The following is a 57671-nucleotide window of genomic DNA, read 5'->3' on the forward strand; positions in this document are numbered from 1 at the left end:
AAAGATCAATAAAAATCATATTGCCTGTCATTCTATTTTCACTGTAATTATCAAAAATCATAGGTTCACTAAAAATAACTCTAACTTGACCAATACTATTCAGACTAAGAGAATTAACTTTTATTTTTTTTAAAGTATTAATATCTATCTTGAATAAAATTTCTTTTATATAAATGCGAATTTTTTTACTAGATAACTTGATGTTATATGATTGTCCTTTTAATAATACATTGTCTGTCATCCAAACAATATCAATAATAGATTCTCGCGAAGGTTGTAAAACAGAATCAATGTTTACAAAAAAATCACCACGATTAATGTCTATTTCATCTTTTAACACTACTGTAACTGATTGACCAATTTCTGCTTTTTTTAAGTTTTGATCGAAAGTCACAATACGAGAAATATAAGAGTTAATGTTTTCAGGTAATATTTTAATAGGTTGCCCAACATGAATCGTACCAGATAGTAATATTCCAGAATATCCACGAAAATCTGAATTAGGACGATTTATGTATTGTACAAGAAACCTAAGTTCTTCCAAATTAGTGTTTGTTTGAATTTCTACTGTTTCTAAAAAATTTAATAATGTTAGTCCATTATACCAAGGCATAAGATTTTTTTTAAAAACAATATTTTCACCAAGTAAAGCAGAGATCGGAATAAAAACAATATTTAAATTACTAGGGAGTTTTTTAGAAAAAAGCAAAAATTTTTTTTTGATATTGTTAAATATTTCTTCTTTATAGTTAACTAAATCCATTTTATTAATAGCAACAATTAAATGTTTAATTCCAAGTAAAGTAGAAATAAAACTATGTCGGAAAGTTTGTTCCGATAATCCTTTTTTAGCATCAACTAATAAAATAGATAAGTCACATGTAGATGCTGCTGTTACCATATTACGAGTATATTGTTCATGACCAGGTGTATCTGAAATAATAAATTTCCTTTGATCAGTAGAAAAATAACGGTAAGCTACATCAATTGTAATGCCTTGTTCACGTTCAGATTGCAGTCCATCTACAACTAATGCAAGATCTATTTTAGATCCTTGTGTACCATGACGTTTACTATCACTTTTTAAAGAACATAATTGATCATCATAAATTTGTTTAGTATCGTGTAATAAACGACCAATTAGAGTGCTTTTTCCATCATCTACACTACCACATGTTAAAAATTTTAATAAAGTTTTTTTTTGTTGCGCATCGAACCATTGTTTGAAATTATTTTTTATGTTGGTATTCATTTTTTTAAATTTCTCTTTTTTTTAGAAATAACCTTGTTTTTTTTTAAATTCCATGGAACTTTTTTGATCATAATCAATAGCTCGACCAGCTCGTTCACTTGTTTTAACTATTAGCGTTTCTCTAATTACATCTTCAATATTTTTAGCTTCAGATTCAATCGCATTAGTTAAAGGCCAACAACCTAATGTACGGAATCTAATCATTTTTTCTTTTATTACTTCATTAGACTGAATGTTAATACGATCATCATCAATCATTATTAGCATACCATTTCTTTCTAACACTGGACGCATGGCAGAAAAATAAAGAGGAACAATTTCAATATTTTCTAAAAAAATATACTGCCAAATATCTAATTCAGTCCAATTTGAAAGTGGAAAAACACGAATATTTTCTCCCTTATTAATTTGACCATTATAATTCCACCATAACTCAGGACGTTGTTTTTTTGGATCCCATTGATGAAATGAATCGCGAAAGGAATAAATACGTTCTTTAGAACGTGATTTTTCTTCATCTCGTCTAGCTCCACCGAAAGCAGCATCAAAACCATATTTATTTATAGCTTCTTTTAACCCTTCTGTTTTCATAATATCAGTATATTTACTTCCTCCGTGTTGAAAAGGATTTAAACCTAATGATTTTCCTTTGGAATGAGAATGAACTATTAATTCTGTTTTTGAAGTTTTAGCAATATAATCTCTAAAAAGATACATTTCTTTAAATTTCCATCCAGTATCTATATGTAACAAAGGAAATGGTATTAATCCAGGATAAAAAGATTTTTTTGCAAGATGTAACATAACTGAAGAATCTTTTCCAATAGAATACAACATTACAGGATTTTGAAATTCCGAGATCACTTCTCTCATTATATAAATACTTTCTGATTCCAATTGACGCAAATAAGTAGTGTTTTTTTTAAACATCATTTCTCCTTAAATTAATTTAACTGTAGAAAATATATTCTTAATATTATGTGATACATTTTCATTGTGAAACCATGCTAACTTTTTATGTAAACGAACAACATCTCCAACTATTAATAAAGATGGAGTGATAGTAAATTGAATGATTTTTTCAATTTCGCTTAAACATCCTATAATAACTTTTTGATGCATAGTCGTTCCCTGACTAACAACTGCTATTGGTGTTAATTTCGATCGACCAAGTGTAATAAGTTTTTTAGCAATATATATAGCCTGAAATGTACCCATGTATATAACTAAAGTATAAGAAGAATCAGACAAAATTGACCAATTATTTACAAAACCATCAATACACTTATGTCCTGTAATAAATATAACACCCTGTGCATATTTACGATGTGTTAATGGTATACCAGTATAAGCTGAAACACCAATTGCAGAAGTAATACCTGGTACAACCTGAAAATCAATACCTGCATTTTTTGCTGCTTCTATTTCTTCTCCACCACGTCCAAAAATAAAGGGATCTCCACCTTTTAAACGTACTACTCTTTTTCCTTGTTGTGCTAAAATAATTAATAATTTAATAATTTTTTCCTGGGTAATATTTTTTAAACCAAAACGTTTTCCAACACATATACATTTTGCATCACGACGAATTAAATCTAAAATATCTTTAGAAACTAAACAATCGTATAAGACAACATCTGCTTGCTGTAATATTTGTAGTCCTCTTAAAGTTAATAAACCACTATCTCCTGGTCCAGCACCTACTAAAATAATTTCGCCTTTTAATAAATTACTTTTATACATATTTTTTTTTAAAATATTAATCGCTTGTTCTTTTTTTCCATTAAGGATATGATCAACAAAAGTACTCTTAAACAATTTTTCCCAAAATCGACGTCTTTCTAAAACATTAAAAAAATGTTTTTTAATTGCAGATCTCCATTTTCCTGCAATTTTAGCAACATCACCTAATTTCATTGGTAAAATCGCTTCAATTTTCTCACGTAATAAACGCAATAATACAGGTGCAGTTCCTCCGGAAGACATAGCTACAATTACAGGAGAACGATCAATAATAGAAGGAAAAATAAAAGAACATTTTGTTTTATCATCAACTACGTTTACTAATAAACAACGTTCATTACATTTTTTAAATATATATTCATTTAATTTTATATCGTTTGTAGCTGAAATTACTAAAAATATTTTTCTTAAATAAATTAAATCAAATTTTTTAGATAGCCAATTTATTTTTTTTTCACGTAAAAGCAATTTAACTTCTAAAGATAATTCTTTAGCAATAACATTAACTTTAGCAGCAGCTCGAAGTAGCAATTTAATTTTATTGAAAGCCACTTCTCCAGCACCAATAACTAAAACATTTTTAGATTTCAAATCTATAAAAAGAGGAAGATAATTCACAGTAACCTTATTTTAAAAACATAAAATATATCAATAAAAAAATAATTTTTAAATGTTAAAAAAGAATGGCATAATATAATTATAAATCTCATATTAAACATTACCTAAGATATTTTTAATATTGTATTGCAAGTAATATATTAAAATATGATAAACATTTTATGTTATATTAATAAAAATTTAAAAAAATATATATGCATTACATAAAATATACATTTTAAAAAAATAATTTTTTATTTCTTCAAAAGAACAATTTTAAATACAAAAAAATTAAACATCTTAAAAAATAAATAATTTTAAATACATTTAATGAAAAAAATCATATAATACTTTTTGAATAAAATATTTTATTAATAATATTTAAAAGATTTAATTTTCATGTAAACCACATTCACGTTTCAATCCAAAAAAACGAGTTTCCTCTTCTAACATGCCAGGAACATGTTTTTTAGTGGTATGCGTGTCTCCTACAGATAAATATCCTTTCTTGTATAAAGGATGAATGTCTAAATTATTTTCTTTTAAATAATTTTTTATTTTATTATTAGACCAATCTAATATTGGTAAAATTTTAAACACTCCTTTTTGAATAGAAAGATATGCTAATGAATTTCGACTTTTTGATTGGTCATGACGTAATCCAGAAAACCATGTTTGTACCGATAATTCATTTAAAGCAAAATTCATAGGCTGTACTTTATTAATATTATTATAAAAATTAATTCCTTCTATCCCTTTTTTCCATAATTTTCCATATCGTGCTTCCTGCCATGCAGGAGATATTCTCGATCTAAAAACTTTTAAATTTAAATTAAATTTATTAGTTAATATATCAATAAACTGATATGTTTCAGGAAATAAATAACCTGTATCAATTAAAACAACAGGAATATCAGGTTTTTGTTTGGTTATAAGATTTAATAATACTACTGATTGAATACCAAAACTAGATGACATAATATGTATATGAGGCAAATTTCTTAATGCCCAAGAAATACGCTCTTCTGCAGAATAATTAGATATAAGAATATTAGATTCAGATAGTATCTTATTTTGTTTTTGAGGATTTAATAGATTAATATTTTCAGTTTTAAATATAGACATCATGATCCCTCCATACTAACTCCAAAAATCATAAATAGGATTAATAATTTCCTTAACAAAATTTTTTCTAATAACAAAATCTCCAAAATCTTCCTGTTTTGTTCGTTCATAAGACCAAATTTTAATTAAATCTTTCAAATGAATTAATATCTCTTTTTCTGTAATATTTTCTTTATAAATTTTTGCAATTCGACTTCCTATTCGATTACCTCCTATATACAAATTATATCGACCAATAGATTTGCCAATTAAACCAATTTCAGCCAACAATGATCTTCCACAACCGTTAGGACACCCAGAAACACGTAAAATTATAATTTCTTTTTCTAAACTATATTTTAACATGATTTTTTCTAGCTGAGTAATAAAAAAAGACAGCATGCGTTCTGCTTCAGCCATTGCTAAAGGACAAGTGGGAAATGAAACACATGCCATAGAATTTTGACGTAAATTACTGATTTTACTTATTAATCCATATGATACTGCTATTTTTTCTATTTCACTTTTATGCTTCTCAGACACTTCAGAAACAATTATATTCTGATTAGATGTAATTCTAAAATTACCATCATGAATATTTGCTATTTTTAATAATCCAGATTTAAGTAATTTATTATCATTATCATATATACGTCCATTTTGAATAAATAATGTTAAACTCCAATTATTATTAACATCTTTAATCCAACCAAACCTGTCTCCTCTACTGATAAAATTATAATCGCGAATTGGTTCAAAAATAATATTTGCTCGTTTTTCAATTTCTTTTTTAAAAGAATCTAAACTAAAATTATTTATAGTATATCTAGTTTTAGCATTGGCACGATCAGCACGATTTCCCCAATCTCTTTGAGTTGTTACTATAGCTTCAGCTACAGATAAAGTTTTTTCTACAGAAATATAACCTATTTCTGTTGCAAGAAACGGCCATGTTTTTTGATTACCATGAATAAAAGATAATCCTCCACCAATTAATACATTAAAACCAATAATTTTTTCATTTTTCGCAATAACAACAAAGTTCATATCATTTGCATACAGATCTACATCATTATATGGTGGAATTGCTACAGTTGTTTTAAATTTTCTTGGTAAGTATGTTTGTCCTAATATAGGTTCTTTATCTGTTGTAATGATTTTTTTTTGATCTAACCAAATTTCTGCATATGCTTTAGTATGTGGTAATAAAAAATTTGAAATTTTTTGCGCCCATTCATAAGCTTGTTGATGAATCAAAGATTCCATAGGATTAGATGTGCAAAGCACGTTTCTATTTACATCATTAGCAGTAGCTAATGAATCCAATCCTATATTATGTAACATTTTATGTACATCTTTTAATTTTTTTTTTAAAATACCATGAAATTGAAAAGTTTGACGATTGGTCAATCGAATAGTTCCATATAACGTATATTTACTAGCAAAATGATCAATTTTTAACCATTTTTTAGCTTTTATAACTCCTCCAGGTAATCGACAACGAAGCATCATTGCATGACGTGGTTCTAGTTTCTGTTGATGTCGTTCTACACGCAGATCTCGATCATCTTGCTGATACATACCATGAAATCGAATAAGTGAAAAATTATCTCCACTAAAACCATTAGTGATCTCGTTTTTTAAATCATCAATAATTGTCCCTCGAAGATAATTACTGTTTTTTTTAATACGTTCTGCATCTGTCAGTTTTTTTTCTAGAACTGTTTTATTATAGTTTTTTTTCATTAATACACATCTCTTTTATAACGTTTTTTAAAACGAAGATTATTTAAAAATTCATGAGTATTTTCAAGATTTAAACCGCTGTTTTCACGGATAATATCTAACAATGCTTTTTCAACATCTTTTGCCATTTTAGAAGCATTTCCACAGACATATATTTCAGCTCCTTCTTCTATCCAAGACCATATTTCTTTTCCATTTTCTCTCATTCTATCTTGTATATATATTTTATCCTCTTGATCTTGAGACCAAGCTAAATGCATATTTGTAATTAGTCCTTTTTTTATATATTGCTGCCATTCTGTTTGATATAAAAAATCTTCAGTAAAATTAGGATTTCCAAAAAAAATCCAATTTTTTCCTTTAGATCCATCGTTATCTCTTTGCTGCATAAAAGAACGAAACGGAGCAATTCCAGTTCCTGAACCAATCATTATTATTGGAGTATTTTGATTAATAGGTAATCGAAAATTATTATTAGTTTCAATAAAAATTTTTACTGCGTCATCAGGTTTTAAAAATTGTGAAAGATAACCAGAAGCCCCACCAAAATACAAACAACCAGAAATTAATTTTTTTACAACTCCAACTGTGATGTGAATTTCATCACAAACTTCTGCTTGTGAAGAAGAAATCGAATATAATCTAGGTGTTAATGGACGAAGTAAACTGATCAATTGTTCAATAGATAATTTTGATGGATAATCATTTATCATTTTGATTAAAGGAGTTTGAATAGTATAATTTTGTAAATCAGAATCATTAGATATAATGTTTTTTAAAAATTTATTTTTTGTGAAATTTGTATAATTTTTAACAATATTTTTAGTGTTATTTGTTAATTCAAAATTATTTTGCAAAGCATCAAAAATTGTAATGACATCATTTTTAATTTTAATTTTATCAAACATGCTTATAGAAAGCAATTCTAATATATTTTTTACTAAATTAGCGTCATTTTTATACCAAACACCAAGTGCATCACCAGGAATATAATTAATATTTAAATTGCTGATATCAATTTCAATATGACGAACATCTTTTTTAGAATTACGACCAGTAATTTTTTGATTTGTTAAAATAATAGCTTTAGCAGGTTTTTTTTTTGTATAAAAAGTTTGTAAAATTGCAGGTTTATTTTGTTTTTCTAAACTTAATAAAGAAGATTTAGAATTGATTTCTTTATTATTGATAGATTTTAATAAATCTTGAGACCATTTATTATAATCATCTTCGTATTCAATATCAGCATCAAATCGATCTAATAAAGAATTTCCACCCAATTCTTTGAATCTTTTATCAAAATCCTTGCCTGCTTGACAAAATAAATTATAAGACGTATCTCCTAATCCAAAAACACTATAATATAAATCATTTAAATTAGGCGCTTTTTTTGACGTTATAAATTTGTATAAAGATAATGCTTCTTCTGGCGGTTCACCTTCACCTTGTGTTGAAATAATTAAAATTAATATTTTTTCATCTTTTATTTTTTTAAATTTATAGTCAATTGCATTAACTAAACGACTTTTTTTATTGTTTTTATTGAGATATTCATTAAGACGTTTAGATAATAACTTTGCATTACCAGTTTGAGAAGCAGAAATTATAGTAATAATTTGATCATTTTTATTTGATTCGTCCGTTTTAAGAGATATTGCATCAGATTTTTGATTCGCAATTTTCCAAAAATAACCTGATAACCAAGCACTTTGAATATTAGTACAAGTAATTTCAAGTTGTTTTAAATTATTTAATTGTTCTGAATTCAATGGAAGTAAAAGATCAAACATATTTTGATTTTTCATTGTACTAAATATCCAAATTTTATTACATTAAACACCTAATATTATCAATAAAATATAATTTACAGAAAATGTTAATTTTTCGCTACTAACTAATGACAAAAATAAAATTTTATGTAAAATTATTTTAAAATTTTAGGTAAATTATTGATATAATATCTTAAGAGCAAACATAATATTAAAAAATATTATATATTTTCTATTTCTTTTAATTTTATTTTCGCGTTTTCTATAACACTGTTTGGTAATCCAGATAATGAGGCAACTGATATACCATAACTTTTTTTTGATGTACCATTTTTAATTTTATATAAAAAAGCAATATGAGAATTGCTTTCAATAGCAGTAAAATGAAAATTTTTTACACATTTTTCTATTAATTCTAATTTTGTTAATTCAAAAAAATGTGTAGATAATAATGTCATAGATTTATTTTTATTTATTAAATATTTAGAACATGACCAAGCTAAAGACAATCCCTCATTAGTTGATGTCCCTCTTCCTAATTCATCAATTAAAACTAAACTATTGGATGTTGCATTATGAAGAATATTAGATATTTCCGTCATTTCCATCATAAATGTTGAACATCCATTACTTAAGTCATCTGCAGAACCAATTCTTGTAAAAATCTTATCAATTGAACTAATTAAAGCATATCTAGCAGGAACAAAACTACCAACCCAAGCCATTATTGTAATAAGAGCAATTTGACGTATATAGGTGCTTTTTCCGCCCATATTTGGACCTGTTATAATAAGCATTCTTTGCTTTTTCGATAAAACAATAGAATTGCTTATAAATGGTGTTTTTAAAAAACACTCAACAACTGGATGACGACTATCTAATAAAGAAATACCATATTTCTTACTCATGATAGGACATATGTAGTTTAGTGATATAGAACGTTCAGATAAATTTACTAGTACATCTAGTTCTGATAATGCTAGTGCGCTGTCTTGTAATTGTTCTAAAAAAGGTTCTATAATATTAAAAATTTCTGCGTATAATTTTTTTTCTAGAAATAAAGATTGAATTTCTGAATTTGAAACTTTTTCTTCATATTCTTTTAGTATAGGTATAGTATACCGCTCTGCATTTTTTAATGTTTGTATTCTGATATAATGTTGTGGAACTAAGTGAATATGACGTTTGCTTACTTGAATATAATAACCAATAATTCTATTGAATCGGATCTTAAATGATTCAATCATTAATTTTCTTTTTTCTTTTTCTTCAAAAGTTTTAATATATTGCTTGGAATTTATTTTGATAGATCTCAATTCATCTAGTTGAATATTATATGATGAAGCTATTACATTTCCATCGCGAATTGATGCAGATGGTTTTAAACTAATTGCTTTTTTTAACAAAAACAAAATATCTTTGAAATACCCAATAGAAAAACGTATTTTTTGTATATGTTTTAATTTTATTTTTTTTAATATTAAATGTAAATTAGGTAATATTTCTAATGTAGAACGCATTCGTGTAAAATCATGAGGTGAAGCAGTACGTAAAGATAAACGAGAATAAATCCTTTCTAAATCATTAACTTGACGAAGAATAGGTTGTAGTTCTTTGTAAAAAAATTGTAAAACCTTGACACTTTCATGACGATTTCTAACGATATTGAAATTTTTTAAAGGAGAATTTAACCAACGATTCAACATTCTACTACCCATAGATGTAACTGTTTTATTTAATATTGAAGATAAAGTATTTTTTTTTTCTCCTGAAATATTTTGAGTAATTTCTAAACTTTTACGTGTACTGAAATTCATTAAAATATTATCTTTCATATAATTATATTTTAAATAACGAATATTCGGTAAAACGCTCATATGCATCAATTTAACATATTGAAGCAAACAACCAGCTGCACGTATTATAAAATTATTTTTTTCTATACCAAACCCATTTAAACTATAAGTTTTAAATTGCAAGTTAAGTAACTTATATGATGTTTCTAAATCAAACTCTAATAATGAACGTTTACGAATACATTTTCTATTTTCAATTAAAAAAATATCTGAAAAATTTTCTGGATAGAGTATTTCTTTAGGGTTTGTACGTTCAATTTCTGAAAGCAAATCACTAGCATTAGAAATTTTAGATACACCAAAAAAACCTAAAGAAACATCTAATACAGAATATCCAAATTCATTATCTTCTTTCCAAATAGCGGCTATAAAATTATCTTCATTTTCTTCAAGAAATGCTTCGTCTGTAATAGTTCCAGGAGTAATGACACGAACTATCTTGCGAGAAATTAATTTACTTTTATGATGAGTTTCTTTTTCTTGATCACAGATTGCAATAGATTCACCTAATTTCACTAATTTTGATAAATAATATTGTGATTTATCGCATGGAACTCCAGCCATTGGTATAATCTTATTATTTGAATATCCTTTTTTTGTTAAAGTAATTTTTAATAATTCAGAAATGCGTTCAGCATCTTTATAGAATAACTCGTAAAAATCACCCATTTGATAAAAAAGTAGCATATCAGGATACTGTGATTTTAAAGATAAATACTGTTTTATCATTGGAGTATGATTATCAATATTAATAGTTATTTTTTTTTTCATAATATAAAATTTATCTTTCTCTACTTATATATTCAGTAATATTAAAAGTTATACTAATATAGTATTTTGTGCTTATATATTATATTATTTTAAAGATCACTTTTATTCTTCAAAAAAAATAAAAAACGAATAAAAAAATAAATTAGGTGATCAAAATGAAAAAAATGTTAATTATATTATGGATTCTTATCTTTTCTTGTAATGTTTTTGCTAGTGAATTTAAAAACGGAAAAGAATATACCACAAAAAATAAAATTATATCTGATGTCCCTAATATAATGGATTTTTTTTCATTTTTTTGTCCATATTGCTATGAGTTTGAAAAAACACATAATACAAGATATTTAATTAAAAATAATGTAAAAAAAAATGTAAGTGTTCAAATATATCATGTGAATTTTTTAGGAGGAACATTAAGCTCCATATTAACAAAATCTTGGATAATAGCACAACAAATTGGGATTGAAAAAAAAATTATTCTACCTATTTTCGAAGGAATTCAAAAAACTCATACAATTAATAATCTGAATAATATAAAAAAAATATTTGAAAAAGAAGCAGGAGTAAATGAAAGTACATTTAATAATTTTTGGAATAGCTTAACACTTAAAATATTGGTGCAAAAACAAAACCAAGATATCAAAAAATTTAACTTAGAACATATTCCAACAATGCTTATTAACGGAAAATACATAATTGATTATTCAAACATAGAAGAAATATTTAAAGATAGTTTTTCTCAAAAATATATTAAACTAATTCAATTTTTGCTAAATAAAAAATAATGTTTTTATGTAATTAATATATCTACAATATTAAAATATAAAGAGAAAATATGAATCAAAAAAAAAATGAACCCGTTATTATAATCGATGGAAGTTTATATTTATATTCATCTTATTATGGTTTTCCCCATTTTAAAAATACTTTAGGAGAACCATTTGGAGCGATATATGGAATGTTAAAAATGATAGATAACATCTTGAAAAAATATCCAAATTCAAAAAAAATTATCATTATATTTGATTCTTCTAAAAAAACATTTAGAAATAAATTATTTAAAGAATATAAAAAAAACAGATCACCTATGCCTAATTCACTATATATTCAAATTCAACCTCTTTTTGAAATACTGAAAAAAATTGGCATTAAAATATTAACTATCCCAGGAATAGAAGCAGATGATATTATTGGTAGTTTAGCTTGTCAATTAGAAGAAACAGGAAATAAGATATTAATTATAAGTCATGATAAAGATATGCTTCAACTTGTAACAAAAAACATTAACATATTCAACAAAAAAAATAATTGTATTATTACACCAGAAGCAATAAAAGAACAATATGGCATTAAACCCAAGGAATTTATTGATTTTTTAGCTTTGATGGGAGATGTTTCTGATAATATTCCAGGAGTTCCTAAAATAGGAATTAAAACCGCGTTGTCTTTGCTAAATAAATTTTCTAATATTAAAAATATTTACAATAATATTGAAAAAATAAAATTTTTACCATTTCGAAATGCTAAGAATGTTGCAATTCAACTAAAAAATAATAAAGAAATAGCTTTTCTTTCATATGAATTAGCAGCAATAAAATTAGATATTCCAATTAATATAAATTTAAAAGAAATGATTTTGAGTAAATATTGTTCTAAAAATACATTTCAAATTTTTAAACATTATATTTTCAAATCAAAAATAAATGAAACATTTTTATAAAATTATATTAATAATATTTTGTTTATTATGTAGACATCATTATTTATTTAAAATAGTATACTTGTTATACCAATCATTTAAAATAGATTTCAATTTTTGAATACCAATCTTTTTATAAGATGAAAATAACAAAATTTCAAAAGAATCTAAGAAAAAACTTAATTTCTTTCGTACTGTATTAACTTGAATATTTTGTTGACTTATTGTCATTTTTTCACATTTAGTTAACAATATTAAAATAGAAACTTTTTTATGCAAAGCTATATTGATTATCTTTTGATCGAGTTTTTTTAATGGATATCTAATATCCATGAGAAATACAAAACCTTTTATTTGATTTCTTTGTTCTAGATAATCATATAATACTTTTTGCCATTTTCTTCTAATTAAAAAAGGGGCTTTTGCATAACCATATCCAGGAAGATCAGCTATTCTTAGATCCGAAACTACTTTAAAAAAATTAATTAATTGTGTTCTTCCGGGAGTTTTACTAAAACGAGCTAATTTTTTTTGATTAGTTAGTGTATTAATAGCACTAGATTTTCCTGAATTAGAATAACCAATAAATGCAATTTCAATACCGTCTTGAATTTCTATATCAGTTATTTTTGAATAGCTTTTCAAAAAACTTGTTTTATTATAATCTAACATGTTCAAAATTTACTCCTTTTTATGAAATCCATGAAGAATTGTCTAAATAAAATTCCATTATTTTTACATAAAAGAAAATATTTTTTACACATATTTATAAAAATTAGCATATCAATAATATTCCTCAAATCTCGTCTTATAATTCTATCTAAAACCAGTCTGTAATACATCTAAATTATTACTATTTTTGAAAGGAAAAAAAATGCATCACAATATAAGAAATATTGCCATTATAGCACATGTTGATCATGGAAAAACTACATTACTTGATAAACTATTACAACAATCAGGAACATTTCAAGAACATGAAGAAAAAACTGAAAGAATTATGGATTCTAATGATTTAGAAAAAGAACGAGGTATTACAATTTTATCTAAGAATACTTCTATAAAATGGAAAAATTATAAAATAAATATAGTAGATACTCCTGGACATGCTGATTTTGGTGGTGAAGTAGAACGTGTGATGTCTATGGTAGATTCGGTACTGCTAGTAGTAGATGCTTTAGATGGACCAATGCCACAAACAAGATTTGTCACTAAAAAAGCATTTAAATATGGTCTAAACCCTATAGTGGTTATTAATAAAATTGATAGAATCAATTCTCGTCCTGACTGGGTAGTAGATCAAGTTTTTGATCTTTTTGTTAATCTTGATGCAAATGATCAGCAACTTGATTTTCCTATTATTTATACATCTGCTATTCTTGGAACTTCAGGAAAAGATTATCTAAAGATGGAAAATAATATGATTCCATTATATGAATCTATCATTAAAAATGCTCCCGCTCCTAATGTTGATCCTGATCAAAAATTTCAAATGCAAGTCTCCCAACTTGATTATAATAATTATTTAGGAGTTATAGGAGTTGGTCGTATTAAACAAGGATCAATAAAACCCAATGATCCAGTAACTATTATTGATAGCTCTGGAAAAAATCGAAATGGAAAAATCAATAAAGTTTTAAATTATTTTGGATTAAAAAGAATAGAAACAAATCAAGGCAATGCCGGAGACATAATTGCTATTACAGGTCTTAATAAATTAAAAATTTCTGACACAATTTGTCATCCAGATAATTTACAATCTCTACCGGCATTAAGTATAGACCAACCAACAGTAAATATGTTTTTTTCAGTAAATACTTCACCTTTTTCAGGAAAGGAAGGAAAATATATTACATCTCGTCAAATTTTAGAACGATTAAAAAAAGAAACTTTACATAATGTTGCATTACAAATAAAAGAAACTAAAGATGCAAATATTTTTTCTGTCTCTGGACGAGGCGAATTACATTTATCTATATTGATTGAAAATATGCGTCGTGAAGGATTTGAGTTAGAAGTTTCTCGCCCTAAAATCATTTTTCGTGAAATTGATGGAATTAAAAAAGAACCATTTGAAAATGTAACTTTAGATATTGAAGAAAAAAATCAAGGAAGTGTTATGCAGTTTATAGGTACAAGAAAAGGTGAATTAAAAAATATGATTATGGATTCAAAAGGAAGAGTACGACTCGAGTATATATTATCTAGTAGAGCATTAATTGGTTTTCGTGGAGAATTTATGAGTATAACTTCTGGAACAGGACTCTGTTATTCATCTTTTAGTCACTATGATCATCTTCAAAATAATAATATTGGGCAAAGAAAAAATGGAGTTTTAATATCTAATAGCATGGGCATGGCAGTTGGTTTTTCTTTGTTTAATTTACAAGAAAGAGGAAAGTTATTTATAGGACATGGTGCTCAAGTCTATGAAGGACAAATAATAGGATTACATAATCGTTCTAATGATTTAACAGTTAACTGCTTAACTGGAAAAAAATTAACTAACATGAGAGCTTCTGGAACGGATGAAGCCATAGTTTTAACAACAGCTATTAATTTGACTTTAGAAGAAGCAATAGGATTTATCAATGATGATGAACTTGTAGAAGTTACACCTCATTCTATACGATTACGTAAATTTTATTTAAAAGAAAATGAAAGAAAAAGAGCTCATCGAAACAAAAATATTAATTTTAAATAAAAAATATAAATTAAAAAAATAAAAATATTTAATATTGTCTTTTGAATTATATAATTCTATTTGTTCAATAGAATTATATAAAAGTATTTGTATAAATTATTTAATATTTTTCTGTAATTAACGTTTTAATAAATTAGAAATTAATAAGTTATATTTATTTTTTTGATGAAATAAACATAGATGTTCAGCAGTGATAATTGTTGTTAAATCATTTACTGCTTGTTTGAAATCGTCATTAATAATCAAATAGTCATATTCTGAATAATGTTGCATTTCATCTACTGCTTTTTCCATCCTTTTTGCAATTACTATATCACTATCTTGACCTCTTTCTCTTAATCTTTTGTATAATGTATCTTTAGATGGAGGTAGCAAAAAAATACTTTTTGATTCTGGCATTTTATATTTAATTTGTTTGGCTCCTTGCCAATCAATATCAAGAAAAACATCAATTCCAGAATATAACATTCGTTCAATAGATTGACGCGAAGTGCCATAATAATTACTAAAAACTTTTGCATATTCCAAAAAAGATTCCTGTTTAATCATAATTTGAAATTCTTTTTTTGATACAAAATAATAATGTTTCCCATGCAATTCACCGGGTCGTATAATTCGAGTAGTATGAGAAATAGATACTTGAATGTTATACAAATTTTTTGATTTTAACAATCCTTGAATTAAACTTGATTTTCCTGTTCCGCTCGGAGCTGAAATAATAAAAAGAATACCTTGAGACATGATATTTTTAAAGTATAGTTTCGCCTGAAATTTTATAAAAAATAAATATTTTTTCTTAATGGAATAAAAAATAAATGTCGTGTTTTTTAAAAATAAAATATATAAATAAAAAAACAATTTTTATGTAACTATCTAATTTTTTATCAAAAAAATATTTTTAAATCCATATACTCTAAATAAATTCTTTACATCTACAGATTTTCGTAAAACTACTTGTATATAAATCTCTTCAGATCTAACATGAACTATAGACAATAAAAAACCAATTTTACACCACTTATCATGTATCTGAGTTTCGATAAATGAGCCTATTTTAGGTAAAATATTCCCTCTGCTTATTAAAAAACATAAAAAATATTTATTTATTTTTTTAAAAAATATTCGTGCTATTGTTTCTTGTCCATAATAACATCCTTTTTTAAAACTTATAGCTTTAAGCTTATCTAAATTAATTGCTTGTGGTGTAAATTTTTTAGAACATATTGCATCAATAATAGGAAATCCCGCTTCAATATCTAATAATAACCATTGTTTACTATTATTAAAGAATATATTTTTATTTATTTTTCTTTTTAAAATTAAAAAATCAGACAAAGATAAAACTAATAAAAAACGTTCTATTGGTTCTCCATACCACAGTATAGTTTTATTATTTTCATGAATTACTGAACAATTTTTGTCTGGTATTTTGATGAAAAAATTTAATAAAAATGATCTAACGTTTAACCCTGCAAGTCCTATTAAACACATATTACTTAATTCATGTATTTTTATTTTTGAAAAAACAGAATACTTTTTAATTTCTTCAACTTGAACTTTGCTAATGCTTTTCCGTTGAATATAACCATAACCTTTTTCATAATGAAACAAATGCATAGTACTCGAGACCTTGCCATTAAAATTGCAATGTGCACAAAGTGTATGATGAGTCTTAGGTAATAAATTCATATCAATAGTTAACTGACTTTGAAGATATTTCTTACTATCTAAACCTTCTACATAAGTCAAAGACCATTCTTCAAGAATTATCATTGTTAATGATAATTCGTCTGAAGGATAAACAAGATTTTGTAATGATAGAAATGATGACATTATTTTTATTTCCTAAAATACACTTAATATAAAGTATATAAAACTAAAATACATGTACCTATTGAATTAAATAGATATAATAAAAAATATAATTTTTACATATTTTAAAAGAATATATCAAAAAAAGTTAAAAATTTTTCAATACAAATTAAATTAATAGAAGAACTATAAAACTATGTCAGAAACAAATATGATAACTAATCAGATTAAAACTTTTAACAAACGCATAGAAGACCTCAAGAGGTATCTTTGACTATAACAAGAAAAAATCTCGTATTTCAGAAATTAATTTAGAATTATCATTACCTAAAACATGGAAAAATCAGATATCTATAACAAAACTTAATAAAGAAAAATATTTATTAAGTTCTATAATTCAAAATATTAATGAAATAGAAGAAAATATTAAAGAAGTAATTATTTTTTTAGAATTAGCAATAGAAACAAAAGATGAAAGTGTATTAAAAGACTCTTTTGCAGAAACGCAAAAAATAGAAAAAAAAATTAAAAAAATTGAATTTTACCGTATGTTTTCAAAAAAAAATGACCACTGTAATTGTTATATGGATATACAATCTGGTTCAGGAGGTACAGAAGCACAAGATTGGGCTAAAATGTTACTTAGAATGTATTTAAGATGGGCTGATAAAAAAGGATTTCAGACAGAAATTATTCATGAATCTATTGGAGAAATAGTTGGTATTAAATCTTCTACTATTAAAATAAATGGAGAATATGCATTCGGATGGCTAAGAACAGAAACAGGAATACATCGTTTAATTAGAAAAAGTCCTTTTGACTCTGGGAACCGACGTCATACTTCTTTTGGTTCAATTTTCATATATCCAGAAATAGATGAAAAAATTGATATAAACATAAATTCTTCTGATCTTAGAATTGATGTTTATAGAGCATCTGGAGCTGGAGGTCAACATGTAAATAAAACAGAGTCAGCCGTTCGCATTACTCATTTGCCTACGAACATCGTCACTCAGTGTCAAAATAATCGTTCTCAACATAAAAATAAAGAACAAGCAATAAAGCAAATGAAATTAAAACTATATGAAATGCAAATAAGAAAAAAACAAAAAGAGAAACAAAAAACAGAAAAAAATAAATCAAATATAACTTGGGGTAATCAAATACGATCATATATATTAGATAACTCAAAAATTAAAGATCTTCGTACAGGAATTGAAAAAAATCACGTGCAATCTGTTTTAGATGGTGATTTAGATGATTTCATTGAACAAAGTTTAATCATTGGATTATAAGGAAAAAAAATGTTAGAAGCAAAAAATAATGATTATTATAATAATGTTTGTAATAACGAAATAACGAGAAGACAAAGAAAGCTTATTGATATGAAAAAAAAAGGATTTTCTTTTCCAAATAATTTTATAAGAAATACTACTTCAAAAAAAATTCATCAAAAATATCAAATAAAAGATAGTAACGTACTTAAAGGATTAAAAATTAAAGTTTCTATTTCTGGTCGTATGATACAAAGACGTGTTATGGGAAAAGCTTCTTTTTTCACACTACAAGATATGGAAGGAAAAATACAAATTTATATAAATGAAGAAAAAATATCATCTGAGTTTTATAATGCTCATTTTAAAAAATGGGATATTGGAGATATTTTAGGTGTAATTGGAATATTATTTAAAACTAAAACAGGGGAACTATCTGTTTACTGTCAACATATAGAAATACTCAATAAATCATTAAAACCTTTTCCAGATAAGTTTCATGGTTTATCTAATCAAGAAATACGATATCGACAAAGATATCTTGATTTAATTAGCAACAATAAATTATACGATCTTTTTAAAAAACGCTCTAATATTATTATGGCAATTCGCAATTTTATGATAGAAAATAATTTTTTAGAAGTAGAAACTCCAATGTTACAAAGTATTCCTGGAGGAGCAAATGCTAGACCTTTTGTTACTTATCATAATGAAATAAATTCTAAAATGTATTTAAGAATAGCTCCTGAATTATATTTAAAAAAATTAATTATTGGTGGTTTCGAACGTATTTTTGAACTTAATAGAAATTTTCGTAATGAGGGAGTATCAGCTCGACATAATCCAGAATTTACTATGATGGAAGCATATATTGCATATTCTAACTATGAAGATATGATGACATTAATAGAAAATCTTTTTAAGAGTATTACAAAATCAATTTTTAAAAACAATGAAATTATATTTCATAAAAATAATTTTGATTTTAGCAAACCATTTCATAGATTGACTATGGAAAATTCTATTCTTCAATTTAATCCAACAATTACATTGTCTGATTTACATGATTTTAAAACAATAAAAGAATTTGCAAAATCGATGAATATTAAAGTAGAAAAAAAATGGGGAAAAGGTCAAATAGAAAATGAAATTTTTGAAAAAACAGTAGAAAAAAAATTAATTCAACCAACTTTTATCACTCAATATCCAGTAGAAGTTTCTCCATTAGCAAGACGAAATGATATTAATCCAGATACAACAGATAGATTCGAGCTTTTTATTGGTGGATATGAAATAGGAAATGGGTTTTCAGAACTAAATGATGTAGAAGATCAAAAAACACGGTTTTTAAATCAAATTAAACAAGCAAACAAAGAAGACAACAAAAATATATTTTATGATCAAGATTATATAGAAGCGTTACAATATGGTTTGCCACCAACATCAGGATTAGGAATCGGAATAGATCGTTTAATTATGATATTAACTAATCAAATTAGTATTCGTGATGTAATTTTATTTCCAACACTTCGTTCCTTTAACAAATAATTTTATAAATTTAAAATTTATCTTTTAAGAGATGAAAAAATTTTTATAAAAATTCAATGAGATATAAAATGCCACAACTACTAAATGATACTAAAAATAATCTTAATACAAAAACAATTAAAAACTTAATAGAAAAATATGAACCTCCATTTTGGGTTTATGACTCTGACATTATCTATAAAAAAATTAAATTGTTAAAAAAATTTGATGTTATTAGATTTGCTCAAAAATCTTGTTCAAACATTAATATATTGCGTCTAATGAGAAATAAAAATGTAAAAATAGATGCTGTTTCATTAGGTGAAATTGAAAGAGCTTTATTATCTGGATTCAAAGGAAACACAAATGAAATAATCTTTACTGCAGATATTTTAGACAAAAAAACCTTATCTAAGGTAGTTGATTATAAAATACCAGTAAATGCTGGATCTTTAGATATGTTAAAACAATTAGGAAAAGTTTCACCAGGTCATCATGTTTGGTTGAGAATTAATCCAAGATTTGGCTATGGACACAGTAAAAAAACTAATACTGGAGGAAAAAATAGCAAACATGGAATTTGGGAACCTAAAAAAGCAATACCAATTATAAAAAAATATGAATTAAAATTAATAGGTTTGCATATGCATATAGGTTCAGGAGTAGATTATTTACATTTAAAAAAAGTTTGTCAATCTATGATTAAATATGTTGTTCAATTAAATCAAAAAATATCATCTATTTCTGTTGGTGGAGGATTACCTGTACCCTATAAATTTGACGATCAACCTATTGATATAAAAAAATACTTTATGATATGGGATATTGCAAGAAACCAAATATCTGAATTTTTAGGAAAAAAAATTGAATTAGAAATTGAACCTGGAAGATTTTTAGTTGCAGAATCAGGTATTTTGATTTCAAGAGTATGGGCTACAAAAAAAATGGGTGACAAAAACTTTGTTTTAGTAGATGTTGGATTTAATGATTTAATGAGACCAACCATGTATGGTAGCTACCATCATATTTCCGTTATTTCTGGAGACGATAGGAATATTAATGAAATCGAAACAATTGATACTGTTGTAGCAGGTCCTCTATGTGAATCAGGAGATATTTTTACACAAAAAGAAGGAGGAACTGTCCAAACCAGAAAATTACCCATTATAAAAATAGGAGACTATTTAATTTTTCATGACACAGGAGCTTATGGTGCTGCAATGTCATCTAATTATAATACAAGACCACTCATTCCAGAAATATTGTTGAAAAACAATGATTCTATTGTTATTCGCAGACGTCAGACAATTGAAGAAATATTAAATTTAGAAAAATAATATTTTTTTTGATAAAAGGATATCATCTAAATAAATGTACATCTTTTTCCCCAACTTAAATCCTATAATTTTTACTATTGGTCCTATTTCTGCTCATTGGTATGGATTTATGTATATTATTAGTTTTTTATTTGCAATATGGTATGGAAAAAAACGCAGTATTAAAAATAAAAAAAAATGGTATAAAAAGAAAATAGAAACACTGTTGTATGCTATTTTTTTAGGTTCTTGCATTGGCGGAAGAATAGGATATATTATATTTTATAATTTTACATATTTTTCTCAAAATATATTGTGTGTATTTTATATATGGGAAGGAGGAATGTCATTTCATGGAGGATTAATAGGAGCTATAATTGTCATGCTGTATTTTTCTTTTAAATACAAAAAAAAAATATTAGAAATATCTGATTTCATCACTCCATTAATACCTTTTGGTTTAGGTGCTGGAAGATTAGGAAATTTTATTAATAGTGAATTATGGGGTCGTGTATCACCAAATTTCTCATATGCAATGATTTTCCCGAATTCTCAATATCAAGATTTAGAAACAATAAAAAAATATCCTCAATTAAAACCATTATTAGATAAATATGGAGCATTACCACGTCATCCTTCTCAATTATACGAATTTTTTTTAGAAGGCATTCTTTTATTTTTTATAATTTATTTTTTCTCAAAAAAAAATAGACCACTAGGTAGTATTAGCGGTTTATTTTTAATTTGTTATGGAATATTCAGAATATTAATAGAATTTTTTAGAGAACCAGATCCTCAAATAGGATTGTTCAAGAACATCATTACTATGGGACAAATATTATCATTTCCAATGATTATTGCGGGATCAATTATTATGTATCAATCTTTCTATAAAAATAGATTATGAGGAATCATGAAACAATATATAGAATTAATTAAAACAATCATTAAGATTGGGAATAAAAAGACAGATCGTACAGGAACAGGTACTTTATCTGTTTTTGGTTATAATATGAAGTTTAATTTAAACGCAGGTTTTCCACTTCTCACAACAAAAAAATGTCATATTCCATCTATTATTCATGAACTTCTATGGTTTTTAAAAGGAGACACCAATATTGATTATCTTAATAAAAATAAAATATCAATTTGGAACAATTGGGCAGATAAATTTGGAGATGTTGGTCCAATATATGGAAAACAATGGAGAAGTTGGAATACACCGGAAGGGAATAAAATTGATCAAATAAAGAATATATTGATACAATTAAAAAATACTCCTAATTCACGTAGAATCTTAGTTTCTAGTTGGAATGTTGGAGAAATAGATAAAATGAAGTTGCCTCCTTGTCATGTTCTTTTTCAATTTTATGTTTTTAATAACACATTAAGTTGTCAATTATATCAACGCTCTTGTGATGTATTTCTTGGACTACCTTTTAATATAGCTAGTTATTCATTACTAATACATATGATAGCACAACAATGTAACTTAAAAGTCGGAGAATTTTTATGGACAGGGGGTGATGTTCATTTATACAATAATCATATTCAATTAGCAGAAAAACAGATACTTAGAATACCGCGAAAGCTTCCAAAATTAATAATTCTTAAAAAACCTCAGTCATTATTTCAATATTCTTTTCAAGATTTTAAAATCACTGAATATCATCCTTATCCTTCTATTAAAGGTAAAATATCTGTATAAAAATTTTATATTAAAAACAATATCTTAAAAAATCAAATGGATTAATTTTTAAACATATGAAATATATATATATAAAAACTTGGGGTTGTCAAATGAATGAATACGATTCATCTATGATAGCTACTTTGTTGCAAAAAAAAAATAAATACCTGCTTACTGAATCAGCAAACAACGCTGATATCTTAATATTGAATACTTGTTCTATAAGAGAAAAAGCTCAAGAAAAAGTTTTTCATCAACTTGGAAGATGGAAAAAAATAAAAAATAACAACCCAAAAGTCATTATTGCTGTAGGAGGTTGTGTAGCAACTCAAGAAGGGCAAGAAATTTTTAAAAGAGCAAATTATGTAGATATCATATTTGGAACTCAAACTTTACATAGATTACCAAAAATGATTTCTGAAGTAGAAAAAAAACATAAATTATCTATTGATATCAGCTTTCCTAAATTAGAAAAATTTAAATATGCTTTAAAACCTAAAAATACAGGATATACAGCAAACGTTTCCATTATGGAGGGATGTAATAAATACTGCTCATTTTGTGTAGTGCCATATACAAGAGGAAGTGAAATCAGTCGTCCATGTGATGAAGTTTTGTTTGAAATATCAATTTTAGCAAAACAAGGAGTAAGAGAAATTAATTTATTAGGACAAAATGTTAATGCATATCAAGGTCCAACTTTTAATGGAAAAATTTGTTACTTCTCAGAATTAATAAGATTAGTCGCAGAAATAGATGGCATTGATAGAATTCGTTTTATTACTAGTAATCCACTAGAATTTACGGATGATATTATCGAAGTATATCAAGACACACCAAAACTGGTTAGTTTTCTACATCTTCCTGTACAAAGTGGTTCTAACAAAATCCTTAATTTAATGAAGCGTTCCTATACAGTAGAAGATTATGAATCTATTATTAAAAAACTAATCATTGCTAGACCTAATATTCAAATTAGTTCTGATTTTATTGTAGGTTTTCCCGGAGAGTCTGAAATAGACTTTCAAAAAACTATGAACTTTATAAAAAATATCAATTTTGATATGAGTTTTAGTTTCATATATTCTAATCGACCTGGAACACCATCTTCTAAAATGAAGGATAATCTTGATATAAAAGAAAAAAAAAGACGTTTATATCTTTTACAAGATCGTATAAATATACAAACACTTTTATGGAGTAGGAAAATGTTTGGAAGCATACAGTCTATTTTAGTAGAAGGTGTCTCTAATAAAAATATTATGAACTTATATGGCCGGACGGAAAACAATAGAATTGTTACTTTTAAAGGTTCATCTAAAATGATCGGACAATTTGTTAATGTAAAAATTAAAAAAGTACATACACACTCACTAAAAGGTGAATTATTTTAAAAATAATTTAATTAAGATCCATGAAAAATATTATTTTAAATCTTCAAAATTGTTGTAAGAGAAGTAAAAACATACCAAAAAAATCATATTTTAAAAAATGGATAAAAAAAGTTTTATATAAAAAAAAAATATTAATATAATCACGATACGAATCGTAGACGAATTAGAAATTAAAATATTGAATTTTACTTATAGAAAAAAAAATAAACCTACAAATATTTTATCATTTCCTTGCAATCAATTTATTAAACGTAATCATAAATTATTAGGAGATTTAGTATTATGTAAAAAAATAATAGAAAAAGAATCTTTAAAATATGACAAATTATTAGAATCACACTGGGCTCATATAACAATACATGGAACACTACATTTGTTAGGATATGATCATCAAAATAATCAAGAAACAGATATTATGGAAAAAATTGAAAATAAAATAATGCTGTCTTTGAATTATAAGCAACCACATATTTTAAAAAATTATTAATCTTTTATAAAAAATATTTTAACTCAGGCATTTCTACAATAGAATAGTAGAACATATTTCAAAATAGATAATCCAATACTATGAGTAATAAGCATTTACAAAATTGTGATAAAATAAATAGAAAAGGGTTTTTTTCTATTCTATTAAATCAAATTTTCCATGATGAACCTAAAAATAGAGAAGAACTATTAGTATTAATTCGAGATTCAGAACAAAACGAACTAATTGATCAAGATACTTGCGATATGTTAGAAGGAGTTATGCATATCGTCAAAAAAAGAATAAAAGAAATTATGATTCCAAGAACACAGATGGTAACATTAAAATTAAATTATAATTTAAATAAATGTCTTGATATCATCATTGAATCCGCACATTCACGTTTTCCAGTTATGAGTAGTGATAATAATTATGTTGAAGGATTTTTAATCGCTAAAGATTTATTACCATTTATGCAAAATTCAACAAATGTTTTTTTTATAAAAAATATATTACGACCTGCTGTTGTAGTTCCAGAAAGTAAATATGTAGATAGAATGTTAAAAGAATTTCGTTCAAAAAGAAATCATATGGCTATAGTAATCGATGAATTTGGAGCGGTTTCAGGTCTGGTTACTATAGAAGATATACTTGAATTAATAGTTGGAGAAATTGAAGACGAATATGATGATGAAGAAACATTAAATATTAGAAAATTGCAAAAATGTACATTTTCTATCAGAGCACTTACAGAAATAAAAGAATTTAACGAAACTTTTAATACTAATTTTAGTGATAAAGAAGTAGATACTATAGGAGGATTAGTTATGAAAGAATTCGGTCATTTACCAAGTCGTGGTGAAAGCATCAATATTGATGGATATTCTTTTAAAATTTCTATAGCAGACAGCAGAAAAGTTATACAAATACATGTAACGATCCCAGAAAATAAAATACCAGTTCTAATAGATACAAAAAAAAACTAATTTTTTAAATTCAAATAAAAAAATAAAATGATTTTTTAATTGATATTAAAAGTATTATATTGATTAAATATTTTTTCAGGGAAAAATATGGAACAAGAATATTCACCAAAAAAAATAGAACTATATGTACAGGAATATTGGAAAAAAAATAAAACTTTTGAAGTCAAAGAAGATTTAAAAAAAGAAAAATATTATTGTCTTCCTATGCTCCCATATCCTTCTGGAAAATTACATATGGGTCATGTTAGAAATTATACCGTTAGCGATGTTATTGCACGATATCAAAGAATGATAGGTAAAAATGTTTTGCAACCAATGGGTTGGGATGCTTTTGGTTTGCCTGCTGAAGAAGCAGCTATAAAAAGTAACACAAGTCCACTTTCATGGACTAAGAAAAACATAAAATACATGAAAAAGCAACTTCAATCGCTAGGTTTTAGTTATGATTGGAGTCGTGAAATCACTACGTGTAATGCGGAATATTATCATTGGGAACAATGGTTTTTTATTAAATTATATGAAAAAAAACTAGTTTATAAAAAAAATAGTTTAGTTAATTGGTGTTCTTATGATAAAACTGTTTTAGCAAATGAACAAGTTATTGATGGTTGTTGTTGGAGATGTCAAAATCAGATAATAATAAAAAAAATTCCACAATGGTTTATAAAAATAAGACATTATGCTGAATCTTTATATCAAGATTTAAAAAAATTAACTCATTGGCCTGAAAACGTAAAAAACATGCAACGAAATTGGATTGGACGAGTAAAAGGATTTCAAATAAAATTAAATGTTTTTAACACTTCTCAAAAAATAAAAGTATTTACTAACAGATTAGATCTTATAATGGGTGTCACATATATTTCAATATCTATTTGCCACAAATTATCTCTTAATTTATCTAAAAAAAATCAAATAATTGAAAGATTTATAAAAAAATATCAATGTATCTCGCAAGAAGAACTAAAAACTGTTAAATATATAGGAATTAATACAAATCTATTTGTTATTCATCCTATTACAGAAAAAAAAATACCAATTTGGATTTCAAATTTTATTCTAAAAGAATATGGTACAAATGCAGTTCTATCTATTCCTGGACATAATGAACACGATTGGAATTTTGCAGTTAAAAATAATCTCAAAATTAAATATGTCGTTCTAAATCCTAATCATCAAAAATATAATGCACATAGTTCTTTTATAGATATAAAAGGAATATTATTTAATTCTAACGAATTTAATGGATTGAATTCTAAAGATAGTAGTGAAAAAATAAAAAATATACTGTTCCAAAAGAAAATATTAAAAGAAAAAATCAATTATAAATTGCAAGACTGGTGTGTATCAAGACAGCGCTATTGGGGAGCCCCTATTCCAATGGCAACATTAAAAAATGGAAAAATATTATCAATACCAGAAGATGAACTACCTGTAGTTTTACCAACAATTGAACAAAATATAGATTCATTAAAAAAGTCTATTAATCCCAATTCTAATTGGGCTAAAATTTTCATCAATAATAAAAGTGCTATTAGAGAAACCGATACTTTTGATACGTTTATGGAATCATCTTGGTACTACGCAAGGTATACTTGTCCAAATTTTAATACAGGCATGATTGATTTAATGGCATCAAAATATTGGCTACCTGTCGATCAATATATTGGTGGAATAGAGCATGCAATTATGCATTTAATGTATTTTAGGTTTTATCATAAATTACTGCGTGATTTCAAATTAGTTGATTCAGATGAACCTGTAAAAAATTTATTATGTCAAGGCATGGTTCTTTCTGAAGCTTTTTATGAAATTGATAAAAACTTACGACGCAATTGGATTCACTCATCATCTGTTTTGATAGAACGTAATTCAAAAGGAGAAATTATTAAATCATACAATAAAAAAGGAAAAGAGTTATTTTATGCAGGAATGATTAAAATGTCTAAATCAAAAAACAATGGAATTGAACCGGAATTAATGATTCAACGTTATGGAGCTGATACAATTCGTTTGTTTATTATGTTTTCTGCTCCTGTAGAATCTTCATTAGAATGGAAAGAATCTGGTGTGAAGGGAGTACATCGTTTTTTAAAAAAACTTTGGAAGATAATATATAATTATATTGACATAAAAAATACACATCACAAAATGAATTTTAATCTTTTAAATTATCAACAAAGTCACTTACGCTGCCAATTACATAAAACTATTTCTAAAGTTACTGACGATATAAGTCGTCGAAAAACATTTAATACTGCCATTTCTGCAATTATGGAATTAGTAAATGAATTAGCAAAAGCTCCGATAAAAGAAGAACAAGATAAATCTATTATGCGAGAATCTTTAATTTGTATAATTAAAATGCTCTATCCATTTACACCTCATTTTTGTTTTTTTGTTTGGAAATATTTTTATGAAAATAAAACAATTGATGATGAAAAATGGCCTGTCTTTACAGAAAATATTTTATTGAAAAAATATAATGTTATTATTGCTCAAATTAATGGAAAAACACGGTGTACTATAAAAATACCTAATAACTTAAATAAAGAAGAAGTATTTTTACAGATAAAAAGTGAACCTATAATAAAAAAATATTTAAAAAATGTTAATATAAAAAAAATAATATATATTCCTAAAAAAATAATAAATTTTGTAATTTAACATTAAAAATATATTTTTAAAGATATTACTATTGCCTATATGAAAAGTATAAGTCCAGATGAACTAAAAAAAACATTAATAAAAAAATTAAATTATTTTTATATTTTTTTAGGGGAAGATATTTTTTTATCAGAAAGAAATCAAGATTTAATATTAAATTTTGCATATCAAAAAGGATTTTTAGAAAAAGTTATAATCAATATAGAAAAAGATAAAGATTACAAAAAAATCAATTTTTTCTATAAAAGTAAAAATTTATTTTTTAAAAAAACAACCTTAATAATTAATTTTATCATAAAAAAATTAAATGTTTTTATGGTTGAAAATATTTATAAAACATTTTCTTTATTAGATTCAGATATTTTAATAATATTAAAATTTAATCATTTATCTCATTTTATCGAAAAAAACAAATTGCTCGATAAATTTAAAGAATTTCATATAGTTTCTTGTTTTACACCATATAATTTACGTTTTATTAATTGGATTAAATATGAAATACGAGAAAAAAATATAAATATAGAAGAAAAAGCATTTTCTTTGTTATGTAAGTATTATGAAGGAAATACTTTATTTATATACAAAATTCTAGATATACTATATATAACATGGCCTAATACTTATATTACAACAGAAAAAATAAAAAAAATTATTATTGACTTTTTCGATTTATCTCCATTACATTGGGTTAATTCTATCTTTCAAGGTCAAATAGAAAAAGCTATTTATATACTAAAAATTTTTTATAAAAAAAAATATAATCATCTTATTTTAGTACGTGCTTTGCAAAAAGATTTATTAAAATTAATTTCTATTAAACGTGAAAAAAAAATAAATATACATGCACAATTGAGACAACATAACATTTGGTATACAAGATATAAATTTTTTATAAGTGCTTTTGAAAAAATGAACAATGATAAATTATTAAGAGCAATTCAAATTCTTGTAAAAATAGAAATAAATATCAAAAAAAAATATAATAATAATATCTGGAATCAATTGCAAGAATTAACTTTAATATTATGTGAATAATATTTCACATTTGAATAAATAAAAAATGAAAAAATTATATGTAGTTTTTGGTGGGAATTTTGATCCTATTCATTATGGACATATTTATTCAGCAGAAAAATTAGCAAAAGAAATCTCTATAGAAAAAATAATATTTTTACCAAACAATTATCCTCCGCATCGAGATAGAACTAAAACATCTATAATAGATAAAATAAAAATGATTAAACTTGCTATTCATAATAATCCTTTATTTCAAATAAGTTATTTAGAAACAAAAAAAAATCATTTTTTTTATACTATAGACACATTAAAAAAAATTAGAGAAGAAATAAGTTATTTAAGACCTTTGTGCTTTATAATGGGAGAAGATAACTTACAAAAATTCTATCTTTGGAAAGATTGGAAAAAAATATTATTATATTCTCACTTGTTAATTTATCCTCGAGAACATAAAAAAAATAATCATAATAATGAATTTAAAAAATGGATTGATTTTCATACCGTATATGATTTAAATTTATTACATAAGAAACCATTTGGTTTAATTTATTTTTCACACGGTTCTTCTATTAATGTTTCTTCTAGTAGAATAAGGAAAAATTATTCTATCGGTAAAAGTTCTTATACACTTTTACCATCTATTGTAAATAATTATATTTTATCAAAAAAATTATATCATAATGATTGATGATCCTATGAATTCTTTGATTTTTTGTAATACTTAAAAAAAATTTAATTTGGAACATGTTTGATGAAAAAATGAAAAAAAAAATTATATTGAATTTAATTGGACTACGATGTCCAGAACCAATTATGATAATAAGAAAAACGCTTCGTAATATGAAAAAAAATGAAAAAATATTAGTTTTATCAGATGATCCAACAACTAAAAGAGATATTCCAAGTTTTTGTTATTTTATGGAACATCAGTTGTTAAAAAATGAAATAAAAATCAAACCTTATCGTTATTTATTAAAAAAAGGATTATAAATTTTAAAAATATTTCTTATATAGACTAAACGTTTAATATATACACTTCAAATTTAATATATAATAATTATATATAAATATAGTGTATATATTAAAAAACTTCTATTTTTCTAAGTAGAAAATATATTATAAATTAATTAGTATATTCAACATTCTTCTTAAAGGTTCTGCAGCACCCCATAAAAGTTGATCTCCAACAGTAAAAGCAGATAAATATTTTTTTCCCATATTCAATTTTCTTAAACGACCTATTGGTATATTTAATGTATCAGTCACAGAAGACGGAGTTAATTTTAACAATGTATCTTGTATATTATTTGGAACAACATTAACCCATTCATTATGATTTCCAATTATTTCTTCAACATTTTTTAAAGAAAGATCTTTCTTTAATTTAATAACAAATGCTTGACTATGACAACGAAGTGAACCAATTCGGACACATATACCATCAATTAAAATTTGATTTGTAGTTCCTAAAATTTTATTGGTTTCAGATTGACCTTTCCATTCTTCTCGACTTTGACCATTACTCATTTTTATATCGATCCAAGGTATTAAGCTACCAGCCAAGGGAACAGAAAATTTTTCTACAGGAAAATTAAAATTGCGAGATATTTCAGTTACTTTACGTTCAATACTTAAAATTGAAAGAGAATTGTTTAATAAATCTTTTTCTACAACGTTATATAACCTACCCATTTGATTTAACAACTCTATCATATGACGCGCACCTGCACCAGATGCTGCTTGATAGGTAGACACAGAAATCCACTCGACTAATTCTTTTTTAAATAAACCTCCTAAAGACATTAGCATCAAACTAACAGTACAGTTACCTCCTATAAAAGTTTTAATTCCCTTCTTTATAGAATTTTGTATAAGGTCATAATTCACTGGATCTAATATGATCACAGAATCATTTTTCATTCGTAAATTAGAAGCAGCATCTATCCAATAACCTTCCCAACCATTCTTTCGTAATTTTAAATAAACCTCTTCAGTATACGTTCCTCCTTGACATGTAATTATAATATCCATGTCCTTTAATACATCAAAATCATAAGCATCTTCTAAAATATTGTGTGATATATTATTTAATAAAGGACTTTTTTGACCAAATTGAGACGTTGAAAAAAATACGGGTTCAATTTTCGAAAAATCATTTTCTTCTTGCATTCTTTTCAATAAAACTGATCCGACCATTCCACGCCAACCGACTAAACCCACAGTTTTCATCATTAATAAATACACGGACAATTTATATTAACAGTAATATTTATTAAAATTAATAATAAATACAGTTAAAGCAAACGTTTTCCGGCTCCTAAAAAAAATTAATAAAAGAATATTAATTAATAATTATAAATTTCATGTAAGAAAAATATATACTCTCTAAAGATATGAAAAATTTTTAACAAGAATATTAAAATAGAAAATTCTATTTTAATTTTAAATATACTATAAAATCATAATTTTATATTAGAAAAAATATTTTAGATCAAAAATAGCATAACTTTAAAAGGATATAATAGATTAAAATGACTGAAATAATCTCTACAACCATATTACTAATTCTAATTATGGATCCTTTAGGAAATCTTCCGATATTCATGACAATATTAAAACACCTAGAAGCAAAACGACGAAGAATTGTAGTTATACGTGAAATGATTATAGCATTAATTGTTATGCTATTATTCTTATTTGTTGGCGAAAAAATACTTATAATTCTGAATTTAAAAACTGAAACTGTTTCAATATCTGGAGGCATTATTTTATTTTTAATTGCTATTAAAATGATCTTTCCTTCTGAAGATAATAATAGTAATGAAGTTTCTGCATATGAAGAACCTTTTTTAGTTCCTTTAGCTATTCCATTAGTTGCAGGACCATCTTTATTAGCAACATTAATGTTACTGTCACATCAATATTTACATCATATGTTTTACTTAGTCGGATCATTACTAATTGCATGGTGCTTTACCGTTATAATATTATTATTATCCGGTTTATTTTTAAAATTATTTGGTTCAAAAGGTGTCAATGCTTTAGAACGTCTTATGGGTTTAGTTTTAATTATGCTTTCTACTCAAATGTTTCTTGATGGAATCAAAGCATGGTTTAAAAATTAGAATATATTTTTTCTTTAAGAACCTGTTATTAGCAGAATAACAGGTTAAAATAAGCATTTGAAAGAAAATATAAAATAGATTAAAAAGAATCAATTGTATACAAATTAATACAAAAAGGCATTATCATGACTATAAAAAAAATGACTGAAATAAATATAACTGGAAAAAGAGTTTTAATAAGAAGTGATTTAAATGTTCCTATAGAAAATGGGATCATTCAATCTGATGCCAGAATACTAGCTGCTTTACCAACTATTAAATTAGCTATTAAAAACAATGCAAAAGTAATTGTTATGTCTCATTTAGGAAGACCAAAAGAAGGATGTTATACAAAAAAATATTCTTTATTACCAATATTTCAATATTTTAAAAAAATATTTAAGAATACTAAAATACATTTTTCTGATAATTTTTTAGATGGCATTCAACTTAATTCAGGAGAAATTGCAATTTTAGAAAATACTCGTTTCAATGAAGGAGAATTACAAAATAGTGACACATTATCTAAAAAATATTCTAATCTTTGCGATATATTTGTAATGGATGCATTTGGAAGTTCACATAGAATAGAATCTTCTACTTATGGGATTGGAAAATTTGTTAAAATAGCATGTGCTGGACTTCTTTTGATAAATGAAATACATGCTTTAAAAAAAGCATTAAAAAAACCAAAACGTCCAATGGTAGCTATAATTGGAGGTGCTAAGGTATCAACTAAATTTAATATATTACATAAATTGGGTAAAATTGCAGATACGATAATAGTTGGTGGAGGTATAGCAAATACTTTTTTAGCTATTGATTATAAAATAGGAAAATCATTACATGAACCAGATTTTATATTTGAAGCTAAAAAATTACGTGAAAAATACAATATTATTGTACCGATTGATTCTCGTATTGGAAAAAAATTCTGTAAAAATGAAAAATCTATAATTAAATTACCGAATGATATAAAAGAAGATGAAGAAATTATGGATTTTGGTGATGAAAGTATAAAAAAAATTATCGATATTCTCAGAAAATCTCAAACAATTATTTGGAATGGACCAGTTGGAGTATTTGAATTTCCAAACTTTAGAAAAGGAACTGAAATAATCGCAAAAACAATTGCACACAGTAATGCATTTTCTATAGCAGGAGGAGGTGATACATTATCCGTCATTGATATGTTTAATATAAAAAATAATATCTCTTACATCTCAACTGGAGGAGGGGCTTTTTTAGAGTTTATGGAAGGGAAAAAACTACCTGCAATACATATGTTAGAAGAAAATTTTAAAAAACAAATCACATAATTAATAGGAAAAAAATTGAATATTTTAAATATTATTAAACCTGGTGTTATGAATGGTGATGAAGCTCGAATAGTATTCGAATTAGCGAAAAAAAAACAATTTGCAATACCAGCCGTGAATTGTATAGGGACTGATTCTATTAATACTGTTTTAGAAACTGCTGCTAGAGTAAAATCTCCAGTTATTATACAATTTTCTCATGGAGGAGCTTCTTTCATTGCTGGTTATAAAAAACATTTTTCACTAAATCAAGAAGAACAAGCGATACAAGGAGCTATATCTGGTGCTCAACATGTACATTTAATGGCAAAATATTACAAAATTCCAGTAATACTTCACACTGATCACTGTCCTAAAGAAATGTTGTCATGGATTAATGGACTACTAGAAGTAGGTACAAAATATTACCTTGATAACAAGAGACCTCTTTTTACTTCTCATATGCTTGATTTATCAAAAGAAAGTTTACAAGAAAATATTTCCATTTGTAAAAAATATTTACAAAAAATGAAAAATATTAATATGATGTTAGAAATAGAATTAGGTTGTACCGGAGGAGAAGAAGATGGTATTGATAATACTAAAATAGATAAAAAATTACTTTATACGCAACCTCAAGATGTAAATTATGCTTATGAAGAGTTAAACAAAATCAGTAAAAATTTTAGTATTGCGGCGTCATTTGGCAATATACACGGTGTTTATCAACCTGGAAATATTGATCTCAGACCTATTATTTTAAAACATTCACAAGAATTTGTAAGTACTAAACATAATTTAGAAAAAAACCCATTAAATTTAGTGTTTCATGGAGGTTCAGGTTCACATGTAAAAGAAATTAATGAATCAATTAAATATGGTGTTGTTAAAATGAATATTGATACTGATATACAATGGGCTGCATGGAAAGGCGTATTAAATTTTTATAAAAAAAATAAAGAGTTTTTACAAAATCAATTAGGAAATACAAAAGATAAAAATCAACCTAATAAAAAATACTATGATCCAAGATCATGGATAAGAAAATCACAAAAATCAATGTCTATTAGATTAGAAAAATCGTTTAAAGATTTAAATGCTTTCAATATTTTATAACAATTCTTATAAAGAATTTTAATTTGATTCCGGGGAATAAATAAAAATATTCTCCGAAAAATCACTGTATTAAAAAATATACTGTTTATTAAAATAAATTATTATAATTTTTTTAATTGCTAAAAAAACATACAGAGAACATGATGGATGAATTAAATGTAGTAAATGATATCAATCATGCAGGAAATTGGTTGATACGTAATCAAGAGTTATTGCTTGGATATATAGTAAATCTAACATCTGCTATTATTATTTTAGTTGCCGGAATGTTTATATCTAAAATTATATCAAATGGAGTCAACCAAGTATTAATTACTCGTAATATTGATGCTACTATTGCTGGTTTTCTTTCTGCATTAATGCGATATATTATTATCACTTTTACACTCATTGCTGCATTAGGTCGAATTGGAGTACAAACAACATCAGTAATTGCTATATTAGGAGCAGCTGGTATGGCAATAGGTTTAGCTTTACAAGGATCTTTATCAAATTTTGCAGCCGGTGTATTATTAGTCACACTTAGACCGCTAAAAACTGGAGAATATGTTAATTTAGGAAGTGTTTCAGGAACCGTATTAAATATTCATATTTTTTATACGACACTTCGTACTTTAGACGGAAAAATTGTAGTAGTTCCTAATAATAAAATCATCTCTGGTAATATTATTAATTATTCAAGAGAACCTGCTCGTCGTAATGAATTTATTATAAGTGTATCTTACAACAGTGACATTGATTTAGTGATAAAAATATTACGCAAAGTAATAGAAAAAGAAGATCGAGTGATTAAAGATAGAGATATTATTGTTGGTCTCAGTGAATTAGCTCCATCTTCTTTGAATTTTATAGTACGCTGTTGGAGTAAAAATAATGATTTAAATTCAGTATATTGGGATTTAATGGCTAATTTTAAAAAAGAATTAGATAAAAATAATATTAATATTCCTTATCCTCAATTAGATGTACATTTATATAAAAAAAAATAAAGACAATATAAACATTAAAAAAATATACAAAATTTTAATTTATTTTAGAAAAAGGTTTTTATGTTTAAAGTTTATAAATCAAACTCACTAAATATACTCTTATTAAAAGCACATGATATTATTCAAAAACAACCTCTTTCTAATATTTTTGAAAAAGAGATTTTTATTTATGATAATAAAGTATTATTTCAATATTTAAATATATTTCTTGCTGAAAAAGTAGGGATTTCCGCAAATTTTAAATTGTATCATCCTAAAGATTTTATATGGAAATTGTTTCAAATCATATTATCTAAAAAAGAGTTAAAAAATACGTTTACTCATTCTATAATGATTTGGAAAATCATGAATATTCTAGATAAAGGAAAATTTTTTGAAAATTACAACAAAAAAAAAGATAAAATTCAAAATTTTAAATTTTCATTTTTAATGGCGAATATATTTGAAAAATATATCTTTTATCGTCCTAATTGGATTAATGATTGGGAAAAAAAAAATCAGTCAACAATTAATCCGAGTGAACAATGGCAAATAAAATTATGGATGGAAATAATAGATAATACAAAAAAACTGAATCAGTGCACTCATCATTTTTCAAATTTATTTTATGATCTTCAAAAATTAATTAAAGAAAAAAAAATAAAAAAAACACACTTACCTAATCGGTGTTTTATTATTTCTTCTTTTTCATTAAATCCTTCTTATATAAAAATTTTTAAAAAAATAAGTATATATATGAATATTTATTTTTTATATATTACACCTTATAAAAACAATACATTTAATTTAATTCAAACTAATAAGATTCATCCATATGAAAAAATAGAAAAAAAAAACACTTCAAGTAATTCGTTAATAACATTATGGGGACAATATGAAAAAATTTATTCTTTATATACCATTGAATCTCAAGAAATTAAAATCGTTAATTATTTCAAAAAAAATAAAAATAGTAATTTACTAAATAACATTAAAAATGATTTTTTTCAAAGTAGTAAATTAAGAAAAAAAAGATTTTTAAAAGCAACAGACAATTCAGTTTCTATAAATATTTGTTTTGATAAAAAAAATGAAATCGAGATACTATATGAAAAATTATTAATATTTTTTCATGAAAATGCATCTATAGAACCTCGCGATATAGTTGTTACTTCTTTTTTGCTTGATGATTATATTTCGCATATTAACGCAATATTTACATCGGTAGACAAAAAAAAACAAATTCCTTTTTTTATCTCTAAAAAATTTTCTAAAAAAACAGAAATAACACTGTCTTATTTTAAAAAAATATTAAATTTATCAAATAGTCGCTTCGAAAATGAAGAAATATTAGAATTACTTGATGTTCCTGAAATAGCAAAAAAATTTAATTTTTCGGAAGAAGAAATAAAAATTTTATATGCTTGGATAGAAGAAGCAAATATTCGATGGGCTGTTGATTGCAAACATAAAGATTATTTATACTTTCCTAAAAATAAACAAAACACCTGGTTTTACGGAATAGAAAAACTACTTCTGAGTTATGCAATGAATGATAAAGAAACAATTTGGAATAATATTTTATCATGCAGTGTGATCAATGGTTCTAGAGCAGAACTTATAGGAAAATTAATTATATTTATAAATACACTCAAGAAATGGCAAAAAAAATTATCTAAATCACAACATCTTACATATTGGTATTCGTTATCTGAAAAATTAATTAGTGATTTTTTTTTCTGCAGTAAAAAAATAGAAAAACCTATTCAAATGATTCAAAAAAATTGGATGAAAATGATTAATGATAGTTTAATATCTAATTATTCACAAAAAATTTCAATTAATATATTAAAAAAAAATTTTTTCTGTAAATATTATTACACTAATAATGAAATATTTTTACCAGGTGTAGTAAATTTTTGTCATCCTGCCTCTGTATGTTACATTCCATTTAAAATAATATGTATTATTGGTGCTGATCATTCAAGTGTTCCAAAAACAAATTATTTAGATAATTTTAATTTACTAAAAAAATATCCATTAATTGGAGATATTGATGTTTATCAAAAATATTGTTATCTATTTGCTCAAAGTATATCTTGTGCTGAAAAATATTTTTATATTAGCTACATTGGATATTCCGTTAAAGATAAAAGTAAAAGGTATCCTTCAGTTTTAATTGATCAATTGTTAAATTATATTGCGTGTAATTTTTGTTTTATAGGCGATCAAAATTTAAGTTTGGAAGATAATACTAAGAAAATTATTAAACATTTATGTAAAAAATACAAAACACAATATTTTTATAAAAAAAAACATGTAATTTCTTTCAAACAAGAAAATTCGCAAAAAATTTTTAAAAGCATCAATAAAAACTTCCATCATCAATACTTATTAAAAGAAAAAAACTACAATTTAATTAATTTAAAGGATTTAACAAACTTTTGGAAAAACCCAATACGTTATTTTTTTAATTTTAATTTAAAAATACAACTTAATAAAAAGAAACGAATAATTAAAACAACAGAACCCTTTTTAGTAAATCAATTAGATTCTTTTAAAATAAAACATACTTTATTAAATAAAATAATAAATAATCAGGATACAGAACAATTATTTCAATATTATATGCTTTCTGGAAAATTACCCTATCATTTTTTTGGAAAAATATTTTGGAATAAAAACATTAAAGAAATGACGTTGATAGCAAAAAAAGTTATCAAATACAGAATTTCAAAAAAAGAAAAAAAATTTAATTTAAATATAGAAAAATATCAAATTAATGGTATTTTATCTGAAATACAAAATACAGGTTTATTACGTTGGAAATCAAGCACTATAAATTATAGTGATCGTATTGTTTTATGGTTAGAACATTTAATTTACTCTGTATTAGGCGGTTGTGGAAAAAGCAGAATAATAGGTTATAGAAATCAAACTTGGTCTTTTTCTTCTTTAAATTCTGATATAGCATACACTTATCTTTTGCAATATATTAAAGGGTACATAAAAGGTATGCAACAACCTATTTTATTAACTAAATCAGCTGCATCTTGGCTTGATCACGTTTATGACATAAGAAACGATTCTATAAAAAATGACTATTATACACAAAGAACGGGATATAAAAAATTATTGGAAACTTGGATAGGAAACGATTATATTGAAGGAGAACAAAAAGATTTTTACATCACAAAAATAATAACAAAATTAAATACAAACAACATAAAAGAAATTTGTGAAATAGCTGAAAAATGGCTAATTCCAATATTAAAAAATAAATTAAAAAAATAACATGAATATTGATAATATAAAAGAAAAACTCAATGTATTTAAAATATCCCTTAATGGAATAAACCTAATAGAAGCTTCTGCAGGAACAGGAAAAACTTTTACCATTGTACTATTATATTTACGTTTATTATTAGGTATAGGAGAAAAAAAAACATATAATAAAAAACTTTTAGTACATGAAATACTAGTAGTTACTTTTACAAACACAGCAAAAGAAGAACTATATATACGTATTAAAGATGGAATTCAAAACCTATATTTAACTTGTATTAATAAGAAAAATATAAATCCTATTTACAATTTTTTTTTAAGAGAAATAAAAGATATAAATGAAGCTATTTATATTCTAAAAAAAGCGCAAAATGATATTAATAATGCTTCTATTTATACAATACACGGGTTTTGTCAACATATATTAGAATTGCATACTTTTCATTTAAATTCTATTTTTGAAGATAAAATAATTGATAATGAAGATGAGTTATGTTTACAAGCTACACAAGATTTTTGGAGACGTGCTTTTTATAATTTACCAGAAAATATTATCAATATTATTCATCAAGAATATCAAAATCCAGACTATCTTTTAAAAAAGATAAAACCATTTTTTCATATGCAATCAATTAATTTTTCTGAAAAAAATATAAATAATAAAAAATTAACTATGTTTCATCAAAAAAACATAGAAAAAATAAATTTTTTTAAAAAAATATGGTTGATTTATTATCAAATAATACCAAAAGAAATCAATAGTCTAAAAATAAATAAAAAAATATATAGTAAATTCAATATTATTAGATGGATTAATAACATTACAATATGGGCAAACTCTGAAACTAAAGATTATACAATACCTATTGCATTAAAATACTTTTCAAAAAAAAATATAGAAAAAAACACAATAAATAACATATGCTCAAAATATATTATTTTTAAAGAAACTGAAAAAATATTAAAAAAAAATCTTTCATTAAAAAATATTATTATTATATATGCTATAAGCAAAATTAAAAAATTTTTATTAAAAGAAAAACAAAAAAAATCATTACTAGGATTTAATGATTTATTGAATATTCTTTTAAAAACTATAAAAAAAGAAAAAATTCTTAAAAATTTGATAAGAACAAAATACCCGGCCGCATTTATTGATGAATTTCAAGATACTAATATTCAGCAATATAAAATATTTAATATTTTATATAAAAACAACAAAAAAACCGTGTTATTTCTTATTGGAGATCCAAAACAAGCAATATATAGTTTCAGAGGTGCAGATATTTTTTCTTATTTATATGCAAAATCAAAAATAAAAAACTGCTATTATCTTGATACTAATTGGCGTTCTTCAATAAATATGTGTAAAAGTATTAATTTTTTATTTTCTCATCATAAAAATCCATTTATTTTTAAAAATATTCCATTTATACCTATAACACCTTCTTGTAAAAATGAAAAAATGAATTTTACAATTAATGGAGTCCCTCAAATTCCAATGAGATTTTTTTTTCAAGAAAAAGAAGAAGTGTATATAGATGATTATCAAATTTGGATTTCTCAACAGTGTGCAAATGAAATTAGTTTTTGGTTAACTTGCGGAAAATTAGGAAACGCTAAAATTACAACTAAAAATGGAGAAAAAATTTTAACGGCTAATGATATTGCTATATTAGTTAGAAACAAAAAAGAAGCTGATCTTATTCAAAAAGAATTGCAAAAGCTTAATATTTTTTCAATATACTCATCTGATAAAAATAGCGTTTTTCAAACTTTTGATGCCCAAGAATTGCTATGGATATTAGAATCTATTCTAGAACCTGATAATGAAAAATTATTAAGACAATCAATTTCTACACATATTTTAAAAGAGTTATCATCTAAAATAGAAAAACAATCAGTAAATGAAAATAAATATTTTATAATAGAAAAATTATATGAATATCATAATATATGGGAAAAAATAGGAATTTTCCATATGATCAAAACTATGATATTAGAATATCAAATAAATTCTAATACTACAGAAATAAATATAAATTATTTAAAAAATTTAAATTTTTTACATATAGCCGAATTATTACAAGAACAATTTCAACATTTTCATAAAAAAATATCTTTAATACGCTGGTTTCAAAAAAAAATTTTACAAAAAACACAACCTACACATAATGAATATATTAGATGTTTTGATGAGTCTCAATCAGTTAAAATTATTACGATACATAAATCAAAAGGATTAGAATATCCTATTGTGTGGATACCTTTTAGTATAGATTTTAAAAAATCACTATTATCTGTTTATCATAATCAAAAAAATTTCAAAACATTTTTTGATATAAAACAAAGCAATGAAAATTTAAAACTAGCAGATAAAGAAAGACTAGCAGAAGATATAAGGTTTTTATATGTTGCACTTACAAGATCCATTCTGCATTGCAGTATTGGAATAGCATGTTTAATAAAAAAAACAAAAAAAAACAAAAATAACAACAATCTTCATAAAAGTAGTTTAGGATATATTGTACAACATGGAAAACCCATGAATTATGAAAATTTATTTAACCAGTTAAAAATATTCAAAATGAATGATTTTGTAGAAGTAAAAAATAATTCAGATAATTTTAAATTGCCTATAAAAAATAATATTTATTTAATATCTGAGAAAAATATCCTGAATAAAAATATAAAAAATATTTGGAATATAACAAGTTTTACTCAATTAAATAAAAAAAACAAAACATCAAAAAAGAACATAGAAGAAATCACCTCAGAAAAGTTTTCAGTAAAAAATAAAGAAAAAAATAATAAATCATTTATAATACATAATTTTCCACAAGGAAAAAATACTGGATTAATGATGCATGAAATATTAAAAAATTTACATTTTTTAAATAAAAAAAATTATAATTGGTTTGCAGATTTTTTAAAGAAATATAATATTCCCATTACATGGACTTCAATATTAATTCATTGGATAAAAAATATTATTAATACACCACTAGGTGAAAAAAAAATTATTTTATCAAAAATAAATAAAAAATTATGTGCAAAAGAATTAGAGTTTTTTTTTCCTATAAATAATACATTATATAGTAGAGAATTAGATAAAATTATTCAATCTATTGATCCTATATCTATAGCTTCTCCAAAATTGTTTTTTAATCCAGTTAAGGGTATATTAAAAGGATTTATCGATTTAGTTTTTTTTTGGGAAGAAAAATATTACATATTAGATTATAAGTCTAATTGGTTGGGTGAAAACAATAGTTTTTATTCTGATATGCATATAAAACAAGAAATAATCAAAAAAAGATATGATTTGCAATATCAAATATATACTATAGCTCTACATAAATATTTAGAAAAAAAAATAAAAAATTATAATTATAAAAATGATTTTGGAGGTGTTTTTTATTTTTTTTTACGTGCTATAGATCAAGATCAAGAAAACGATGGAATTTTTTATACTCTTCCAGATTTTTCATTAATAGAAAACATAATTACTTTGATTGCATAAAAATATGATTATATTATTAAGACAAGCAGTAAAATTAAAAATTATACGTCCTATCGATTTTTATTTTTCCCAATTTATCGCTCAAAAAAATACTATTATAATGTTAGTTGCAGCTTGTGTAAGTTATGAAAGTACCAAAGGTCATATCTTCTTGCCTGTTCAATATTTTGAAAAAAATTGTTTTTTTTCCAGTTTTAATAAAACGTTTACAAAAAAAATATCAATAATTTTAGAAAAAAAAATAAATTGGTCATTTGAGTTATTAAAACATATATCTGTAGGTAATGGTTCTATTCCTACACCTTTAGTTTTATATAAAAAAAAAATATATCTTTATAAAATGTGGAAAGCTGAAAATAATATTTTTAAATTCTTCTACACAAAAAAAAATAAAAATAAAATTGATCGAAAAAAATGTTCGAAAATATTAGATAATTTGTTTCCTGGTAAAAGTATAAATTTTCAAAAAATAGCTGTAGCACTAACTCTAATAAATCATATAACTTTTATTGTTGGTGGTCCTGGAACCGGAAAAACTACTACTATATTAAAAATAATAATTGCATTAATAAAAAGTTCAAGTAAACCAATAAAAATTCAATTATCTGCACCAACAGGTAAAGCAACAACACGTTTAAATAAAATCATGAAAAATAATATCTTTGATCTTTATTTTTCTGAAAAAGAAAAATACTCTCTGCCATCTAGAGCTAAAACTATACATCAACTATTAGGAATTAAAAAAATTTCACAAAATAGTTTTTTCAATAAAAATAACTTATTAGATTTAGATATTTTAATTATTGATGAAATTTCAATGGTAGATATTTTAATGATGGAAAAAATATTATGTGCAGTTTCAAAAAATACTAAATTAATTTTTATAGGTGATCAAAATCAATTATGTCCAATAGAATCTGGTTCTATTCTAAGAGAAATTTGTTATTATGCTAACAATGGATATAGCTTAAAAACTATTGTTGATATTAAAAAACTTACACAATATAAATTGCAAAAAAAAATAAATAAAAAAACAACATTTATTAGCAATAGTATATGTGTTTTAAAAAAAAATTATAGATTTGATAAAAGTTCAGGGATTGATATTTTGTCGAATGCAATTTGTAATAAAAAAATAAAAATTTTTGAAAATTTATTTAACAATTCAATAAAAAACGTTTTTTTTTATGAACACAATTCCGTTCAAAAATATAAAAAAATGATTGAAAATATTACTTCAAACTATGAAAATTTTTGGGATAAAATATATAAAAAAGCAACAATAAAAGAAATAATAGAATCTTTTCAAGATTATCAAGTATTATGTGTGTTACATGACGGTTTATTTGGTGTGAACTTTTTAAATAAAAAATTAGAAGAAAATATGCATAAAAAAAATATAATAAAATATTTTTATATCAATGAACAAGAATGGTATGTAGGAAAACCTATTATGATTAGTAACAATAATAAATGCTTAGACGTATTTAATGGAGATATAGGTATTACTAATTTTAGTAAAAGTGGTGTTTTACAAGTGTCTTTTTTAAAAGAAAATAATACAATTAATAATATTCCTGCAAAAATTTTAAGTAATTATAAAACTGCTTGGGCTATTACTGTCCATAAATCACAAGGTTCAGAGTTTATAAATACAGCTTTAATATTACCAAATTCTGATTCATACATGTTGAATAAAGATATTTTATATACTGGCATAACAAGATCTCGAAAAATATTAAGTATTTTTTCAGATAAAGAAGTGTTTATGAAAACTATTTTAAAAAATTCGTATAAAATAATATTTTAATATTAACAATTAATTTTTTATGAAAAGATCTATATATTTAAATAATATCAATCATTAAAATTTTTGAACCGCGCTGATAATTATACATTTTCTTTTTACTTTCAGGTAACATGTTAACATCAACTAAAACAAAACCTCTTTCTTGAAACCAATGAATACTCTGTGTTGTTAATACAAAAATTTTTTCTAAATGCATTTCTTCAGCATGAATTTTAATTTTTTTTAATAACAAATCTCCACGAGAAGAATTTCGATAATCAGGATGAACAGCTAAACATGCCATTTCTCCTATCCTTTCTTTTAAAAAAGGATATAATGCTACACAAGCAATAGTTAAATTATCATGTTCAATGATAGTAAATTTATCCACTTCTATTTCTAATTGTTCTCTTGATCTACGAACTAAAATTCCTTTATTTTCTAAAGGCCGAATTAATTCTAATATTCCTCCAATATCATTAATAGTAGCTCGTCTTATTTTTTCTGCTGATTCCATAACCATTTGAGTGCCAATACCATCGCGAGAAAATAATTCTTGCAAAAGTGCTCCACTTTTATGGTAACTAATCAAATGACTACGATTTACCCCGCTTTTACAAGCTTTGATTGCTCCTCTTAAAAAACGAACAGTTGAAGAAATATAATCACCTGTTTTTTCTAGTTTTTTAATTGTTTTTTTTATATCATTAGGTAATAATTCAGAAATAATTTTACCTTGATGATCTATAACTCCATGATTACTACAAAAACCTATCATTTTTTCTGCTTTTAATTCAATGCTAACTTGAGTCGCTATTTCTTCAGAAGTCAAATTAAAACTTTCTCCTGTTACAGAAACTGCAACTGGACCAATTAAAACTATAGCTCCATTTTTTAATTGACATTCAATTGCACTTTTATCAATTCTTCTAATTCGACCACTATGACAGTAGTCTATACCATCATCTACTCCTAATGGTTGAGCAATAATAAAATTACCACTCACTACATTAATATTTGCTCCTTGAAGAGGAGTATTAGTTAAACTCATAGATAATCGAGCTGTAATATCAAGTTGTAATCTTCCCGCTGCTTGTTTTACTTGTTCTAAAGAAGCTAAATCAGTAATCCGTATAGATTTATGATAAACAATGCTAATATTTTTTTCTCTTAAACTAGTATTAATTTGAGGACAAGCACCATAGACAACTACTAAACGAATACCTAAGCTGTGTAATAGTCCTATATCGTTGATAATACCAGAAAAATTTCCATATTTAATTGCTTCGCCACCTAACATTATTATAAATGTTTTGCCACGATGAGCGTTAATATAAGGAACGCTGTGACGAAAACCCTGAACTAATTCAGTATTACGTTCTTTCATAACAATCCTCTTGCATTTTTAGTGCAACCTATATATTATTTTTTATTAATATAATTTTTCTTATATTTTGAACTAGATTAAAACATTGGAAGGTTTTTAAAAAAGATGGGTTAAATAAAAATATTCAAACTGGTTGCGGGGGCTGGATTTGAACCAACGACCTTCGGGTTATGAGCCCGACGAGCTACCAGACTGCTCCACCCCGCGTCTGTACTAACTTATATAATACACTTTTATAAAAAAATTGCAATAATTTTTATAAAAAAAATCATTATTTAAAAATATTTTATGACTTAATAAGTATTAATATAAAACATGAAAAAAAAAATAATTATAACAGTAGTATTTTTTAGTTTATTTTTTTGCGCTTTAAAAACATATGCATATGCAACGATCAATCAAGGACAACAATACAAAAAAAAATTAATAAAAAACTTCACAAAAACAAAAAAAATTAACATTGAAGAAAAAATAACTAATTCAGAATTATTTCTAGTTCAAGTAAAAAAAATAAAAAAATATTCTCCATTTTTATATTTAAAAAATGAACTTATTTATAAAAAAATTTTAAATTGGTTAAAAAATAACTCTCGTATTGATGAACTTAACCAATTTGGAATAAATTTATTTCAAATGAAGGGTACAGATAACTATGGGAATGTCAAATTAACTGGATATTACACACCAATAGTACAAGCTAGAAAAATTAAAAAAAATGATTTTAAATATCCAATATATTCAATGCCTTATCATTTCAATAAAAATGAACCTTTACCAAAAAGAAAAGATATATATAATGGAGCTTTAGATAAAAAATATATTTTGGCTTATAGTAACTCTTTAATAGATAATTTTATTATGGAGATTCAAGGAAGTGCATTTATAGATTATGGCAATAACATAAAACCAACTTTTTTTAGCTATGCTGGAAAAAATGGTTGGCCTTATAAAGCAATCGGACAAATCTTGATAAATCGAGGAGATATACAAAAAAAAAATATGTCTATGCAAGCTATTAAAAACTGGTTTAAAAAACATACAAAAAAAGAAATACAAGATTTACTTGAAGAAAACCAATCTTTTGTATTCTTTAAAGAAACACAAAAAAAACAAGTATATGGTGCAAGTTCTGTCCCATTAATAGCTCAAACATCAGTAGCAGTAGATCCTTCTATAATAAAAAAAGGAAGTGTAATTTTATTAAAAGTACCATTACTTGATCAAAATGGTTTATTTATTAATAAATATGAAATACGTTTAGTAGTGGCATTAGATGTAGGTGGTGCAATAAAAGGTCAACATTTTGATATGTATGAAGGAATTGGTAAAAAAGCTGCTGTATCAGCAGGTTTTTATAATCACTACGGATATGCTTGGGTCTTAAATAACAACTAACTACCTCAATTCTAATAATAAGTTGATATAAAAATATGAATACAATTCAAGTGGGAATTACAGCTAAAAACGCATCTATTGCTATAATTATTTCTCGATTTAATGAATTTATTAATCATAATTTATTATCAGGAGCATTGGATGCTTTGCAAAGAATAGGACAAGTAAATAAAGATAATATTTTAAAGATATATGTTCCCGGAACATATGAAATACCAACTGTTGCAAGTCATATTGCAAGTTCTAGTAAATATGATGCTATTATTGCCATAGGAACAATTATAAAAGGAGATACCGATCATTTTAAATATATTGCTGGTGATACTAGTAGTAATCTTTCACGAATTAGTACTCAATATTTTTTACCTATTACATTAGCAATATTAACAACAAAAAACATTGAACAATCAATTGAAAGATCTGGTACGAAAATGGGTAATAAAGGTTCCGAAGCTGCTTTAGCTGCATTAGAAATGATTAACATTATGAAAAAATTGAAAAAAGTAATATAATATATTAAATATTTTTATTAAACATCTATTGTAAAATTTAACTGTAAAAAATGAAATATACTGAATTTGAAATTATTTCTCGATATTTTCAAAAAAATCAAAAAAAAGATTATAATGAAATTAAGGGAATTGGCGATGATAGTGCCTTAATAAAAATACCACGAAATAATGTTCTTGCAATTAGCACTGATACACTAGTTGAAGGCACTCATTTTTTAAAAAATATATCTCCTCAAGATTTAGCACATAAAACAGTAGCAGTCAATCTTAGTGATCTTGCCGCAATGGGCGCGGTGCCACAATGGACAACACTATCTATTACAATGCCTAAATCTGATAGTCTATGGCTAGAAAAATTTAGCAGTAGTTTTTTCGATATATTAAATAAATATAATGTGCGATTAATTGGAGGTGATACAAACCGTGGCCCATTAAGTGTTACATTAAGTGTTTATGGACTATTAAATAAAGATGATGCATTACTAAGAAGCAATGCTAATATAGGAGATTTAATTTATGTAACTGGAACTCTTGGAGAGAGTGCCGCCGGTTTATTTGTGCTTAAAAAAAAACTATTCATAAAAAATTTAAATATACGAAATTATCTAATTAAAAAACATCTCAACCCTATTCCTAGAGTTTTAGAAGGTATAGCTATTAGCAAAATTGCTAATTCAGCTATTGATATATCAGATGGATTGATTTCTGATTTAGGTCATATATTAAGTAATAGTCAATGTGGAGCAAATATTAATTTAAATAAAATACCTATTTCTAAAATTTTAACTGATAACTTTCAACCTAAATATTACTTAGATTGGGCATTAAATATAGGGGAAGATTATGAATTATGTTTTACTATCTCGAAAAAAAACATTAAAAAACTCAATTTAATAAAACAAAATTTTTTAATTAATTTTACATGTATTGGATATATTACACCTACCAAACAAGGTTTTAATTTATTTTATAATAAAAAGAAAATTATTTTAAAAAAAAAAGGTTTTGATCATTTCAATTAAAAACAATTTTTTAATAAAAAAAACATATGCTGGTTAAAAATGAATGATATATTTTATATGAAAAGAGCAATAGAACTTAGTAAATTAGGTGAATTTACTACAGCACCTAATCCTAATGTAGGATGTGTAATTGTAAAAAATAATATTATTGTTGGAGAAGGATGGCATGAACAACCAGGAAAAAATCATGCAGAAATTAACGCATTAATTATGGCTGGTCAAAAAGCACAAGGAGGAACAGCTTATATAACACTAGAACCATGCAATTATTTTGGCAAAACACCTCCATGCTGTAATGCTCTTATTAAAGCTGGAATTAATCGTGTTATAATTTCTAATATAGATCCTAATCCTAAAGTATCTGGAAATGGAGTTTTATATTTGAAAAAATATGGAATTTTTGTAAAAATAGGTTTATTGGCAGAAGAGTCAAAAAGAAATAATAAAGGATTTTTTAAAAGAATGAAAACTGGTTTGCCATGAATACAACTTAAACTTGCTATATCAATAGATGGAAGAATTGCCATGAAAAATGGTAACAGCAAGTGGATTACTTCTAAACATGCACGTCAAGATGTTCAAAGGTTTCGAGCAAAAAGTTCAGTTATTATGAGTACCAGCTCTACTATTTTAAGTGATAATCCTTTATTAAATGTACGATATCAGGAATTTGATGAAAAAACACTATCTATTTTTCCTAAAAAAATATTTCAAGATCCTATAAGAGTAATTATAGATAGTAAAAATCGTGTTCAGCCATCACATAACATTATTAAAACAAAAGGAAAAGTTTGGTTGGTACGATTAAAATCTGACAAAAATATATGGCCAAAAAATACGAAACAAATTATAGAAAAATCACATAATAAAAAAATTGATATATTGTCTCTTTTTAAACTTTTAGGGAAATCAGAAATTAATAGTGTTTGGATAGAAGCAGGAAGCATTTTATCAGGATTTTTATTAAATTCATATTTAATAGATGAATTAATCATATATATGGCACCTAAAATACTAGGACATGAAGCTAAACCATTATGTACAATTTATAAAAAATTAAAAATATCAAATTCTCTTCAATTTAAATTTCAAGATATTTGCCAAATAGGTCCTGATATAAGATTAATTTTATCTCCTAAACAACATAATATAAATACATGAAAAATAAGAGAAATTTTATTTATGAATCCATCTTCTCGAAGAAAAGCACGAGCATGTGCTTTACAAATGTTGTATTCTTGGGAAATATCTCATAACAACATTAAAGAAAGTGCTATTGAGTTTTTAAAAGAAAAAAATACAAAAAATATTGACATAGCATATTTTTATGAGTTAATTATTGGTATTACATGTGAATGTGAAGATATAGACAATTTAATGAAACCTTATTTGTTTAGATCCCTAAAAGAATTAGGACATATTGAAAGGGCAATTCTTAGAATTTCATTCTATGAATTACATAAAAGAAACGATATACCTTATAAGGTATCTATTAACGAAGGCATTGAACTAGCTAAATTATTTGGTTCTGAAGATAGTCATAAATTCATCAATGGAGTTTTAGATAAAGCGGTATTTAAAATGGGATATAATAAAAAAGTTATTACCACATAATTATGCAATAAAAAAAATTTTTATATCATATAGTTAATATAAATGTTTTCTATCTCATTGTGCCAACCAATAAAATATTTGTTTATGAATACCTTCTGCATCTAATTGATAATCATGTCTAATTTCTTCTTGAGTACCCTGCGGAATAAACGTGTCTGGTAATCCAATATTTAAAACTGGTAAAAAAATCTTTTTTATCATAATAAATTCATTTACAGAACTTCCTGCTCCACCAGAAATTACGCCTTCTTCGAGAGTAATAAAAAATTTATGTTTAGAAGATAATTTTAAAATCATATTTTTATCTAAAGGCTTGACAAAACGCATATCAACTAATGTTGCATCTAAATTATTTGCCGCAAAAAAAGCATTTTGTAATAAAGTACCAAAATTTAAAATAGCTATTTTTTTTCCTATTCTTTTTATTACAGATTTTCCTAATGGAATACTATTCATAGGCATTAACAATGCACCAACACCATGACCTTTAGGATATCTTACTACACTAGGACCTTTATTATGCATATAACCAGTATAAAGCATTTGACGACACTCATTTTCATTACTAGGCGTCATAATAATAATTCCAGGAATACATCTTAAATAAGCTAAATCAAAAATTCCTTGATGAGTCTGGCCATCATCTCCAACAATGCCTCCTCTATCAACAGCAAATAAAACAGAAAGTTTTTGTAATGCTACATCATGTATAAGTTGATCATAAGCTCGTTGTAAAAAAGTTGAATAAATAGAAACGACTGGTTTATAACCACTAATTGCAAGACCTGCAGCAAAAGTAACTGCATGTTGTTCGGCAATAGCAACATCAAAGTATTGATTTGGAAAAAGACGGGAAAATTTTACCATTCCAGAACCTTCACACATTGCAGGCGTAATAGCCATTAATTTTTTATCAAATGTAGCTATTTCACACAGCCAAGAACCAAAAACATCTGAATAAGTAAGAGATTTTGAAACTGATGAATCATATGAAGATATTGAATGCCATTTAATAGGATCTAGCTCAGCTGGAAGATAACCTTTTCCTTTTTTAGTTATGAGATGTAATAAATAAGTGCCTTTTTTATTTTTTATTTCTTGTAATACATTAATAATAGAAAAAATATTGTGTCCATCAAATGGTCCTAAATATTTAAATCCTAAATTAGAAAATATTGAATTAAAAGAAATGCAATTATTTTCAATTTTTTTATTTTTTTTGGAAAATTGTTGGCGGAATAAATGTATTTTTTTTCTATTTTTTTTAATGTTTGTGATTTTTCTTAAAATTTTTAAATGCTTATTAAGAACTCCTACACTTTTTGAAATAGACATTTGATTATCATTTAATATAACTAATAAATCAGGTTTTATTTCTCCAGCATGATTCATAGCTTCAAACGCCATACCTGCAGTCATTGCACCATCACCAATAATACAAATTGTTTGTCTATTTTTACCTTCTTTTTGAGCTGCAATAGACATGCCTAAACCTGCAGAAATTGAAGTAGAAGAATGACCAACACTTAAAGTATCATATTTACTTTCTTCTCGACAAGGAAATGAATGTAATCCATTTTTTTTTCTAATACTATGAATTTTCTTACTTCTTCCAGTCAATATTTTATGCGGATATGCTTGATGTCCTGTATCCCATAATAAATTATCAAAGGGGGTGTTATAAACATAATGAAGTGCTACAGTAATTTCTACTACACCTAATCCAGAAGAAAAGTGTCCTTTAGAAACAGTAACTACATCTGATAAATATTTACGTAGTTCAAAACATAATTGCGGTAATTTTTCTACAGGTAAAAGCCGTAAATTTTCTACTGAATTAGCAAAAGATAAAATTGGATATTTTTTAGAATTTAAATTCATTAGATACTCATTATTAAATTTATTCAATACGTTTGATTATAAATTTTATTAGTTTTTCTAGTGTGCTAGTGTTAAAATTTTTTTTTAAACTATATAATGCTAAAAATGATTTTTTATATAATTGTTTTATTTTTTTTCTTGACTTATCTAGACCTATTATTGATGGATAAGTATTTTTTCTTATTATTTTATTATTTTCTATATCTACTGTATCTTTTTTAAAATCTAAGATATCATCTTGAATTTGAAATGCTAAACCAAGAGAAGTAGAAAATACATCTAATATTGATAATTCAGATTTAGAAAAATTATTAGAAGATAAATATACTAAACGTACAGCAGAACGCATCAAATAAGCAGTTTTATAAAAATTAATAGTTTCTAATCTAGACAAATTCACTTCTTCTGTTGCTGCTTCTAAATCTAATTTTTGACCTATGCACATTCCAGATGAACCGATAGAATTAGACAATTCAGAAATCATTTTTATACGTTTTGAATTAGACACATTTGGCATAAAATTTGTTGATAAAACATTAAATGCAAGACTTTGTAAAGCATCACCAGCAAGTAAGGAAGTGCTCTCACCATATTTTATATGACAAGAAATTTTTCCTCTTCTAAAATTATCGTCGTCCATACAAGGCAAATCATCATGTATTAAAGAATATGAATGAATAAATTCAATAGAAGCAGATATAGCATCTAATGTAATTATATTTACTCTTAAAACTTCTCCAGTAGCGTATACTAAAGATGAACGTAATCTTTTACTTCCTGAAAATACACTATATTTCATTGCTCTCAAAAGATTAGATTTTTGAAAAGGTAACTGATTTAATACATGAAATAATTTTTTATTGATACGATTTTTATATATCTTGTATAGATGAAAAAAATGCATATTCAAGTACCCAAAAAAGTAAAAATTCAATTTTTTATATAAGATAATTATCTATTATTTATAGAATTTAATTATACTATCAATAAAATCTACTTCTTACAAAAGAAACTAAAAATTAACCACAGAACAATAATAAAAATTTCAAATAAAAAAATTTGTGAAAAATTTAAAAATCCACATAACCAACCACTAACAATTCCACCAAAAAAAATACCTAAAAACTGACTAGTAGAATAAATACTCATTATACTACCTTTATGATTATTTAATAATTGTTTGCTAAGATGTGAAGGAAGAAAAACTTCAAGAAAATTAAAAGATATAAAAAATATCTGCAAAGAAATTATTAAAAATAATAAATTATTTTGTGCTTCCAGAAAAATAATTTCTGAAAATAAAATAAATAAAATGCAAATTTCAATAATGTTTTCTAAAATATATTTAGATTTACAGTAAAATATAAATAAGAATAAAATAAAAAAAGAAATCAATATAGTACCTAAATATACTTTCCAATGATTATTTAAAGTAAATCCAGACGCTTCAAAATTATTAGGAATAATCATAAAATTAATCATCAATAAAAAATGTAAAAAAAATATACCTAAATAAGATCTAAAAAAAATTTTATTTAAAATAAACTTTAATTTTTCACTATATGAACAACATATATAATTTTCTGGTAATACATTTTTTTTCGAACAAGGAATAGAAAAATAAACAATTATCATGCAAAGGATAGATAATAATGCAGACATCCAAAATATTGAAAAAAATCCAAAATATTGAACAATTACAGGTCCAGAAACCATAGAAATTAAAAAAGAAACAGCAAAACTTGTACCTATAGCAGCAATAGATTTGACACGATTTTCTTCTCGAACTAAATCAGATAGACAAGCCATACATACACCAGATATAGCCCCTGAACCTTGTAAAAACCTACCAATGATTAATCCCCAAATTGAATGAATATTGGCTGATATAATATTTCCAATAAAAAACATAAAAAGACCTAATGTAATTATTTTTTTTCGGCCAAATTTATCAGATAAAATTCCAAATGGAATTTGAAAAATTACTTGAGCAATACCATATATTCCCATTGAAAAACCAATTAAAAATTTATTTCCTCCATCTAAAAGCATTCCATATTTACTTAAAATAGGAAGAATCATAAACATTCCTAACATGCGTAACAAAAAAATTATACAAAAACTTAATGTAACTTGTAATTCTGAAAAGTTCATTTTATAATTCTCTATTCTTAATATTTTTTTAAAACTTATCTAAGTTAAACTATATTTATTAAAAAATGAATACTAATAATAAAATATTATATACATATGAAAAAGTTAAAAAAGATTCAGAGGGATATTTAAGAAAAACTAAAGATTGGAATATAATATTAGCGGAAGAAATTGCAAAAAAAGAAAACATTGATTTAAGTCCTGATCACTGGAAAGTAATTATCTTTATACGAAAATTTTATTTTAAATTTAATATAACACCATCAATGAGAATGTTAATTAAAAGCATTAAAAAAGAAATGGGAGAATCTAAAAGTAACAGTATTTATTTATTTAAACTTTTTCCTCAAGGACCTGCTAAACAAGCAAGCAAAATTGCTGGAATACCTAAACCAGTTAAATGCTTATAAATTAAAATATTTAAAAAAAACATCTGCTGATATTAAAAAATTAAATATAACAATAACTATTATTGAATAATAAAATAATTGACTCGCATTTTTTTTATTATTATTTTTTTTAATATCAGAATAAGATAAAAATAACCAATAAAAATTTACAATCGAAAATAAAAATAAAAAATTATAACTTAAATAATCTAAAAACGTTAATAAAGAACTAAAAAAAATAAAAATAAGAATATAAAAAAAAATATGTTTTTTTGTTATAGGAATACCTTTTACCACAGAAAAAACAGGAATTTTAGCTTTTTTATAATCTTCTATTCTCATGATAGAAATAGCATAAAAATGAGACATTTGCCAAAATATCAAAATAAAAAATAGTAAAATACAACATAGATCAATAGAATTTGAAACTGCTGTATAACCAATAGCCGATGGTGTAGAACCTGAAAAACTTCCAATAAATGTCGAATAAATTGATTTTCTTTTATATAAATAAGAATATAAAACAACATAAACAAAAAAACCAAAAATAGATAAAATTGTAGATAAAAAATTTACTAAAAAACTTAATATAAATATACCTGAAACGCCCAAAAAAATAGCAAAAATTAATACAGATCGAATAGAAAGCAATTTTTTTGATAATACTCTGTTACTTGTACGTTGCATTTTTTTATCTATATCAAAATCAATTAAATTATTAAATACACAAGCAGAGGCAATTACTAGAGACGCACCTAAAATAGTATATAAAAATAAAAAAAAATCAAAAGTAACATTTCTAGATGCGAATAAAAAGCTACCTACAATTAAAGTAGCATTTCCAATAATAATACCGGGTTTAATAATCTCTAAATAATGTTTAAACATATAAATATTATATCTTTTATTAAATTGTTTTACATCATATGATGATTTAAGTTGTACATAATCCATATAGAACCAAATACAATAATAAATATTATTATTATAACAAATAATAAAGTTATAAGATTCCATCTTTCTTTTTCAGAAAAATCTAAATGTAAAAAATATACAAAATGAATAACAATTTGACTAACAGCACAACATAAAAAAATAATATAATTAATTTCACTGCAAAAAAATTTTTTTATGACTAATATAAATGGAAATATAGTTAATACTAAAGAAAATAAAAAACCTAAAAAATAAGATTTAGTTTCTTTATGCATATTTAATTTAATAAAATTTTGCATTAAATAGCTCCGTTTAAATAAACAAAAGTAAAAATACAAATCCATATAATATCTAAAAAATGCCAAAAAATACTAAGACATAAAATTCGAGTACGAATAGGATAAGTTAAACCTAATTTTTGTATTTGATAAATAATTGATAATATTAAAATTAAACCGAAAAAAATATGAACGCCATGAGTAGCAATAAGAGTAAAAAAAATAGAAAAAAAAGCATTTTTATCAGGACCAAAATCTTTTATGATAAGTTCATAAAACTCATTTATTTCCATAAATAAAAAAATAAAACCTAAACAAAAAGTTATTATTAAATATGAATAAATCATTTTCGTATGTCTTTGATTCATTGCAATAACAACAAACCCACAAGATAGAGAACTTAATAATAATAAAAATGTTTCTAATAAAACAGAAGATAAACTAAAAACTTCATTACTAATTAAATTAATTGATATATTTGAAGAAAAAATGGCATAAACAGCAAAAAGAACTGCAAACATAATACAATCGCTCATCAAATATATCCATAAACCAAATAGTTTATTAGCTTCTGATTTTATATTATGAACTTTTACGAAAGTATTTAATTTCATATCATTTATTTTATTTTCTATCATTTTAAACCTGCTTTTCGAATATTCTTACAATGTTGATTTTCAATTTTTTTTATATCTTCTACTAATAGAGTGTACTCATTATTCTCATTGAGACTGTTAATGACTAAGCTAATAATAATCGCAAAAAAAGAAAAAAAACACAACCAAGTAATATGCCAAACCGCTGAAAAACCAAACAATGATGCAAATATACTGATTAAAAAACCTAATCCTGTATTTCTAGGCATATGAATTTCATCATAATTAACATTTTCCATTTTTTTCTTGTAATTTTCTTTTTTTTTGTTTTCCCAAAAATCATCTCTATCTTTAACGATAGGAATAATGGCAAAATTATATAATGGAGCAGGAGAAGAAGTAGACCATTCTAAAGTTCTACCATCCCAAGGATCACCAGTTAGATCTAAATTATCTCGCCGGTCTCTTACTGAAACATAAAATTGAACTATTTGACATACAATTCCTACTCCAATAAAACAAGCGCCAATAGCAGCAATAGATAATAAAAAATGAAATTCCGAATCAATATTCTGACTTAAACGACGAGTCATGCCCATTAATCCTAAAAAATACAAAGGTATAAAAGCAAGAAAAAAACCTATAATCCAAAACCAAAAAGCACGTTTTCCCCATATCTCATTCAAGATAAATCCAAATAATTTAGGGAACCAATAACTAATTCCAGCAAAACAACCAAAAACCACTCCACCAATTATTACATTATGAAAGTGCGCAACTAAAAATAAACTATTATGCAAAATAAAATCAGCTGGAGGAACTGATAATAATACCCCAGTCATTCCACCAATAGAAAACGTTACTAAAAAACCTAAAGTCCATAACATAGAAGAATGAATATAAACGCGACCTTGATACATTGTAAACAACCAATTAAAAATTTTTACACCAGTAGGAATTGCTATAATCATAGTAGTAATTCCAAAAAAAGAGTTTATGTTTGCTCCTGCTCCCATAGTAAAAAAATGATGAAG

Annotated in this window: 46 protein-coding genes, 1 tRNA gene and 1 pseudogene (2 of these 48 running past the window's edge); 28 read left to right on the plus strand and 20 right to left on the minus strand. The window is 24.6% G+C overall.

Annotated features, from left to right (window positions below; translation table 11 throughout):
- The 7 genes from cysN to mutS form a co-directional block, all read right to left on the minus strand.
- On the minus strand, positions 1-1252 hold the 5' portion of the coding sequence (cysN, locus tag D9V71_RS02150; protein ID WP_158340736.1) for a sulfate adenylyltransferase subunit CysN. It extends 170 nt beyond the left edge of the window; 1252 of the gene's 1422 nt are visible here — the first part of the coding sequence; it begins with the start codon at positions 1250-1252; the stop codon falls past the left edge of the window.
- Positions 1253-1273: 21 nt separating this feature from the next.
- Entirely contained in the window at positions 1274-2182 is a 909-nt protein-coding gene (gene cysD / locus D9V71_RS02155) for a sulfate adenylyltransferase subunit CysD (protein ID WP_158340737.1), read from the minus strand.
- 9 nt (positions 2183-2191) lie between these two features.
- Positions 2192-3613, minus strand: coding sequence for a siroheme synthase CysG (gene cysG / locus D9V71_RS02160; protein ID WP_158340738.1), 1422 nt, complete (start codon positions 3611-3613; stop codon positions 2192-2194).
- A 369-nt stretch (positions 3614-3982) separates the two neighbouring features.
- Positions 3983-4717 carry a phosphoadenylyl-sulfate reductase gene (locus tag D9V71_RS02165; RefSeq protein ID WP_158340739.1) on the minus strand — a complete coding sequence of 245 codons (735 nt, stop codon included), beginning with the start codon at positions 4715-4717 and terminating at the stop codon, positions 3983-3985.
- Positions 4718-4732: 15 nt separating this feature from the next.
- Complete coding sequence (cysI, locus tag D9V71_RS02170) at positions 4733-6442, minus strand: assimilatory sulfite reductase (NADPH) hemoprotein subunit (protein ID WP_158340740.1); 1710 nt, start codon at positions 6440-6442, stop codon at positions 4733-4735.
- The gene (locus D9V71_RS02175; protein ID WP_158340741.1) at positions 6442-8247 is read right to left on the minus strand and encodes an assimilatory sulfite reductase (NADPH) flavoprotein subunit; all 1806 of its coding nucleotides are present in this window, start codon (positions 8245-8247) and stop codon (positions 6442-6444) included. The genes cysI and D9V71_RS02175 overlap by 1 nt, the downstream gene beginning before the upstream one ends.
- Positions 8248-8432: 185 nt before the next feature.
- Positions 8433-10838 (minus strand): DNA mismatch repair protein MutS, encoded by a 2406-nt coding sequence (gene mutS, locus D9V71_RS02180; RefSeq protein WP_432207081.1) that lies wholly within the window; start codon positions 10836-10838, stop codon positions 8433-8435.
- 155 nt (positions 10839-10993) lie between these two features.
- Here mutS and D9V71_RS02185 point away from each other — a divergent pair, with 155 nt between their 5' ends.
- Both D9V71_RS02185 and D9V71_RS02190 read left to right on the plus strand, forming a co-directional pair.
- The gene (locus tag D9V71_RS02185; protein WP_158340743.1) at positions 10994-11623 is read left to right on the plus strand and encodes a DsbA family protein; all 630 of its coding nucleotides are present in this window, start codon (positions 10994-10996) and stop codon (positions 11621-11623) included.
- A gap of 50 nt (positions 11624-11673) precedes the next feature.
- Complete coding sequence (locus D9V71_RS02190) at positions 11674-12558, plus strand: 5'-3' exonuclease (protein WP_158340744.1); 885 nt, start codon at positions 11674-11676, stop codon at positions 12556-12558.
- A 39-nt stretch (positions 12559-12597) separates the two neighbouring features.
- On the opposite strand, the gene yihA is transcribed toward D9V71_RS02190, so the two are convergent.
- Positions 12598-13215, minus strand: a complete 618-nt coding sequence (gene yihA / locus D9V71_RS02195) for a ribosome biogenesis GTP-binding protein YihA/YsxC (protein ID WP_158340745.1) — start codon at positions 13213-13215, stop codon at positions 12598-12600.
- A gap of 196 nt (positions 13216-13411) precedes the next feature.
- Between yihA and typA the strand changes: the two genes are divergently transcribed.
- On the plus strand, positions 13412-15241 hold the full coding sequence (gene typA / locus D9V71_RS02200) for a translational GTPase TypA (protein WP_158340746.1): 1830 nt from the start codon (positions 13412-13414) through the stop codon (positions 15239-15241).
- A gap of 117 nt (positions 15242-15358) precedes the next feature.
- On the opposite strand, the gene gmk is transcribed toward typA, so the two are convergent.
- Both gmk and ygfZ read right to left on the minus strand, forming a co-directional pair.
- Positions 15359-15982, minus strand: a complete 624-nt coding sequence (gene gmk / locus D9V71_RS02205) for a guanylate kinase (protein ID WP_158340747.1) — start codon at positions 15980-15982, stop codon at positions 15359-15361.
- Positions 15983-16114: 132 nt separating this feature from the next.
- Positions 16115-17074 (minus strand): tRNA-modifying protein YgfZ, encoded by a 960-nt coding sequence (gene ygfZ, locus D9V71_RS02210; RefSeq protein WP_158340748.1) that lies wholly within the window; start codon positions 17072-17074, stop codon positions 16115-16117.
- Between the two features lie 175 nt (positions 17075-17249).
- On the opposite strand from ygfZ, the gene prfB reads away from it, so the two are divergent.
- From prfB to tusA, 12 genes are all read left to right on the plus strand, one after another.
- Positions 17250-18348, plus strand: a protein-coding gene (prfB, locus tag D9V71_RS02215) for a peptide chain release factor 2 (RefSeq protein ID WP_158340749.1) whose coding sequence is annotated in 2 segments (ribosomal slippage) — positions 17250-17324 and positions 17326-18348 — 1098 coding nt in all. Because the reading frame shifts where the segments join, the coding sequence is not laid out codon by codon here.
- Between the two features lie 9 nt (positions 18349-18357).
- Positions 18358-19875, plus strand: a complete 1518-nt coding sequence (lysS, locus tag D9V71_RS02220; RefSeq protein ID WP_158340750.1) for a lysine--tRNA ligase — start codon at positions 18358-18360, stop codon at positions 19873-19875.
- 68 nt (positions 19876-19943) lie between these two features.
- Positions 19944-21191 carry a diaminopimelate decarboxylase gene (gene lysA / locus D9V71_RS02225; protein ID WP_158340751.1) on the plus strand — a complete coding sequence of 416 codons (1248 nt, stop codon included), beginning with the start codon at positions 19944-19946 and terminating at the stop codon, positions 21189-21191.
- Positions 21192-21225: 34 nt separating this feature from the next.
- Complete coding sequence (gene lgt, locus D9V71_RS02230) at positions 21226-22077, plus strand: prolipoprotein diacylglyceryl transferase (RefSeq protein ID WP_158340752.1); 852 nt, start codon at positions 21226-21228, stop codon at positions 22075-22077.
- 6 nt (positions 22078-22083) lie between these two features.
- Positions 22084-22878: a thymidylate synthase gene (thyA, locus tag D9V71_RS02235; RefSeq protein WP_158340753.1), complete on the plus strand. Its 795-nt coding sequence runs from the start codon at positions 22084-22086 to the stop codon at positions 22876-22878.
- 56 nt (positions 22879-22934) lie between these two features.
- The gene (miaB, locus tag D9V71_RS02240; RefSeq protein WP_158340754.1) at positions 22935-24254 is read left to right on the plus strand and encodes a tRNA (N6-isopentenyl adenosine(37)-C2)-methylthiotransferase MiaB; all 1320 of its coding nucleotides are present in this window, start codon (positions 22935-22937) and stop codon (positions 24252-24254) included.
- A 178-nt stretch (positions 24255-24432) separates the two neighbouring features.
- Entirely contained in the window at positions 24433-24741 is a 309-nt protein-coding gene (ybeY, locus tag D9V71_RS02245) for an rRNA maturation RNase YbeY (protein WP_244278910.1), read from the plus strand.
- Between the two features lie 80 nt (positions 24742-24821).
- Positions 24822-25706 (plus strand): CNNM family magnesium/cobalt transport protein CorC, encoded by an 885-nt coding sequence (gene corC, locus D9V71_RS02250; RefSeq protein WP_158340756.1) that lies wholly within the window; start codon positions 24822-24824, stop codon positions 25704-25706.
- An 87-nt stretch (positions 25707-25793) separates the two neighbouring features.
- The gene (gene leuS / locus D9V71_RS02255) at positions 25794-28373 is read left to right on the plus strand and encodes a leucine--tRNA ligase (RefSeq protein ID WP_158340757.1); all 2580 of its coding nucleotides are present in this window, start codon (positions 25794-25796) and stop codon (positions 28371-28373) included.
- 39 nt (positions 28374-28412) lie between these two features.
- On the plus strand, positions 28413-29408 hold the full coding sequence (gene holA, locus D9V71_RS02260) for a DNA polymerase III subunit delta (protein ID WP_158340758.1): 996 nt from the start codon (positions 28413-28415) through the stop codon (positions 29406-29408).
- A 25-nt stretch (positions 29409-29433) separates the two neighbouring features.
- On the plus strand, positions 29434-30078 hold the full coding sequence (gene nadD, locus D9V71_RS02265) for a nicotinate-nucleotide adenylyltransferase (protein ID WP_158340759.1): 645 nt from the start codon (positions 29434-29436) through the stop codon (positions 30076-30078).
- 71 nt (positions 30079-30149) lie between these two features.
- Positions 30150-30380, plus strand: a complete 231-nt coding sequence (gene tusA, locus D9V71_RS02270) for a sulfurtransferase TusA (protein WP_158340760.1) — start codon at positions 30150-30152, stop codon at positions 30378-30380.
- Between the two features lie 126 nt (positions 30381-30506).
- Here tusA and asd read toward each other — a convergent pair whose 3' ends face one another.
- Positions 30507-31619, minus strand: a complete 1113-nt coding sequence (gene asd / locus D9V71_RS02275) for an aspartate-semialdehyde dehydrogenase (RefSeq protein WP_167553837.1) — start codon at positions 31617-31619, stop codon at positions 30507-30509.
- A 302-nt stretch (positions 31620-31921) separates the two neighbouring features.
- On the opposite strand from asd, the gene D9V71_RS02280 reads away from it, so the two are divergent.
- From D9V71_RS02280 to recD, 7 genes are all read left to right on the plus strand, one after another.
- Positions 31922-32515, plus strand: coding sequence for a YhgN family NAAT transporter (locus D9V71_RS02280; protein ID WP_158340762.1), 594 nt, complete (start codon positions 31922-31924; stop codon positions 32513-32515).
- Positions 32516-32640: 125 nt separating this feature from the next.
- Positions 32641-33813, plus strand: coding sequence for a phosphoglycerate kinase (locus D9V71_RS02285; protein ID WP_158340763.1), 1173 nt, complete (start codon positions 32641-32643; stop codon positions 33811-33813).
- A gap of 15 nt (positions 33814-33828) precedes the next feature.
- Positions 33829-34908 (plus strand): class II fructose-bisphosphate aldolase, encoded by a 1080-nt coding sequence (gene fbaA, locus D9V71_RS02290; protein ID WP_158340764.1) that lies wholly within the window; start codon positions 33829-33831, stop codon positions 34906-34908.
- A gap of 143 nt (positions 34909-35051) precedes the next feature.
- A complete protein-coding gene (mscS, locus tag D9V71_RS02295; protein ID WP_158340765.1) occupies positions 35052-35897 on the plus strand; it encodes a small-conductance mechanosensitive channel MscS in 846 nt (281 codons plus the stop codon).
- A 60-nt stretch (positions 35898-35957) separates the two neighbouring features.
- Entirely contained in the window at positions 35958-39170 is a 3213-nt protein-coding gene (gene recC, locus D9V71_RS02300; protein ID WP_158340766.1) for an exodeoxyribonuclease V subunit gamma, read from the plus strand.
- A gap of 1 nt (position 39171) precedes the next feature.
- Positions 39172-42684 carry an exodeoxyribonuclease V subunit beta gene (gene recB, locus D9V71_RS02305; RefSeq protein ID WP_158340767.1) on the plus strand — a complete coding sequence of 1171 codons (3513 nt, stop codon included), beginning with the start codon at positions 39172-39174 and terminating at the stop codon, positions 42682-42684.
- A gap of 4 nt (positions 42685-42688) precedes the next feature.
- A complete protein-coding gene (recD, locus tag D9V71_RS02310; protein ID WP_158340768.1) occupies positions 42689-44494 on the plus strand; it encodes an exodeoxyribonuclease V subunit alpha in 1806 nt (601 codons plus the stop codon).
- Positions 44495-44531: 37 nt separating this feature from the next.
- Here recD and argA read toward each other — a convergent pair whose 3' ends face one another.
- Positions 44532-45860: an amino-acid N-acetyltransferase gene (gene argA, locus D9V71_RS02315; protein WP_158340769.1), complete on the minus strand. Its 1329-nt coding sequence runs from the start codon at positions 45858-45860 to the stop codon at positions 44532-44534.
- Between the two features lie 130 nt (positions 45861-45990).
- Positions 45991-46067 (minus strand) — tRNA-Met (locus tag D9V71_RS02320).
- A 108-nt stretch (positions 46068-46175) separates the two neighbouring features.
- On the opposite strand from D9V71_RS02320, the gene mltA reads away from it, so the two are divergent.
- The 5 genes and pseudogenes from mltA (at position 46176) to nusB (ending at position 50403) form a co-directional block, all read left to right on the plus strand.
- Positions 46176-47255 carry a murein transglycosylase A gene (gene mltA, locus D9V71_RS02325; RefSeq protein WP_158340770.1) on the plus strand — a complete coding sequence of 360 codons (1080 nt, stop codon included), beginning with the start codon at positions 46176-46178 and terminating at the stop codon, positions 47253-47255.
- Positions 47256-47290: 35 nt separating this feature from the next.
- Positions 47291-47767 carry a 6,7-dimethyl-8-ribityllumazine synthase gene (gene ribH, locus D9V71_RS02330; RefSeq protein ID WP_158340771.1) on the plus strand — a complete coding sequence of 159 codons (477 nt, stop codon included), beginning with the start codon at positions 47291-47293 and terminating at the stop codon, positions 47765-47767.
- A gap of 50 nt (positions 47768-47817) precedes the next feature.
- Positions 47818-48789, plus strand: coding sequence for a thiamine-phosphate kinase (gene thiL / locus D9V71_RS02335; protein WP_158340772.1), 972 nt, complete (start codon positions 47818-47820; stop codon positions 48787-48789).
- Between the two features lie 57 nt (positions 48790-48846).
- Positions 48847-49950, plus strand: a pseudogene (gene ribD, locus D9V71_RS03155) (bifunctional diaminohydroxyphosphoribosylaminopyrimidine deaminase/5-amino-6-(5-phosphoribosylamino)uracil reductase RibD).
- Positions 49951-49971: 21 nt separating this feature from the next.
- Entirely contained in the window at positions 49972-50403 is a 432-nt protein-coding gene (gene nusB / locus D9V71_RS02350; protein ID WP_158340774.1) for a transcription antitermination factor NusB, read from the plus strand.
- A gap of 54 nt (positions 50404-50457) precedes the next feature.
- On the opposite strand, the gene dxs is transcribed toward nusB, so the two are convergent.
- From dxs to D9V71_RS02365, 3 genes are all read right to left on the minus strand, one after another.
- Positions 50458-52284 carry a 1-deoxy-D-xylulose-5-phosphate synthase gene (gene dxs / locus D9V71_RS02355; protein WP_158340775.1) on the minus strand — a complete coding sequence of 609 codons (1827 nt, stop codon included), beginning with the start codon at positions 52282-52284 and terminating at the stop codon, positions 50458-50460.
- A gap of 19 nt (positions 52285-52303) precedes the next feature.
- Positions 52304-53188, minus strand: a complete 885-nt coding sequence (locus D9V71_RS02360) for a polyprenyl synthetase family protein (protein ID WP_158340776.1) — start codon at positions 53186-53188, stop codon at positions 52304-52306.
- An 89-nt stretch (positions 53189-53277) separates the two neighbouring features.
- Positions 53278-54438, minus strand: a complete 1161-nt coding sequence (locus tag D9V71_RS02365) for an MFS transporter (RefSeq protein ID WP_158340777.1) — start codon at positions 54436-54438, stop codon at positions 53278-53280.
- Positions 54439-54503: 65 nt separating this feature from the next.
- On the opposite strand from D9V71_RS02365, the gene D9V71_RS02370 reads away from it, so the two are divergent.
- Positions 54504-54848: a TusE/DsrC/DsvC family sulfur relay protein gene (locus tag D9V71_RS02370; protein WP_158340778.1), complete on the plus strand. Its 345-nt coding sequence runs from the start codon at positions 54504-54506 to the stop codon at positions 54846-54848.
- Here the strand turns inward: D9V71_RS02370 and cyoE are convergent.
- The 4 genes in view from cyoE to cyoB are tightly spaced (at most 29 nt apart) and all read right to left on the minus strand, a layout consistent with a single transcriptional unit that may run on beyond the window.
- Entirely contained in the window at positions 54843-55715 is an 873-nt protein-coding gene (cyoE, locus tag D9V71_RS02375; protein WP_158340933.1) for a heme o synthase, read from the minus strand. The genes D9V71_RS02370 and cyoE overlap by 6 nt on opposite strands.
- 29 nt (positions 55716-55744) lie before the next feature.
- Positions 55745-56062, minus strand: a complete 318-nt coding sequence (cyoD, locus tag D9V71_RS02380; RefSeq protein WP_158340779.1) for a cytochrome o ubiquinol oxidase subunit IV — start codon at positions 56060-56062, stop codon at positions 55745-55747.
- The gene (cyoC, locus tag D9V71_RS02385) at positions 56062-56679 is read right to left on the minus strand and encodes a cytochrome o ubiquinol oxidase subunit III (RefSeq protein WP_158340780.1); all 618 of its coding nucleotides are present in this window, start codon (positions 56677-56679) and stop codon (positions 56062-56064) included. Before cyoC ends, cyoD begins: the two co-directional genes overlap by 1 nt.
- Positions 56676-57671: the 3' portion of a cytochrome o ubiquinol oxidase subunit I gene (gene cyoB / locus D9V71_RS02390; RefSeq protein ID WP_158340781.1), read on the minus strand. 993 nt of this gene lie beyond the right edge of the window; the window shows 996 of its 1989 coding nt (coding positions 994-1989); the start codon falls outside the window, past its right edge — the gene reads right to left on this strand; its stop codon occupies positions 56676-56678. Before cyoB ends, cyoC begins: the two co-directional genes overlap by 4 nt.

The sequence above is a fragment of the Buchnera aphidicola (Macrosiphum euphorbiae) genome (assembly GCF_005237295.1).
Classification (GTDB): Bacteria; Pseudomonadota; Gammaproteobacteria; order Enterobacterales; family Enterobacteriaceae; genus Buchnera; species Buchnera aphidicola_AP.

Excerpts from the sequence above, each read along its gene's own strand:
- miaB (WP_158340754.1), top strand. The coding sequence starts at position 22,935 with ATGAAATATATATATATAAAAACTTGGGGTTGTCAAATGAATGAATAC.
- typA (WP_158340746.1), top strand. The coding sequence starts at position 13,412 with ATGCATCACAATATAAGAAATATTGCCATTATAGCACATGTTGATCAT.
- ygfZ (WP_158340748.1), bottom strand. The coding sequence starts at position 17,074 with ATGTCATCATTTCTATCATTACAAAATCTTGTTTATCCTTCAGACGAA.
- lysS (WP_158340750.1), top strand. The coding sequence starts at position 18,358 with ATGTTAGAAGCAAAAAATAATGATTATTATAATAATGTTTGTAATAAC.
- thiL (WP_158340772.1), top strand. The coding sequence starts at position 47,818 with ATGAAATATACTGAATTTGAAATTATTTCTCGATATTTTCAAAAAAAT.
- cyoE (WP_158340933.1), bottom strand. The coding sequence starts at position 55,715 with ATGTTTAAACATTATTTAGAGATTATTAAACCCGGTATTATTATTGGA.
- gmk (WP_158340747.1), bottom strand. The coding sequence starts at position 15,982 with ATGTCTCAAGGTATTCTTTTTATTATTTCAGCTCCGAGCGGAACAGGA.
- D9V71_RS02175 (WP_158340741.1), bottom strand. The coding sequence starts at position 8,247 with ATGAAAAATCAAAATATGTTTGATCTTTTACTTCCATTGAATTCAGAA.
- recB (WP_158340767.1), top strand. The coding sequence starts at position 39,172 with ATGAATATTGATAATATAAAAGAAAAACTCAATGTATTTAAAATATCC.
- mutS (WP_432207081.1), bottom strand. The coding sequence starts at position 10,838 with ATGAAAAAAAAAATAACTATTAATATTGATAATCATACTCCAATGATA.
- D9V71_RS02165 (WP_158340739.1), bottom strand. The coding sequence starts at position 4,717 with ATGTCTATATTTAAAACTGAAAATATTAATCTATTAAATCCTCAAAAA.
- cysI (WP_158340740.1), bottom strand. The coding sequence starts at position 6,442 with ATGAAAAAAAACTATAATAAAACAGTTCTAGAAAAAAAACTGACAGAT.
- tusA (WP_158340760.1), top strand. The coding sequence starts at position 30,150 with ATGAAAAAAAAAATTATATTGAATTTAATTGGACTACGATGTCCAGAA.
- lgt (WP_158340752.1), top strand. The coding sequence starts at position 21,226 with ATGTACATCTTTTTCCCCAACTTAAATCCTATAATTTTTACTATTGGT.
- thyA (WP_158340753.1), top strand. The coding sequence starts at position 22,084 with ATGAAACAATATATAGAATTAATTAAAACAATCATTAAGATTGGGAAT.
- ribH (WP_158340771.1), top strand. The coding sequence starts at position 47,291 with ATGAATACAATTCAAGTGGGAATTACAGCTAAAAACGCATCTATTGCT.
- cyoD (WP_158340779.1), bottom strand. The coding sequence starts at position 56,062 with ATGCAAAATTTTATTAAATTAAATATGCATAAAGAAACTAAATCTTAT.
- asd (WP_167553837.1), bottom strand. The coding sequence starts at position 31,619 with ATGAAAACTGTGGGTTTAGTCGGTTGGCGTGGAATGGTCGGATCAGTT.
- nadD (WP_158340759.1), top strand. The coding sequence starts at position 29,434 with ATGAAAAAATTATATGTAGTTTTTGGTGGGAATTTTGATCCTATTCAT.
- D9V71_RS02280 (WP_158340762.1), top strand. The coding sequence starts at position 31,922 with ATGACTGAAATAATCTCTACAACCATATTACTAATTCTAATTATGGAT.
- recD (WP_158340768.1), top strand. The coding sequence starts at position 42,689 with ATGATTATATTATTAAGACAAGCAGTAAAATTAAAAATTATACGTCCT.
- D9V71_RS02370 (WP_158340778.1), top strand. The coding sequence starts at position 54,504 with ATGAATACTAATAATAAAATATTATATACATATGAAAAAGTTAAAAAA.
- D9V71_RS02360 (WP_158340776.1), bottom strand. The coding sequence starts at position 53,188 with ATGCATTTTTTTCATCTATACAAGATATATAAAAATCGTATCAATAAA.
- mltA (WP_158340770.1), top strand. The coding sequence starts at position 46,176 with ATGAAAAAAAAAATAATTATAACAGTAGTATTTTTTAGTTTATTTTTT.
- argA (WP_158340769.1), bottom strand. The coding sequence starts at position 45,860 with ATGAAAGAACGTAATACTGAATTAGTTCAGGGTTTTCGTCACAGCGTT.
- mscS (WP_158340765.1), top strand. The coding sequence starts at position 35,052 with ATGGATGAATTAAATGTAGTAAATGATATCAATCATGCAGGAAATTGG.
- leuS (WP_158340757.1), top strand. The coding sequence starts at position 25,794 with ATGGAACAAGAATATTCACCAAAAAAAATAGAACTATATGTACAGGAA.
- lysA (WP_158340751.1), top strand. The coding sequence starts at position 19,944 with ATGCCACAACTACTAAATGATACTAAAAATAATCTTAATACAAAAACA.
- recC (WP_158340766.1), top strand. The coding sequence starts at position 35,958 with ATGTTTAAAGTTTATAAATCAAACTCACTAAATATACTCTTATTAAAA.
- dxs (WP_158340775.1), bottom strand. The coding sequence starts at position 52,284 with ATGAATTTAAATTCTAAAAAATATCCAATTTTATCTTTTGCTAATTCA.
- corC (WP_158340756.1), top strand. The coding sequence starts at position 24,822 with ATGAGTAATAAGCATTTACAAAATTGTGATAAAATAAATAGAAAAGGG.
- D9V71_RS02365 (WP_158340777.1), bottom strand. The coding sequence starts at position 54,438 with ATGAACTTTTCAGAATTACAAGTTACATTAAGTTTTTGTATAATTTTT.
- nusB (WP_158340774.1), top strand. The coding sequence starts at position 49,972 with ATGAATCCATCTTCTCGAAGAAAAGCACGAGCATGTGCTTTACAAATG.
- cysD (WP_158340737.1), bottom strand. The coding sequence starts at position 2,182 with ATGTTTAAAAAAAACACTACTTATTTGCGTCAATTGGAATCAGAAAGT.
- D9V71_RS02285 (WP_158340763.1), top strand. The coding sequence starts at position 32,641 with ATGACTATAAAAAAAATGACTGAAATAAATATAACTGGAAAAAGAGTT.
- D9V71_RS02190 (WP_158340744.1), top strand. The coding sequence starts at position 11,674 with ATGAATCAAAAAAAAAATGAACCCGTTATTATAATCGATGGAAGTTTA.
- holA (WP_158340758.1), top strand. The coding sequence starts at position 28,413 with ATGAAAAGTATAAGTCCAGATGAACTAAAAAAAACATTAATAAAAAAA.
- D9V71_RS02185 (WP_158340743.1), top strand. The coding sequence starts at position 10,994 with ATGAAAAAAATGTTAATTATATTATGGATTCTTATCTTTTCTTGTAAT.
- cyoC (WP_158340780.1), bottom strand. The coding sequence starts at position 56,679 with ATGATAGAAAATAAAATAAATGATATGAAATTAAATACTTTCGTAAAA.